The sequence below is a fragment of the Acinetobacter sp. ABJ_C5_2 genome (genome assembly GCF_044538485.1).
Classification (GTDB): domain Bacteria; phylum Pseudomonadota; class Gammaproteobacteria; order Pseudomonadales; family Moraxellaceae; genus Acinetobacter; species Acinetobacter nosocomialis_A.
Window position 1 is genome coordinate 56026 of sequence record NZ_JBIUCS010000003.1, and the last position, 57671, is coordinate 113696.

At 39.3% G+C, this 57671-nt stretch carries 52 protein-coding genes and 2 pseudogenes (1 of these 54 running past the window's edge); 23 read left to right on the forward strand and 31 right to left on the reverse strand.

Annotated elements, in window-relative coordinates; genetic code table 11:
• From ACH8JV_RS05345 to ACH8JV_RS05365, 5 genes and pseudogenes are all read left to right on the forward strand, one after another.
• Positions 1-52, forward strand: a pseudogene (locus ACH8JV_RS05345) (hypothetical protein); it begins 67 nt to the left of the window's first position.
• 2 nt (positions 53-54) lie between these two features.
• Entirely contained in the window at positions 55-819 is a 765-nt protein-coding gene (locus ACH8JV_RS05350; RefSeq protein WP_263614656.1) for a globin domain-containing protein, read from the forward strand.
• Between the two features lie 85 nt (positions 820-904).
• On the forward strand, positions 905-1342 hold the full coding sequence (locus ACH8JV_RS05355; RefSeq protein WP_145849729.1) for an Rrf2 family transcriptional regulator: 438 nt from the start codon (positions 905-907) through the stop codon (positions 1340-1342).
• 108 nt (positions 1343-1450) lie between these two features.
• The gene (yihA, locus tag ACH8JV_RS05360) at positions 1451-2227 is read left to right on the forward strand and encodes a ribosome biogenesis GTP-binding protein YihA/YsxC (protein WP_005067265.1); all 777 of its coding nucleotides are present in this window, start codon (positions 1451-1453) and stop codon (positions 2225-2227) included.
• Between the two features lie 123 nt (positions 2228-2350).
• A complete protein-coding gene (locus ACH8JV_RS05365; RefSeq protein WP_145849731.1) occupies positions 2351-3301 on the forward strand; it encodes a metal-dependent hydrolase in 951 nt (316 codons plus the stop codon).
• A 44-nt stretch (positions 3302-3345) separates the two neighbouring features.
• Here ACH8JV_RS05365 and ACH8JV_RS05370 read toward each other — a convergent pair whose 3' ends face one another.
• Together ACH8JV_RS05370 and ACH8JV_RS05375 are read right to left on the reverse strand one after the other, a co-directional pair.
• Entirely contained in the window at positions 3346-4611 is a 1266-nt protein-coding gene (locus ACH8JV_RS05370; protein ID WP_396520351.1) for a dicarboxylate/amino acid:cation symporter, read from the reverse strand.
• Between the two features lie 105 nt (positions 4612-4716).
• Complete coding sequence (locus tag ACH8JV_RS05375; protein WP_004705360.1) at positions 4717-5589, reverse strand: acyl-CoA thioesterase II; 873 nt, start codon at positions 5587-5589, stop codon at positions 4717-4719.
• Between the two features lie 275 nt (positions 5590-5864).
• On the opposite strand from ACH8JV_RS05375, the gene plsB reads away from it, so the two are divergent.
• Positions 5865-8438, forward strand: a complete 2574-nt coding sequence (gene plsB, locus ACH8JV_RS05380) for a glycerol-3-phosphate 1-O-acyltransferase PlsB (RefSeq protein ID WP_396520050.1) — start codon at positions 5865-5867, stop codon at positions 8436-8438.
• Between the two features lie 42 nt (positions 8439-8480).
• Here the strand turns inward: plsB and ACH8JV_RS05385 are convergent, their stop codons facing one another.
• Both ACH8JV_RS05385 and ACH8JV_RS05390 read right to left on the reverse strand, forming a co-directional pair.
• Complete coding sequence (locus ACH8JV_RS05385; protein ID WP_396520052.1) at positions 8481-9476, reverse strand: putative solute-binding protein; 996 nt, start codon at positions 9474-9476, stop codon at positions 8481-8483.
• Between the two features lie 58 nt (positions 9477-9534).
• Entirely contained in the window at positions 9535-10362 is an 828-nt protein-coding gene (locus tag ACH8JV_RS05390) for an NAD(P)H-binding protein (protein WP_396520054.1), read from the reverse strand.
• A gap of 20 nt (positions 10363-10382) precedes the next feature.
• Between ACH8JV_RS05390 and recG the strand changes: the two genes are divergently transcribed.
• Both recG and ACH8JV_RS05400 read left to right on the forward strand, forming a co-directional pair.
• The gene (recG, locus tag ACH8JV_RS05395) at positions 10383-12428 is read left to right on the forward strand and encodes an ATP-dependent DNA helicase RecG (RefSeq protein ID WP_396520056.1); all 2046 of its coding nucleotides are present in this window, start codon (positions 10383-10385) and stop codon (positions 12426-12428) included.
• A complete protein-coding gene (locus ACH8JV_RS05400; RefSeq protein WP_396520058.1) occupies positions 12421-13056 on the forward strand; it encodes a ComF family protein in 636 nt (211 codons plus the stop codon). The genes recG and ACH8JV_RS05400 overlap by 8 nt, the downstream gene beginning before the upstream one ends.
• 5 nt (positions 13057-13061) lie before the next feature.
• Here ACH8JV_RS05400 and ACH8JV_RS05405 read toward each other — a convergent pair whose 3' ends face one another.
• Positions 13062-13460, reverse strand: coding sequence for an NUDIX domain-containing protein (locus ACH8JV_RS05405; protein ID WP_004705348.1), 399 nt, complete (start codon positions 13458-13460; stop codon positions 13062-13064).
• Positions 13461-13474: 14 nt separating this feature from the next.
• Complete coding sequence (locus ACH8JV_RS05410; RefSeq protein WP_004705346.1) at positions 13475-14056, reverse strand: TIGR00730 family Rossman fold protein; 582 nt, start codon at positions 14054-14056, stop codon at positions 13475-13477.
• Positions 14057-14213: 157 nt separating this feature from the next.
• On the opposite strand from ACH8JV_RS05410, the gene ACH8JV_RS05415 reads away from it, so the two are divergent.
• Positions 14214-15227 carry a magnesium and cobalt transport protein CorA gene (locus ACH8JV_RS05415; RefSeq protein WP_004705344.1) on the forward strand — a complete coding sequence of 338 codons (1014 nt, stop codon included), beginning with the start codon at positions 14214-14216 and terminating at the stop codon, positions 15225-15227.
• A 74-nt stretch (positions 15228-15301) separates the two neighbouring features.
• On the opposite strand, the gene ACH8JV_RS05420 is transcribed toward ACH8JV_RS05415, so the two are convergent.
• The 8 genes from ACH8JV_RS05420 to dxs form a co-directional block, all read right to left on the reverse strand.
• On the reverse strand, positions 15302-15589 hold the full coding sequence (locus ACH8JV_RS05420) for a lipid asymmetry maintenance protein MlaB (RefSeq protein ID WP_000250997.1): 288 nt from the start codon (positions 15587-15589) through the stop codon (positions 15302-15304).
• Positions 15590-15600: 11 nt separating this feature from the next.
• Positions 15601-16242 (reverse strand): phospholipid-binding protein MlaC, encoded by a 642-nt coding sequence (locus ACH8JV_RS05425; protein WP_396520061.1) that lies wholly within the window; start codon positions 16240-16242, stop codon positions 15601-15603.
• 26 nt (positions 16243-16268) lie between these two features.
• Complete coding sequence (locus tag ACH8JV_RS05430; protein WP_263614667.1) at positions 16269-16952, reverse strand: outer membrane lipid asymmetry maintenance protein MlaD; 684 nt, start codon at positions 16950-16952, stop codon at positions 16269-16271.
• The gene (gene mlaE, locus ACH8JV_RS05435) at positions 16952-17728 is read right to left on the reverse strand and encodes a lipid asymmetry maintenance ABC transporter permease subunit MlaE (protein WP_004705340.1); all 777 of its coding nucleotides are present in this window, start codon (positions 17726-17728) and stop codon (positions 16952-16954) included. Before mlaE ends, ACH8JV_RS05430 begins: the two co-directional genes overlap by 1 nt.
• Positions 17725-18543: an ABC transporter ATP-binding protein gene (locus ACH8JV_RS05440; RefSeq protein WP_263614668.1), complete on the reverse strand. Its 819-nt coding sequence runs from the start codon at positions 18541-18543 to the stop codon at positions 17725-17727. The genes mlaE and ACH8JV_RS05440 overlap by 4 nt, the downstream gene beginning before the upstream one ends.
• 405 nt (positions 18544-18948) lie before the next feature.
• On the reverse strand, positions 18949-20811 hold the full coding sequence (locus ACH8JV_RS05445; RefSeq protein ID WP_311069750.1) for a DEAD/DEAH box helicase: 1863 nt from the start codon (positions 20809-20811) through the stop codon (positions 18949-18951).
• 410 nt (positions 20812-21221) lie between these two features.
• Positions 21222-22052, reverse strand: a complete 831-nt coding sequence (locus ACH8JV_RS05450) for an inositol monophosphatase family protein (RefSeq protein WP_000433617.1) — start codon at positions 22050-22052, stop codon at positions 21222-21224.
• Positions 22053-22173: 121 nt separating this feature from the next.
• Positions 22174-24078, reverse strand: a complete 1905-nt coding sequence (gene dxs, locus ACH8JV_RS05455) for a 1-deoxy-D-xylulose-5-phosphate synthase (protein ID WP_396520063.1) — start codon at positions 24076-24078, stop codon at positions 22174-22176.
• A 303-nt stretch (positions 24079-24381) separates the two neighbouring features.
• On the opposite strand from dxs, the gene ribA reads away from it, so the two are divergent.
• The 3 genes from ribA (at position 24382) to aroE (ending at position 27028) form a co-directional block, all read left to right on the forward strand.
• The gene (gene ribA, locus ACH8JV_RS05460; RefSeq protein ID WP_001121170.1) at positions 24382-24984 is read left to right on the forward strand and encodes a GTP cyclohydrolase II; all 603 of its coding nucleotides are present in this window, start codon (positions 24382-24384) and stop codon (positions 24982-24984) included.
• Between the two features lie 127 nt (positions 24985-25111).
• Positions 25112-26062 (forward strand): oxygen-dependent coproporphyrinogen oxidase, encoded by a 951-nt coding sequence (gene hemF / locus ACH8JV_RS05465; protein ID WP_004884608.1) that lies wholly within the window; start codon positions 25112-25114, stop codon positions 26060-26062.
• Positions 26063-26239: 177 nt separating this feature from the next.
• On the forward strand, positions 26240-27028 hold the full coding sequence (gene aroE / locus ACH8JV_RS05470) for a shikimate dehydrogenase (RefSeq protein ID WP_396520065.1): 789 nt from the start codon (positions 26240-26242) through the stop codon (positions 27026-27028).
• A gap of 47 nt (positions 27029-27075) precedes the next feature.
• On the opposite strand, the gene ACH8JV_RS05475 is transcribed toward aroE, so the two are convergent.
• Positions 27076-29421: a hypothetical protein gene (locus tag ACH8JV_RS05475; protein ID WP_396520067.1), complete on the reverse strand. Its 2346-nt coding sequence runs from the start codon at positions 29419-29421 to the stop codon at positions 27076-27078.
• Positions 29422-29670: 249 nt separating this feature from the next.
• Between ACH8JV_RS05475 and ACH8JV_RS05480 the strand changes: the two genes are divergently transcribed.
• Positions 29671-31494: an acyl-CoA dehydrogenase C-terminal domain-containing protein gene (locus ACH8JV_RS05480; RefSeq protein ID WP_174747979.1), complete on the forward strand. Its 1824-nt coding sequence runs from the start codon at positions 29671-29673 to the stop codon at positions 31492-31494.
• Positions 31495-31565: 71 nt separating this feature from the next.
• Here ACH8JV_RS05480 and ACH8JV_RS05485 read toward each other — a convergent pair whose 3' ends face one another.
• Positions 31566-32213 (reverse strand): hypothetical protein, encoded by a 648-nt coding sequence (locus tag ACH8JV_RS05485; RefSeq protein WP_396520353.1) that lies wholly within the window; start codon positions 32211-32213, stop codon positions 31566-31568.
• Positions 32214-32465: 252 nt separating this feature from the next.
• Between ACH8JV_RS05485 and ACH8JV_RS05490 the strand changes: the two genes are divergently transcribed.
• On the forward strand, positions 32466-32720 hold the full coding sequence (locus ACH8JV_RS05490) for a PspC domain-containing protein (RefSeq protein ID WP_002052345.1): 255 nt from the start codon (positions 32466-32468) through the stop codon (positions 32718-32720).
• 69 nt (positions 32721-32789) lie between these two features.
• Here the strand turns inward: ACH8JV_RS05490 and ACH8JV_RS05495 are convergent, their stop codons facing one another.
• The 4 genes from ACH8JV_RS05495 to ACH8JV_RS05510 form a co-directional block, all read right to left on the reverse strand.
• Positions 32790-33890: an HPP family protein gene (locus tag ACH8JV_RS05495; RefSeq protein ID WP_396520069.1), complete on the reverse strand. Its 1101-nt coding sequence runs from the start codon at positions 33888-33890 to the stop codon at positions 32790-32792.
• Between the two features lie 132 nt (positions 33891-34022).
• Entirely contained in the window at positions 34023-34820 is a 798-nt protein-coding gene (locus ACH8JV_RS05500; RefSeq protein ID WP_396520071.1) for a TIGR03915 family putative DNA repair protein, read from the reverse strand.
• 2 nt (positions 34821-34822) lie between these two features.
• Positions 34823-36085 (reverse strand): putative DNA modification/repair radical SAM protein, encoded by a 1263-nt coding sequence (locus tag ACH8JV_RS05505; protein WP_343568770.1) that lies wholly within the window; start codon positions 36083-36085, stop codon positions 34823-34825.
• A gap of 109 nt (positions 36086-36194) precedes the next feature.
• The gene (locus ACH8JV_RS05510; protein WP_004711766.1) at positions 36195-36611 is read right to left on the reverse strand and encodes a lysozyme inhibitor LprI family protein; all 417 of its coding nucleotides are present in this window, start codon (positions 36609-36611) and stop codon (positions 36195-36197) included.
• 29 nt (positions 36612-36640) lie between these two features.
• Between ACH8JV_RS05510 and ACH8JV_RS05515 the strand changes: the two genes are divergently transcribed.
• From ACH8JV_RS05515 to ACH8JV_RS05535, 5 genes and pseudogenes are all read left to right on the forward strand, one after another.
• Positions 36641-37066: a hypothetical protein gene (locus ACH8JV_RS05515; RefSeq protein WP_396520073.1), complete on the forward strand. Its 426-nt coding sequence runs from the start codon at positions 36641-36643 to the stop codon at positions 37064-37066.
• A gap of 89 nt (positions 37067-37155) precedes the next feature.
• Positions 37156-38133: a glycine--tRNA ligase subunit alpha gene (gene glyQ / locus ACH8JV_RS05520; protein WP_002044989.1), complete on the forward strand. Its 978-nt coding sequence runs from the start codon at positions 37156-37158 to the stop codon at positions 38131-38133.
• Positions 38133-40202: a glycine--tRNA ligase subunit beta gene (glyS, locus tag ACH8JV_RS05525; protein ID WP_396520075.1), complete on the forward strand. Its 2070-nt coding sequence runs from the start codon at positions 38133-38135 to the stop codon at positions 40200-40202. Before glyQ ends, glyS begins: the two co-directional genes overlap by 1 nt.
• Positions 40203-40287: 85 nt before the next feature.
• Positions 40288-40761, forward strand: a complete 474-nt coding sequence (locus ACH8JV_RS05530) for a hypothetical protein (RefSeq protein ID WP_396520077.1) — start codon at positions 40288-40290, stop codon at positions 40759-40761.
• Between the two features lie 53 nt (positions 40762-40814).
• Positions 40815-40939 (forward strand): annotated as a pseudogene (locus ACH8JV_RS05535) (hypothetical protein); the annotation flags it as partial.
• Positions 40940-40986: 47 nt separating this feature from the next.
• Here the strand turns inward: ACH8JV_RS05535 and ACH8JV_RS05540 are convergent.
• On the reverse strand, positions 40987-41271 hold the full coding sequence (locus tag ACH8JV_RS05540; RefSeq protein WP_017390992.1) for a YciI family protein: 285 nt from the start codon (positions 41269-41271) through the stop codon (positions 40987-40989).
• 67 nt (positions 41272-41338) lie between these two features.
• Positions 41339-42241, reverse strand: coding sequence for a DMT family transporter (locus tag ACH8JV_RS05545; RefSeq protein ID WP_304591418.1), 903 nt, complete (start codon positions 42239-42241; stop codon positions 41339-41341).
• A gap of 108 nt (positions 42242-42349) precedes the next feature.
• Here ACH8JV_RS05545 and ACH8JV_RS05550 point away from each other — a divergent pair, with 108 nt between their 5' ends.
• The 3 genes from ACH8JV_RS05550 (at position 42350) to ACH8JV_RS05560 (ending at position 44309) form a co-directional block, all read left to right on the forward strand.
• Positions 42350-43216 (forward strand): LysR family transcriptional regulator, encoded by an 867-nt coding sequence (locus ACH8JV_RS05550; RefSeq protein ID WP_396520080.1) that lies wholly within the window; start codon positions 42350-42352, stop codon positions 43214-43216.
• Positions 43217-43362: 146 nt separating this feature from the next.
• Positions 43363-43782, forward strand: coding sequence for a hypothetical protein (locus ACH8JV_RS05555; protein ID WP_396520082.1), 420 nt, complete (start codon positions 43363-43365; stop codon positions 43780-43782).
• A gap of 95 nt (positions 43783-43877) precedes the next feature.
• A complete protein-coding gene (locus ACH8JV_RS05560) occupies positions 43878-44309 on the forward strand; it encodes a hypothetical protein (RefSeq protein WP_396462914.1) in 432 nt (143 codons plus the stop codon).
• A gap of 100 nt (positions 44310-44409) precedes the next feature.
• Here ACH8JV_RS05560 and ACH8JV_RS05565 read toward each other — a convergent pair whose 3' ends face one another.
• The gene (locus ACH8JV_RS05565; RefSeq protein ID WP_311069768.1) at positions 44410-45741 is read right to left on the reverse strand and encodes a S8 family serine peptidase; all 1332 of its coding nucleotides are present in this window, start codon (positions 45739-45741) and stop codon (positions 44410-44412) included.
• 35 nt (positions 45742-45776) lie between these two features.
• Positions 45777-46085, reverse strand: coding sequence for a hypothetical protein (locus ACH8JV_RS05570; protein ID WP_396520355.1), 309 nt, complete (start codon positions 46083-46085; stop codon positions 45777-45779).
• A 582-nt stretch (positions 46086-46667) separates the two neighbouring features.
• Here ACH8JV_RS05570 and ACH8JV_RS05575 point away from each other — a divergent pair.
• A complete protein-coding gene (locus tag ACH8JV_RS05575; protein WP_022575976.1) occupies positions 46668-47402 on the forward strand; it encodes a hypothetical protein in 735 nt (244 codons plus the stop codon).
• A 62-nt stretch (positions 47403-47464) separates the two neighbouring features.
• On the opposite strand, the gene astE is transcribed toward ACH8JV_RS05575, so the two are convergent.
• From astE to ACH8JV_RS05610, 7 genes are all read right to left on the reverse strand, one after another.
• Positions 47465-48439, reverse strand: coding sequence for a succinylglutamate desuccinylase (gene astE, locus ACH8JV_RS05580; RefSeq protein ID WP_396520084.1), 975 nt, complete (start codon positions 48437-48439; stop codon positions 47465-47467).
• 12 nt (positions 48440-48451) lie between these two features.
• A complete protein-coding gene (gene astB / locus ACH8JV_RS05585; protein ID WP_396520086.1) occupies positions 48452-49795 on the reverse strand; it encodes an N-succinylarginine dihydrolase in 1344 nt (447 codons plus the stop codon).
• A gap of 17 nt (positions 49796-49812) precedes the next feature.
• A complete protein-coding gene (gene astD, locus ACH8JV_RS05590; RefSeq protein ID WP_396520088.1) occupies positions 49813-51282 on the reverse strand; it encodes a succinylglutamate-semialdehyde dehydrogenase in 1470 nt (489 codons plus the stop codon).
• On the reverse strand, positions 51282-52313 hold the full coding sequence (astA, locus tag ACH8JV_RS05595; protein ID WP_396520090.1) for an arginine N-succinyltransferase: 1032 nt from the start codon (positions 52311-52313) through the stop codon (positions 51282-51284). The genes astD and astA overlap by 1 nt, the downstream gene beginning before the upstream one ends.
• A gap of 18 nt (positions 52314-52331) precedes the next feature.
• Complete coding sequence (locus tag ACH8JV_RS05600) at positions 52332-53546, reverse strand: aspartate aminotransferase family protein (RefSeq protein ID WP_343568784.1); 1215 nt, start codon at positions 53544-53546, stop codon at positions 52332-52334.
• 143 nt (positions 53547-53689) lie between these two features.
• On the reverse strand, positions 53690-54964 hold the full coding sequence (locus ACH8JV_RS05605) for a Glu/Leu/Phe/Val dehydrogenase (protein ID WP_134262440.1): 1275 nt from the start codon (positions 54962-54964) through the stop codon (positions 53690-53692).
• Between the two features lie 1036 nt (positions 54965-56000).
• Entirely contained in the window at positions 56001-57434 is a 1434-nt protein-coding gene (locus tag ACH8JV_RS05610; RefSeq protein WP_396520092.1) for an amino acid permease, read from the reverse strand.
• Between the last annotated feature and the right edge of the window lie 237 nt (positions 57435-57671).

Below are 57671 nucleotides of genomic sequence, written 5' to 3' on the forward strand. Positions count from 1 at the left end.
TTTAAAGATGTATTTTAAATACATCTTATATAGCCAGATAATTAAGGTCTAGCCATGACTCCACAACAAATTGAACTCGTTAAATCTACTGTACCCGTATTACGTGAACATGGCGTTACGCTGACTACATACTTTTATAAGCGTATGTTGAATAACAACCCAGAATTAAAAAACGTATTTAATCTTGATGATCAGACCAGCCTGCGCCAACCTCGCGCTCTTGCAGCAGCAGTCCTCGCGTATGCTGAAAATATTGAAAATCCTACAGTGCTCGCTAAAGCAGTTGAACGTATTACCACCAAGCATGTGAGTTTAGATATTCAGCCAGATCAATATGCAATTGTGGGCGACAACTTACTTCATTCAATTAGTGAAGTTTTAAATGTTCCATTTGAATCAGAACTCATTGAAGCGTGGAAACAAGCTTACTTACAGTTGGCAGATATCTTAATTGGTGTTGAAAAACAAAAGTATGAGCAGCTTGAAAGCTTAAAAGGTGGATGGGCTGGCTGGCGTTCATTTGAAATTACACAAATTGATCCTCTTGAGTCTGGCAAACGCTTTACGTTAAAAGCGACTGACCACGAAGATGTACTGACTAGCCCAGCAAATGCTTTTATTTCAGTAAAAGTTCAAGTTCCCGATCAACAACTCGAACAACCTAAAGCTTTTAAATTTACAGAAGCTCAAGAGAACAATACTTATCATTTTGATGTTCAACCTGAAGAAAACCATACAGAGTTTTCGGTCTCGAACATTTTGCTTGAACACTATAGAGTGGGTGATCAAGTACAAGTTTCAGCCCCTTTAACGCTGTAACTGAAAAAGCGCTAGCCTGAAAGTTTTATTCTTTAGACTTTCAGGCTAAGATGATCAACCTCTTAACCTTTAGTTTTTGGTGATCATGCAACTTAATAAATTTACCGATTATGCTTTGCGAATATTAATGTATGTCGCTCGCCCAAGTGACGCGCCGTACACAATTGCAGAAATCGCTCAAGATTTATATGTTTCGCAAAATCATCTCGTGAAGGTTGTCCATTTTATGGGTAAACAAGAGTGGATTATCACCATTCGCGGTAAAGGTGGTGGAATTCGCTTAAACCCCAAAGCATTAGACTTAAAGCTCGGTGCAATTGTCCGAATTTTACAAGGTGACCATCAAATTGTTGAATGCAACACCCCACCGTGCGTTCTACGCTCGCATTGCGGTTTAAAAGGAATTCTTGATCAAGCTTTAGAAAGCTTCTATCAAAGTTTAGACCAATATACGCTGGGAGAAGTCTTACAACAGCCTAAATCTGCTTCAAACACCTCACCTATAGACTTTTTACAAATCTAGTGCCCGTAATTCTATTTATCTTTGCAAGCAAGCTTACTGAAAATTAGCAAGAATAACCAAGCTCCTTTATACTAGGCGCGAGCCCTCTCATTTAAAAAGTTATTTTTTATGCGTCGTAGTGAAAAATCGAAAGACACCAAAGCCAGACTCGCACCCAAGCAAAAGATCAGTTATGAAAAGAAACCAGATCCAGCAATCACAGCGTATGCTGTGCAATCTCTGAACTGGTTACGCCAAGCTGAATTTTTAATGAGTGCTCCTAAATTGGCACTTTGTGTTGAAGATAGTGGCTACGAGATTGCTTTTGCAGGGCGCTCAAATGCTGGTAAATCTAGTGCTATTAATGCCTTAACCAACAAAAAACAACTCGCACGTGCCTCAAAAAAACCTGGCCGTACTCAAATGATTAACTTCTTCAGCTTAGGTAATCCTGATCAACGCTTAGTTGACCTTCCTGGTTATGGTTATGCAGCTGTACCAGAAGATATGAAGCGTGTTTGGCAAAAAGAATTAGAAAATTATCTAATCCATCGTAAAAGCTTACAAGGATTAGTTTTACTTATGGATATTCGCCACCCTTTACAGCACTTTGACATGATGATGCTAGAGTGGGCTTATTCACGCCATCTATTTGTTCATATTCTTTTAACCAAAGCAGACAAACTGAACCGTGGTCCAGCAAACAAAGTCTTGCTTGAAGTTAAACAACAATTGAAAAAAATGAAGCTTGATTTCTCTATTCAGCTTTTCTCATCACTTAACAAATTAGGTTTAGAAGAACTCGCAAGTGTGATGGCTGGTCGTCTACATTTTACACTTGATCAAGAGCCAGAATTTGACGTTGATGCGATTCCTGAAGCAAGCGATGAGGATGCTGAAGAGTAAATCGTCAAAACAGATACAATTTCTTCATTAAATTTATATTCAATTGGCCCCTATTGCTAAACACAAATGTAGGGGCTTTTTTTATACTCGTTATAACTTCATCGAGTTAAAAATCAGGACTAAATGATGAAATTGTTATCTTTTTTGAAGAACAAGGCTTTAGGTTCTTCTATTGACTATAAAATTCTTCCACGCAAGGTAAAATTTGACTGGAAAGATACCCCTGTAGACTGGATTCCAAACCAACCGTTTGCAAGTTATTTTATTAATGAAATTAATAATATCCTGCCTGCTGGAGAGTTCTGGTTCTGCCGACTCTATAACAAGGTTTTACCTCGTATTACCGATGAAAAACTTAAACAGGATGTTCAAGCATTTATTCGCCAAGAAGCAATGCATGCCAATGCACACACTTCTGCCAATAAAGAATATTTAAGCGCACGTAATATTGATATCCAGAGAAATCTGGACATTATGAATTATCTATTTACCACCGCTTTGGCAGATAAACCTTTTGACAAAGAAGTTCCTCAATTCTTACAAGAGCAATGGGATCTATTCCGTTTAGGCGTTATTGCCACTGTTGAACATATGACCTGTGTACTCGGTAAATATGCGCTTTATAACAATCGTTGGGAGGAACTAGGTGCAGATCCAGAAATGGTCGATCTGGTTAAATGGCATGGTTCAGAAGAAATTGAACACCGTACCGTAGCTTTTGATTTATATCGCCATTTGGGCGGTGGTTATATCCCACGTTACTATTTAAGCCTTGCAGTGATTGTACTGGTACTTGGATTATGGGTAGACGGCGCTGCACATATTATGAAGCAAGACCCTCGCTTTGCTGATGCTGCTAAGTCGAGATTTTTCCCAGCATGGGTTGCTGTAGAGTGGTATAAAATTAGCCGAAAAGATAATCAGGTTTTACCAAACCCTATCTGGCTTATTGCTCAGCAAATTGACTACCTTATGCCTTGGTATGATCCCGTCAAAGAAGGCAGCACTGAAGATGCAGTAAGTTATTTATCTCAATCTCCAGCAGCAAAAAGAGCCGAGCTACAAGCCGCTTAAAAATAAAAAAAGCAGGATATAAATCCTGCTTTTTCATTTAGAGATTAGACACTGATATCTTTATCTTTTGTATATCGATCTACAACCACACTAATCATCATATCGCCCTGAACATTTACCACTGTTCTTACAGTATCAAGTAGACGGTCAATTGGAAGTAAGATTGCAATCGCTTCGGCTGGCAAGCCTACAGACTGTAAAACCATAATCATGGTAACCATACCCGCGCTCGGAATTCCCGGTGCTCCAAGTGATGCAATCATTGCTGTTAAACACACGACAATTTGCTGGGTCAGATTTAAATCTAGTCCTACTAGATTTGCCACGAACAGTGCAGCTGCTGCTTCATATAGTGCGGTACCATCCATATTGAGCTGCGTACCTAATGGAATCACAAAACCCGCCGTTTGAGGACGTACGCCTAAGTTTTCTTGTGCGCATTTCATACTCAGCGGCATTGTGGCAGAGCTAGAACTGGTTGCGAATGCAGTAATTAAAGCTGTACGTGTGCCTTTGAAAAAAGTCCAAGGGCTCATACGACCAAAAATCCAAAGCAATAATGGCAAAACAATAGCACCATGGAAAATAGTGGTTCCTGTTACCACAACGGCAAACTCTGCCAACCGACTTAATACTGAAATATCTTCTGTAGCCATTAACTTAGCAAGTAATGCAAAAATTCCCAATGGCGCCAGCTTCATTACCCAACCTACTAGCATCATCATCATTTCAAAAAACTGATGACTCAATAAGCGGATACTCTTAAAGCGCTCGCCACCGTGAACTAAAGCAACACCCACAAATAGTGCAAACACGACAACCGCCAAGACATTTCCATCACTAAATGCTTTAAAGGGGTTAATTAAAGTATTTTGAATAAAATTAGTGAAGAAAGTTGCTGGGTTTAAACTATCAGGTGCTTGATAATTTTGCATAGATGTCTGAAAAATAGAAATATCTATGCCACGTCCAACCTCAAATAAATGAGCACAACTAATACCTAAAATTAGGGCTAAAGTCGTTGTAGTTAAACAGCATAAAAATGTAATTTTCCAGACTGGCCCTAGCTGCCCGCCCGCTTGTAGGTTTGATACCCCCACAACAATCGAACTGAAAATTAAGGGCACCAAAAGCATTTTAAGAAGCCCGATAAAAACACTACTTAATATTCCAAGCCCATATAAACTATGTTTTACAAAAGCAGTGTCTGGATACATGGTGAGTAGGAAGCCAAAGGCTAGACCTAAAATCGCGGCAATCAGAATTTGTGTATTTAAGTTCATATCAACATTATTTTTTTCAGTAGGCAATCCTTTTGCAAATATGACATGAGCTTGCTTTTCATTCGAGCAATTTTTTGTCACATCCTTTGAATTAAAAATAAAAAAGCCATCTTTTCGATGGCCCTTTATTATTTATTGCGTTTCAATTTCCCGCAAACGAATCAAACCCTCTTGCACCGTACTACATACAAGTTGGCCATTTTGCCACATACGGCCAAAATTCAGTCCGCGAGAAGCTGCACTAACCGTTGCCTCCATGTCATAAAGCATCCATTCATCAGCACGAAGTGGACGATGGAAATAAATGGCATGATCAATACTGGCGCATTGCAAACTTGGAGAAATATAGCTTAAGCCATGTGGTCTTAAAGCCGTAGTCATTAAAGTAAAATCTGAATAAAACGCCACAATTGCTTGGTGTAAAGCAATATCATCTAGCTGTTTTGGAATGCGATCATGGGTACGAATATAGTGCGCATTAAACGGCGCTTCCGGCTGAGGCTGAAATGGATTGACCGGATCAATCGGACGAATTTCAACATGACGCTCACGCATGAAACTTGCACGAACATTCTCTGGTACAAAATTAAGAATTCCTTCTTTCAGTTCACTTTCCGATTTTAATGTCTCAGGAGCTGGGTATTCTGGTTCTGAATGCTGGTAATTCAAACCTTCTTCAGGGTTGGCGAAAGACACCATTGCCGAGAAAATAACTCGTCCATGCTGAATTGCCCGAACTTGACGGCTGACAAAGCTTTTTCCATCACGCAAACGATCTACTTCATAGATGATTGGAGCATTAATGTCGCCACCATATAAAAAGTAAGCATGCATAGAATGCGCAGGACGATCTGTTGTATAAGAGGCAGCACGTAAAGCCTGACCTAAAACCTGACCTCCAAAAACACGTTTACCGACCAAATTACGGCTAATTCCACGGTAAATATTTTCTTCAAGCTTTTCTAAAGTGAGCAGCTCAACCAGTTCTTGGGTTAACGCATTCATGAGAGATACCTTCATATTGCAGGCAAAATTGGTATTAAAGGACAGATGTGTATAATCTATTGTGCCATAAAAAACTATTTGTACATGGAACAATCAGTCAACTTCTGACGAACATTACCCTTAAAACAGCTAAAAATACGATTTTTAACGATAAAAAATGCCAAAAGCATTATAATTTATAAGAAAGTAGCATATTGTTTTTTTTAATAAATGCCTCAAAATAATTACCCTCTGCATTTGGTGCCGGGATTTGTCTTTAAGAAGTAGGAGTTCTTATGTCCAAGAGTGGGTTTGGTCAAATGTATCGTCGGCTTTCGAGTAAGCTACTTGACCTCGTGGTAACACCACATGTTCTTGGGGAAGTTCCTACTGAACCAGTATCAGAAACAACGGAAACTGAAGCAAAGACTGAGCGCCAAAAAGTGGTGTGCTATGTCTTACAAAACCATTCTCGCAGCAATGCTTTAGTGGTGGATGGGGAAACTCGCCGTTTAAATTTAAAGCCGGCATTAGATCCGTTGGTTATCGGTTCTCATCAGGAAAAAGCATCAGTTTTATTTTTACAGCATAATGATGAAAATAACCTGTTAAATCCCCCACCTCATGCTTTTCCACCTCGCTTAATTAAACTGATTGAAGTTTTACAGGCAAATCCTGAGCTCGACATAGAACTGGTTCCAGTAACCGTTTTGTGGGGTCGTTCTCCAGATAAAGAAGACTCTTGGTTCAAGCTTTTGTTCTCAGACACATGGGCAACACCAAGTACAGTTAAGCAGCTTGTGAATATCGGTTTACATGGTCGCCAATCTTATTTGGAGTTCCATGAACCGCAGTCTTTACGTGACCTCGTTGAATATGCTCAACAGCATTATCCGAACCTTTCACCAGCGACTTATATTGTTAGTACTTTAAATGACTACCTTGACCGTCAGCGTGAAGTGGTTTTAGGCCCTGACTTATCAGATCGCCGCAATGTCATGCAGTCAGTTGTAAAGTCTCGTGACGTGCAAGAGGCTATTCGACGCGAGAGTATTCGCGGCAAAATTAGCATGCTCGAAGCAGAACGTCGTGCGATTGGTTATGTCAATGAAATCGTATCTGACTATTCACACTCAGCAGTACGTTTTGCAGATTTAGCATTAACACGCCTATGGACTCAGCTTTATGACGGCGTAGAGGTTCACAACTTTAGTACTGTTCGTGAACTCGCGAAAGATTACGAAATTGTTTATACACCGTGTCATCGTAGCCATATTGACTACTTATTATTGTCTTATGTGATTTATAGACGTGGCCTAATGGTTCCGTATATTGCTGCTGGTGATAACCTGAACTTGCCTTTCGTAGGTCAGCTTTTACGTGGTGGCGGTGCCTTCTTTATTCGTCGTTCTTTCCGTGGTAATGGTCTTTATACAACTGTATTTAAAGAATATTTATACAGCATTCTTTCTCGCAATACGCCACTTGAATACTTTATTGAAGGTGGTCGTTCGCGTACAGGCCGTTTATTACCACCGAAAACCGGTATGCTTGCCATGACGGTTCATAGCCATTTACGCGGCCGTACAAAGCCAATTGTATTTGTACCAACTTATATTGGTTATGAGCGCCTTATGGAAGGTTCGACTTACGTTGGTGAAATGCAAGGTAAGCCAAAAGAAGCTGAATCTATTTTTGGTATTGTTAAAACATTACGAAAAATTGAACGCATTTTCGGTAAGGTACACGTTAACTTTGGTGAACCCGTTTTCCTTGATGATTTGCTTAAACAGCATAATGCAGAAAATGTCTACATCGAGAAAAATGACGACCCAATTCCTCAAGCTGTTTCAGATGCTGTAAATAGCTCTGCACATGCAATTTTAGAAAATATTAACCGTGCGGTAGTTATTAACCCGGTTTCTTTACTCTCTATTATCTTACTTGCAACTCCAAAGCATACGCTTGATGAAGAAATCTGTATTAAGCAGCTTGAAGCTTACCGCAATTTAGCATCGAACTTTCCTTATGATCAGCGTACAGAAGTAACGCCGCTATCTGGCAAGGAAATTATTGCTTACGGTTTAAAGCTTAAATTGATTAAGCGTGTACAACATGCGCTTGGCGATATTATTGCGATTGAAGATAACCAAGCGGTTCTGCTTACATACTTCCGTAATAACATTTTGCATGCTTTCGTTTTACCTTCATTGGTTGCATCGCTTGTTGAACATAACGGGAAAATCAGTCGTGCTGATTTAAGCAATGTCATCTATACGCTTTATCCATTCTTAAAAGCCGAACTATTCCTTAAATGGAAAAGCAGTGAGCTTAAAGAACAGATTGAGCAATATGCAGATGCATTGGTTCAATCAAACCTTATTCAGCAAGATGACGAAGGTAACTTGATTAGCTCTGCACCAAATACTGAAGAGCATAATCAACTTGTAGTATTAGCAACACCTGTTAAGCAAAGTCTTGAACGTTATTACATGACTTTAGCTTTAATCACACAACGTGGTTCAGGCAATATCTCAGCAAAACAAGTTGAAGAGTTAAGTCATTTGTTAGGTCAACGCTTGTCTGTTCTTTACGAGTTTAATTCTCCAGAGTTCTTTGACAAAGCATTGTTCCAAAGCTTTATTAAAGTTTTAACTCAGCAAAATTACATCCGTACTAATGACCAAGGTCAGATTGAGTTTGATGATAATTTTCGTCAAATGGCAGCAGGCGCACAGTTAGTACTTGATGAAGTAACGTTACAGATGTTGCAACACATCACGACCTTTACTGATGAAGAGTTAAAAGAAGCTCTTGAAGCAATGGCATCTCAACAAGCGAAACGTCGTTTAAAACGTAAAAAAGCTTAAAATTTTACTCAAAATAGAAGGCAACTCAGGTTGCCTTTTATTTTATCTACGCATTGAACATTCAAAATAACGTGGATCATCGATACAACGTAAACGCTTCATCAACTCAACAAAGTAAGCATCATAATATCCAGAGCGAACATATTGATTGCGTATTTTGGCCACCATAATGTCATAGCTCTGCTTTTCGTAAAAAGAAACATCTACCCAATAATAGGCAGGTAAATGGTTTTCCCACTGTATCGCTCGATTCGTTAATAATTGGCTATTTTGCACAAACCAAGCTCGGATTTTTCGCCCAAAATTGGCAGGATAAGCTTGAGGTTTAATAATTAAATTTACTCCGAAATAAGCCAGTGGAAAGTTAATCACCTGAGTGTCTGGCCCAAAATCTTTCTGTAAGTTATAAGGTAAAAGCCCATAAATCGGTGCAGGCATAATATCGATTTTATTTTGCTGAAATTGTGCAATCGCATTGGATAAATCAACATAGACTGGCTGTGCCCCTACACTTCTCACCAAAGCCTGCTGTGGCGGATTATTGGCTAACACCCCGACTCTTTGACCTCTAAGCTGTGCCACTTTTGATATTTTTTTATTTTTCATGACCATATAGGCAGTTCCTACCGGAATCATACCCACCACTTCATAGTCTTGATTAATTAGTTTTTTCTCAATTGTCGGGTGATTTAAAAGTTGCAATAAATTTCGAGCAGTCCTGTTATTAGGTATAAGGCCAATCCCAGAGCTACTTCCCATAAAATGGTTGTATTGATACGTATTAAAATTACTAGCTGCTAAACCTGAACATTTACCATCATCAAAAGCTTGAATGGCTTGCTGCTCTTTTTGATAACTGACAACTTTGAATTTGACATTATATTGCTGAGCATATAATCGGATGTCATTTAAACGACGCGTTATATCCCCTTGGGTACCCATAGGATCATATGTACACCACAACTGATCCTCGGCCCAACTCGCAACAGAAATTGCACTCAAAATAAGAGCTAAACAAAATTTCTTTACTTTCAACATTTTTATCTTTATCGGCAATTTATTTGCCTCTTCAGGTATTTCTATTGTTATTTAAAGTTTAGTCTAAATTTTGATTTGTACCATGAGCATTTAAACATAATAAATAGTCATTAAAGCAAATCGGGTGTTCAAGCTGAAAACCTGTTTCAAATAAGTGTTTCGCATATATTTTTTTACCTGAAACATGAGCTGAATCCAAGGTAAGTAGCGGTAAGTCTAATTGGCTTTGAAACCAAAGAATGACTTCATGTAGAGGCACAGGGGCATTATTGGCAACAAGATAACTCCTATGCGGTTTTTCATAATCGGCTAAAAATGCTAAAAATCTTGCCAAGTCATCAATATGAATACGATTACTATAGTGAATATTTGGATAGGTTTGTGTGTTTTCAGCCATTCGTTTTAATCGATCGACCGAAGCGCCATAAATACCTGTAGGACGTACAATCACGCACTGTGACGGAAAATATTTCTGCCAAAGCAATTCCATATTATGAAGAATATGGCCTTGAGCATCATTCGGATGAATCTCACTATGATCATCAATCACCTCACCAGAATTTTCGCCATATACCCGCGTAGATGACACAACAATCAATCTTTTGACTGGGTGAGCTTTTAAAGCCTGACGAATAGGTTCAATACTGTCAACATAAGTATGTTGATAACCTTGAACTGTACTATCGTCTGAAGAAAGTAAAATATAAACTACATCTACAGGCGCAATTTCACTTAAGTCGAGCGTAAAAATATCCTGCACGAGGTGCGTTCCGTAAGGATCTGTTTTTTCACTGCGGCTGATTGTGGTAATTTGATGTCCTGTCTCAAATAGTTGTTTAGCAACACGCTGAGATGTTTTACCATAACCGATAAATAATATATGCATAGAAAACTCGTTGAGGGGACATGACTTCAGTCCATCAGTTACAAGGCGTTGGATCGGCTTCAGCAGCCCTACTCGAAAAACTAAATATTTTTACCACAGATGATTTACTGTTTCATCTGCCCCGTGATTATGAAGATCGCAGTACCATTATTCCTATGAATCAATTGGTGGTTGGTCGTAGTTATTTACTCGAGGGTGAAGTCAAATCTGTTGATTTCCCTCCAGGTAAACGTAAATCTATGGCTGCATTAATACAAGATGAATTTGGTAAGGTGACTTTACGTTTTTATCATATTTATAAAAACTTAACCGACAAAATAAAACCTGGTAACCGTTTACGTATTTTTGGTGAAGTTCGCGTAGGTGCACGAGGACTTGAGCTTTATCATCCAGAAATTCAGCTCATTAATGAACACACACCTCTGCCAAAAACACAGCTCACAGCAATTTACCCGAGTACTGATGGATTAACACAACCTAAATTACGCGAATATGTTAAACAAGCTTTGAAGCATCATAGTGATGCTCTACCTGAGCTGCTTCCTAAACAATATACAAATGGGTACGCGCTCAAAGAAGCATTACATTACATTCATGAGCCACCTGTCGATGCCAATATGATTCAATTGGCCGAAGGGTCGCACCCTGCTCAGCAGCGTCTTATTTTTGAAGAACTGGTCGCACACCAAATTAGTCTTCTCACACGACGTGCTTATATTCGTCAAATTGCCTCACCCGCTTTCCCAAGTAGCAAAATACTAGCAAAAAAACTGTTAGAAGCTTTACCATTTCAAATGACCAATGCACAAAAGCGTGTATCCAAAGAAATTTTAAGCGACTTAAAACAACACCAGCCTATGCTACGTTTAGTACAAGGTGACGTAGGTGCAGGGAAAACTCTAGTTGCGGCAGTTGCAGCATGCCATGCCCTAGAAGCAGATTGGCAAGTTGCATTAATGGCACCTACCGAAATTTTGGCAGAGCAGCATTATTTAAACTTTAAACGTTGGTTTGAACCTTTAGGCATTACGGTAGCTTGGTTATCAGGCAAACAAAAAGGTAAAGCGCGAGCACAAGCGGAACAACAAATTAAAGAAGGTCATGCCGAACTGATTGTAGGTACTCATGCCTTATTTCAAGATAATGTTGGGTTTGCAAAGCTAGGACTTGTGATTATTGATGAGCAACATCGCTTTGGGGTCGATCAACGATTAGCCTTACGCAATAAAGGTGCTGATCAGCTTACTCCACATCAATTGGTCATGACTGCAACCCCAATTCCTAGAACATTAGCAATGAGTGCTTATGGTGATTTAGACACATCCATTATTGATGAATTACCACCAGGCCGTACACCAATTCAGACAGTCACGATTCCACTAGATCGTCGTGAAGAAGTGCTAAATCGAATTGCTACAAATTGTCGAGAAGGTAAACAGGCCTATTGGGTATGCACGCTGGTTGAACAGTCCGAAACTTTAGATGCTCAAGCCGCGGAAGCCACCTATCAAGAAATGAAAGAGCGCTTTCCTGAACTTAATATCGGTTTGGTTCATGGCAAAATGAAAGCTGATGAAAAGCAATCTGTCATGCAAGCATTTAAAAATAATGAACTACAACTCTTGATTGCCACAACTGTCATTGAGGTTGGGGTAGATGTACCTAACGCTTCGATTATGGTTATTGAAAATGCTGAACGACTAGGACTTTCACAACTACACCAATTACGTGGTCGTGTCGGACGAGGTGCAAAGGCTAGTTTTTGTGTTCTTCTTTATAAACCACCACTTTCACAAAATGGGCAAGAAAGACTGTCTATTTTAAGAGAAAGTAATGATGGCTTTGTGATTGCAGAAAAAGACCTTGAACTAAGAGGTCCGGGTGAACTATTAGGAACAAAACAAACAGGTGATATGGGCTTTAGAGTGGCGCGATTAGAACGAGATGACCATTTACTGAGTCAAGCGCATTATGTTGCACAACAGGTTCTAAAAGACTATCCACAACAAGCTGAAGCCCTCTTGAAACGCTGGCTACCTGAAGCACCCCGATACGCTTATGTTTAAGTTGTTCAATCCTCAATATCTTTTTCAGTTATTGTCCCCTTGCCTGTTATGTGAAATAGGAACGCGGGGTAAGCACTCGCTTTGTAAAGAATGTTGGGAACAACTACCATGGCTTAAGCAGACAGTTCAGCGTAATGATCAATCTGTTCTTGTGGCCTGTCATTATACCTATCCAATTAACCGTATAATTCAGCAGTTTAAATATGAACAAAAATTACATTACCAGACCTTACTTGCTGAGGTTTTACAGCAAATAAAATTTCCTAAGGTACAAGCCATAGTACCTATGCCTATTTCTAAAGAGCGTTTAACGGAGCGAGGTTTTAATCAATCATTATTACTTGCCAAGCTTCTAAGTAAACAATTAAGAATACCTGTTTGGCAGCCTGTCCAACGCCTCAATGAGCGTTCACAAAAAGGATTATCTCGACTCGAAAGATTTGAAAATATTGAACAGCAATTTGTTGCGATACCTCAAGAAAAACGGCGCTACCGTCGTGTGCTGATTATTGATGATGTGATCACAACAGGAAGTTCAATTTCCGCTTTAAGTCTAGTGCTAAAACAGCTAGGGTGCACATCTATTTATGCAAGCTGCCTAGCTGCTGCCTCATCTACATCATATTAAAATTATTAAATTGCAGATAAGTTTTGCTCACACCATGGAATTACTATTTCTTTGGTTAATGGCGCAAGTTTAGTTTCGGAATCATTAAATTTTATCCACTTCATTTCAGCAATTTCGGCTGCAATTTGTGGAGACTGTTTTAATCGAACCAAATATAAATGGCTAATCAGCGTATGATCTGGCTCATTAGCAGCTGCTGTCTCAAACTGTCCTATAAACTGCTCTATTACACAAGAGCTGCCAACTTCTTCCAGAATTTCACGTTGTATGGCTGTTTCCGGAGCCTCATTCGGCTCCAGCTTACCGCCTACTTGCATAAAAGCTTGTGTATCACGCTTTCTAACCAGTAATAACTCATTGTGCTCATTTAAGATCACCGCAGCGGCGACCGTAATTATTTTCACCGATTTAACCTCGTTTATGGTTGAACATCTGCATTAGCCCATTTTGGAGCTGGTGGTTGATATTGTTCAAATTGTTGAAGAATATCCTCAATTTTATCCGAAGCGATCAATTTATCAGCGAACCGTGCCTGACTAAAACCTTTATCTACAGTTCCTTGAACCATTTTAAGCAAATCTTCATAAAAGCCCGCTACATTTAGAAAAGCACACGGCTTTTGATGAATACCTAATTGTGCCCATGTCCATTGTTCAAAGATTTCTTCCAATGTACCTGCCCCACCTGGTAACGCAATAAAACCGTCCGACAGATCTGCCATTTTGGTCTTACGCTCATGCATATTCTCGACGACATATAATTTTGTCAGTCCGGGATGAGCTAACTCGCGATCGACTAAAGCACGAGGAATGACGCCAATGACCTGCCCACCGGCTTGCAAAGCACTATCAGCGACAACGCCCATTAAACCTGAACGACCACCGCCATAAACGAGAGTTTTACCTTGCTTGGCAATAGTTTGACCGGTTAATTGAGCAATTTGTTGAAAGATTGGGTCTGAACCTAAAGATGAACCACAGAAAATGCAAATTGAATTCATAGTATAAAAACCGTTTTATTGAACTGTCATGCTGACAAACTAGACTATCGACAGAGTTTTTTTTTGCAAAATAGTGTATTGGCAAGTGTTTTTCGGCAAATCCTTGTCTAAAATACACCCATCAATTTCCATCAGACTGCGTGAGGAAAAAAGACACATGCTTGAAGCCTTTTATGCCACAGAACGCGGAAGTCTGGAAGATGCCACCATCAACGGTGGATTTGATCTACATCCCGAATTAGTATGGCTTGATCTAATTGCACCCTCTCAAGAAGAACAACAATGGGTCTTAGATGCCTACGATCAGAACTTACCTACACTAAAGTCCCTAGAAGACATTTCTTCTTCTGCTCGATTCTACCGCGATGATGACGGTATTTTGCATATCAGCACCTATTTTTTAACGAAAAATAAAAATTATCAGGTCGATGGAGATGCTGAAGAGTCATCACATATGCTTGCCATGGTGCAAACCGTAGCATTCATTTTACACAAAGATCGCTTATTTACATTACGCGGTGAAAAGCTCGTCGCGTTTCGTGCATTTCGTGCCCGAGCTCGCCGTAATGACTATGAAATGGACTATAAAGATCCAACTTGGATTTTATTAGGCCTACTTGAAGCAAAGCTGGATGAGCTTGCGGATATCTTAGAAGATATCCACAAGGATCTAGAAAAATACTCCACTGAGGTTCTTAACAACCATCAACGTGAGAAAATTTTAGACCTTGATGACATGATTACCCGTTTGGCACAACAAGAAGACATGCTTGGAAAAGCACAACTTTGTTTAATTGATTTACGACGTGTCTTAACGTTTTTATCTCGTCCACGTGCCTTAGGCAGTCATATCTATGATGCAGATATTCGAGAGCTCAGTGAAGACGTCCGCTCGCTTGTAGAACATGATGCGTTCTTATTCCAAAAAGTACGATTCTTACTTGATACAACGTCTGGATTCATTAACACCGAACAAAACGATACGATTCGTCGATTCTCGATCTTACCAAGTATGTTAGCGCCACCGATGCTCATCGCAAGTATCTATGGTATGAACACTGAAGTATTGCCTTTTGCTCATGGTAAAAGCAGTTTTATCGCAGTGCTATTAATTATTGTCGGCTTTTTTATTGGTCCTATCATTTACTTCCGCTGGAAAAAATGGATTTAAAGTCTGTTCTTATCCACCCATCCTTTATATAAAAAAAGCACCTAAATTTAGGTGCTTTTTTTATTTTTGCATCATCAGACCAAATGTAGATCTTCTTGCAAATGGCAAGCTTGAATGATTTTCAGCATCTTCTCTGGAACATTTTTAAAATGTAATCCAGACTTCTGTGGAGTCTGACGTAACCATTGAACTAAAACAGCCAAGGCTAACGTATTACCATGCTCAAGCTGTTTTAAATCAACAATTAGAGGAAAGCTTGTTTGCTTCTTAATAATTGCCAATCCAGCTTGGTATTGTTGTTCAGCATTTTCAAAATCGATTTTGCCTGAAACAACTAACTCTTGGTTAAGATACTGAACCACTCTTCACCTACTTATTTTTGTTTGTTCTGATTAACAGCAGCATCTGCATCTGGTTTAAACGTAGCAATTGCTTTATTTAAATCGCCACCATTACGCTTCACAGTTGCAGCAAACTGGTTGCGGAACTGTAAACCTAAATCAATACCAGAAACATTGATGTTACGGATTTTCCACTGCGAACCTTTGTCAGCCAACTGGAACGACACAGGAATTTTGTCGCCATTGTGGTTGAAGTCTAAAGTCACAACAGGGTTTTTACCTGCAGTCGCTTTATAAGGACGCATGGTGTAAGTTTGGTTTGTATACTTAGCAAATGCACTACCGTAATTCTCAATTAATGTATTACGGAAGTTTGTTTCAAACTGAGCACGCTGTGCAGCTGTACTATACTGATTTGTCGCATAAGTACCCATCACAATACGAGTGAACGCTTGCGAGTCAACATACGGATCTAAGTTCTGACGTATGATTGATTTAACCAAAGCAGGGTTGTTTTGTAACTTGGCATGATCTGTTTTTAAACGAGCAATCAAACCATCAGCAACACGCTTAATAAAATCAGGTGGTGCTTCTGAAGGTGCAGCAAAAGCTGTACCTGCAATCATAGTAGACAAAATACTTGCTGTCAGGGTTTGTTTAAACAACGTATTCACCTGGAACCACTCCTTCAAATAATCTCTTACTCAACAAATGACGGCTGTGCGCTGCTGTCAGTACTTGCAGGAGCTTTTTCTTCTGCTGAGGATGATGAACCAGCGGCAACTTTACCTGCGCCACCACCAGTAATAAATTTACTAATTAAATCTTCTAAATCCATCGTTCCTTGGGTGTTAGAAATTGTATCGCCACGTTTAAGGTAGTTAAGACCACCACCCGGTACGATTTTTAAATATTTCTCACCCAATAAACCATTGGTTGCAACCATTATATAAGCATCTTCATCAATACTGGTGATGGATGACATGTTACTGATCAGTTGCTGTTCCATTGTTTTTTGTTGCGCTGGAGTCGCTTGCGTATAATCAGAACTATAACGTAATTCGTCTAAAGCATTTTTTTGAACTTCTTTTAACTGCTGAGCATTAAAACTTGTCAGTTTTCCATCAAGGTCAAAAGTTACTGTAGCTAAACGTGTAACTGGATCAAGCGTAATTGAATCAACACGGCCAATTGTTACACCACTCATCGTTACTTTAGCACGTGGTTTAAGTCCGTTAACGTTATCAAACTGAGCTTTCATGGTGTAACCTTCGCTCAAGTTTGTACCTACCAAACCACTTACTTTCATTGCTAAAAAGAATAAAGCGATACCGAAGATAATGACAAAGATACCTACGGCCAGCTCACTAGTACGTGATTTCATTAAATCCCTCCGAACATGACCGCAGTCAACACGAAATCAAAACCTAAAACACATAATGAAGAATATACAACCGTCCGGGTCATTGCCGTTGCAATACCTTCAGGTGTTGGATCACATGCATACCCTTGGAAAACTGCAATCCATGTACAAAGTAAAGCAAATACAATGCTCTTAATGATGCCATTTACAACATCATGGCCAAATTGAACATTATTTTGCATACCACTCCAGAAGGAGCCTTCATCAACGCCAAGAAAATCAACGCCAACCATTTTGCCGCCAACAATACCAATCGCAGCAAAGATAACAGTTAACATTGGCAAACTGACTATGCCAGCCCAAAGACGTGGTGATACGATTTGCTTTAAAGGATCAACACCAATCATTTCCATACTGGCAAGCTGCTCACTTTGTTTCATTGAACCAATTTCAGCAGTTAATGCAGAACCTGCTCGCCCAGCGAAGAGTAAAGCAGCGACAACAGGTGCAAGCTCACGCAACAAGGTTAAAGACACCATAGTGCCTAGCATTGATTCACTACCCACATTGACCAATATTGAGTAGCCTTGCAATCCGAGTACCAGACCAATAAATAAACCTGATACCGTAATAATAAGTAAAGACATTACCCCTACACGATGCATTTGATAGACGAAACGCCCAAAACCGCCCGATGAAGGTAATGAAAAAATAATCTGTAAGAGCATCAGTGCCGCAACACCAATCCCTCGAATCCGCTCAATAACGAGTCTACCTAACCAGGCAATCGTATTCATGGACGAACCTCGTTATCTAAATAAGCTTGATGGCTAAACTGGTATTCAACCGGACCTTCTGCCGAGCCGGTTAAGAACTGTTTTACAAATGGCGAAGCATATTTTTGCAATTCTTCTGGCGTTCCTTCCCCTTGAATCTTTCCTTCTGCCACAACATAAATGTAATCGGCAATAGATAGGGTTTCAGGAACATCATGTGAGACAATAATGGTGGTTAAATCCAAAGCTTCTCGCAATGAACGTATGAGACGCGTTAAAACTCCTTTTACAATCGGGTCCTGCCCTGCAAAAGGTTCGTCATACATAATTAAATCTGGATCAAGTGCGATTGCACGAGCCAAAGCAACTCGTCGATTCATACCGCCTGATAGCTCAGTAGGCATAAGCTGTTCAGTTCCACGCAGGCCAACAGACTCAAGCTTTAAAGCGACCAGTTCAGCAATCAGATTTTCAGAAAGCTTGGTATGTGCCCTAATTGGAAAAGCGACATTTTCATAAACCGACATATCGGTAAATAAAGCACCACTTTGGAATAGCATTCCCATACGCGCACGGGCTGCAAACAATTCCTGACGTGACATTTGTGCAATATCTTTACCATCAAGCAAAACTTCGCCCTGATCAGGGACAAGCTGTCCACCAATCAGACGCAATAAAGTCGTTTTACCTGTACCAGATGGTCCCATAATGGCCGTAATCTGACCGCGACGTATATTTAAACTAATATTGTCATAAATGACGCGTTCCCCTCGGTTAAAACTCAAGTTTTTCACTTCAATGAGTGACTGAGTCGAGAGAGGAGTTTTATTATTCATAATGGCAATCATTCCTGCACTTTTATGCCCGCATACTATAACACTGAATTTTGGGAATCTTGTTGTAATTTTGACAAAAGCAAAAACAAGCTCATTTATAAATATGAGCTAGATTTTAAAAAGAAATTTATTGATTAAGAACTTGAAACTGATCTACGAAATGGCCAGTTAACAAAGCATACGCAAAATAGATTCCATTGCACAAAGCAAGTGCAATAAAAAGGTATGGCAAACCACGTTGAAGTAATAATTTACTCAACCATGCCAATGGAGTCTCTTTTCGCTTACTTTTACGCATTATTACAATAAATGTTGAACTATTTCACATTTTGTTATTTTATAACAAAATTGAAAAATAAAAAAGGCCAGTATGTTAACTGGCCTTTTTTTTAAATCTTTTTAAGATTAACGGTCGAATTTACGACGCGGTTTATCATCAAAACTACGACGCGGACGATCTTCACCACCGAAGCTACGTTTTGGACGATCTTCGCCACCAAACGCTGGACGCTCACCACGTGGTTTGTCGTCAAAGCTACGACGTGGCTTGTCATTAAAACCACCTTCACGACGTGGACGATCTTCACCACCGAAGCTACGTTTTGGACGGTCACCGAAACCACCTTCACGACGTGGTTTATAGTCTACGCGGTTACCACGGTTGTCATCATTTGAATCAAAACGAGGCTTATCGTTAAAACCACCTTCACGACGTGGGCGATCAGAGTTGAACTCGCGACGTGGACGGTCTTCACCACCAAAGCTACGTTTGGGACGGTCTTCAAAACCACCTTCACGACGTGGGCGATCAGAATTGAACTCGCGACGTGGACGGTCCTCAAAACCACCCTCACGACGTGGGCGATCAGAATTGAACTCGCGACGCGGACGGTCTTCACCACCGAATGGACGATCACCACGTGGTTTGTCATCGAAGCTACGACGTGGACGGTCATCACGACCACCTTCACGACGTTTGAAGTTGCTTTCGCCTTCAAAACGACGACCACCGCCAAAACCGCCACCACCACGACGACCATCACGACCACCGTTGCCGCCACGACCACGACCACCACCGTCACGACCTGAACGAGCAGGAGGTGGAGATGGCTCTAAGCCTTCAATTTCAGAAACACTTAAACGCGCTTCTAAATATTCTTCAAGTGCACGAATCTTACCGCGCTCACGATAAGTCGCTAAAGTAATCGCTTGACCAGTACGACCAGCACGACCTGTACGACCAATACGGTGTACGTAGTCTTCGTGCTTCATTGGTAAGCCGAAGTTAATTACGTGAGAAATAGTTGGTACGTCAAGACCACGAGCAGCAACGTCAGTTGCAACTAAGATCTTCGCACGACCTTCACGGATACTACGTAAACGACGGTTACGAACTGTTTGTGGCATTGCACCGTGAAGTGCAACAACTGAATGACCTGCTTCTGCAAGTTCTTCAGCCAACATATCAGTGTCTTCTTGAGTGCTTGCAAAAACTACAGCTTGATCTAAGTTTTCATCACTTAACCAGTGAGTAAGTAATTTTTTCTTGTGCTCAAAGCCATCAGTCCAATGCAATGTTTGCGTAATATCTGTATTGGTTGAATGACCTGTTTCAATTGCGATACGCATTGGATCTTTCATCATGCATGCTGCAAGACGAATAATACGATCAGCAAATGTTGCAGAGAACATTAATGTTTGTTTACGGTTAGCCGCTAATTCGCTAATTGCTTCTAAGTCTTCAGAGAAACCTAGGTCAAGCATACGGTCCGCTTCATCAACGATTAAAGCATCTACTTGGTCTAATTTAATTTGACGACGATTTACCAAGTCAAGTAAACGACCTGGTGTTGCAACAACAACTTGCGCGCCTTTTAACTGTTGGATTTGTTTAGCAAACGGCATACCACCCATGATGGCAGCAATACGAACACCTTTCATGTGACGTACAAATGCGATTGCATCTTGGCTTACTTGTTGCGCCAATTCACGAGTTGGTGAAATTACTAAAATATTCGGTTGTGTTACAGCTTTCATGCGTTCTTTGAACGGAACGAAAGTTTCTTGACCTGCCAAGTTATTTAATGTCGGCAACAAGAATGCAGCAGTTTTACCAGAACCAGTCTGGCTAGAAACTAAAAGGTCTTTACCTTCTAAAGCTGCAGGAATAGATTGTTCTTGCACAGGAGTCGGGGTAGTAAAACCTAAACCTTCAAGCGCTTGTTGTAAGGTTTCATGCAAAGAAAATTCGGCAAAAGTTTTGCTCATAGAGAGTTTCACCCTAGTGGGTGCTCCATTTTTAATAAGTACAAAATAGACATCGGCACAAAGCGGCAAAGCAAAATTAGCTGAACCTTATTATTCAGCGGCAATCCGAGTAACGACGATGTGGATTAAACGCACGCTTGATTACGGCCGAACCTGAAGAATCGCTGAGCGATCGGGGCGCAAGAAATGGTCCTCTCTATGGACAGCGTGCGCTTACAATGAATAGAACAGAATGTTCAGGTAATGAACGGAAATTTAAGTGCGTGGGCGGATTATAGCAGAAAGAATTTAAAAGTCATGTGTTTTAATCAACTTTATCGTTATTTCTACTATTATTTGTATTTTACCGATCATTAAAAAGTTAAAACCCTCTATAAAAAGAGGGTCTTAACATTGAAAGCATTTCTAAATTATTTTGCAGCTTTGTCCCAAGCAGGAACAACTGTTTGCATTAATGGCTTTAACATTTTAAGTGAACATGCAATCACTTGACCATTTTCAAGTGAATCATTTCCACCACGAGCATCAACCACTACACCGCCCGCTTCTTTAATAATAAGCTCACCAGCAGCGATATCCCATGGTTTTAAACCAAGTTCAAAGAAACCATCGAAACGACCAGCAGCAACATAAGCTAAGTCGAGAGCAGCTGAACCACCACGACGGATTTGAGCACCCGCTTGAGTCACAGCTAATAATGAAGCAAAGTGCTGCTCTGCATAAGATACGATTTCACCAGCACGTTTAGCACGGTAAGGGTGACCTACTGCCAAGAATGTATTTTCTAAGCTATCTTTTACATTTACACGAATACGGCGTTGGTTCATTACCGCACCGCGACCGCGACTTGCAGAGAACAACTCGTCACGTACAGGATCGTAAATTACGCCGTGTTGAGTAACGCCTTTATGTTGAACTGCAATAGAGATACAGAAATGAGGGAAACCATTAATAAAGTTTTGCGTGCCATCAAGTGGGTCAATTACCCAGCACCAGTCTGCATCATGGCCTTTGCCTTCTTGCAAACCGAACTCTTCACCTAAGAAGCTATGGTTTTTATAACTTTTACGTAACGTATCAATCGTTAATTGTTCTAAATAACGATCTACACGTGTTACCGGGCCATCAATGCCTTTCTCTTCAACTTGCAAATCGAGTTTATGACGATTTTGATGCGCTTTTAAAAGCTCTTGACCAACTGTTTGAGCCGCACGCGCAGCCATAACCACCATAGGTTCCATTGAACACCCACTACAATACAAATTTGAAGATTTTGACAAAGAATAATGCATAAAAGCGCATACATTTTAGCAAATGAATGCGCTTTATGGGGAAAAATGTTTCAAAAATTTTATTAAAGGCTTAAACCACCTGATTTTGCTTAAGCCAAGCTCTCTCAATTGAGTTCAAAATACCCTTAGCATCTAGACCACAATCTTGCAGCATTTGATTATGCGAAGCCTGATGCAGGAATGAGTCTGGCAAACCTAAGTTAATGATAGGTTTCACAATTTGCTCTTGTGCCATAAACTCATTTACAGCACTACCTGCACCACCCATAATCGCGTGTTCTTCAACTGTTACGAACAAATGAGTATGTTCAGCCAAGTCTCGAATCATTTGTTCATCAAGCGGTTTTACAAAGCGCATATTTACGACACGCACACCGACATCATGTTTTTGTGCAAGTTGCTCGGCAGCTTCTATAGCAACCATGACACGGCTACCAAATGCTAGAACTGTAATTTGCTCATCACTATTTGGTTTAATTTCTGCAACGATTTCAGCTTTACCTAATTCAAGAACAGTCATTTCTTTTTGAATTTCGACACCAACACCTCCACCACGTGGATAACGTACTGCAGCAGGGCCATTATAGGCATAAGCTGTATGAAGCATTTGACGACATTCATTTTCGTCTTTTGGCGCCATAATCACCATATTCGGTACAGTACGCATATAGGCATAGTCATATGCACCTGCGTGTGTTGGGCCATCTTCACCCACTAAACCAGCACGGTCAATCCCGAAAGTTACATCAAGATTTTGTAATGCAACATCATGAATAAGTTGATCGTAACCACGCTGCAAGAATGTCGAATAAATTGCAACAACAGGTTTTAGTCCTTCACATGCCATACCAGCTGCAAGTGTTACAGCATGCTGCTCTGCAATGGCGACATCAAAGAAACGTTGTGGGAATTGCTTGGCAAACTTAACCATGCCCGAGCCTTCACACATGGCAGGCGTGATCGCAAGCAAACGCTCATCTTGAGCAGCTTCGTCACATAACCACTCACCAAAGACATCGGAATACTTTGGTGGTGTTTTCCCACCTGAAGCAGCATTAATTTTACCAATCGCGTGGTAAGTAATTGGGTCAGCTTCCGCAGGAGCAAAGCCTTTGCCTTTTTTAGTATAAACGTGAACTAAACGTGGGCCTTTACGTTTTTTGAGCGCATTGAACACTTGAACCAACTGAGTGACGTCGTGCCCATCAAATGGTCCAAAATAATCAAAACCAATTGCTTTAAATAGATTATCTGCTGCATCGGTTGCTGATTGGTGTAACCGAGAGTTATAGGTCCATTTTGGATGTGGCTGAATGTAAGCCTCACCATGTTCATCTACATTGACTAAATGACCTTTTTCCCAAATTGCAGCTAAATGTTTAGCAAAGCCACCCGTACTGCAAGAAATTGACATGTCATTGTCATTAAGTACAACAATCAAGTCAGCATCATGTGCAACAGCATCGTTCATGGCTTCAAATGCCATTCCCGCAGTCATTGCACCATCACCCACAATACAAACAACTTCACATGGGTCATTTTGATAGCGGCGTGCAAGTGACATACCCAAGCCAGCTGAAATAGCTGTTGATGAATGCCCTACCCCAAAGGTGTCAAAAACCGACTCTTCTCTAGCAGGGAAAGCTGCTAATCCATTTTTTGAACGGATAGTTGTAATTTGTTCACGGCGACCAGTCAGGATTTTATGTGGATATGCTTGATGTCCCACATCCCAAACTAAACGGTCATTTGGTGTATTAAAGCAATAATGCAGCGCAACCGTCAGCTCAACCACGCCGAGGTTAGCACCGAAATGGCCACCACTCTGGCCTGCTGCATATAAAATATATTGACGCAACTCATCAGCCACTTGAACCAGTTGACTATGCTCGAGCTGACGTAATTGTTGAGGATGATCAATTGCATCTAACAATGGCGTAACAGGGCGTTGAGTTGGAATTTCGGTATACAACATATGTGGCAAAGCCTTTATAAGCCTGGCAAATCCTAAGCTGGGTCAAAATGGGTCGATCATACAATCGAATGAAGTCACCTTCAATCAGCCACATTTGCGAACGAGATCATGCAAAGCAGTCTCTCATACATTATGGGTATGGTTGGCAGATTATCCTGAATAATCTGACTATTTATCAACTATTATCGTCTTCTTTATACAAAAAAGAAAACCTTAGTGTGCAAAATGATTATGACAATTCGACCAATCTCCCAGCATTACGCTATACTTTAAACCGTTTTCGGTTAAAAGATGAGTTAATCTGTGCCTATAGAGTTCATTGCAACATCAAAACTCCCGACCGCTTTTGGTGAATTCAATATTTCTGTGTTTCAAGATCCAGCAACAGGTGAAGAACATGTGGCACTTTCTAAAGGGTTAGAAAATCCGCCAACAGGCCCTGTTTTAGTCCGTGTACATTCTGAATGTTTAACAGGTGATGCTTTTGCATCATTAAAATGTGATTGTGGCCCACAACTACAAGCCACTCAAAAACTCATCAATGAAGCAGGACAAGGCGTAATTTTATATTTGCGCCAAGAAGGTCGTGGAATTGGTTTAACCAATAAAATTCGTGCTTATGCCCTACAAGATCAGGGACACGATACCGTAGATGCCAATTTACTATTGAATTTACCTGCCGATGCACGTCGTTACGATATGTGTAGCATCATGCTCGACCACTTAAAAGTAAAAGAAGTAAAGTTAATTACCAACAATCCTTTGAAAATTCAGGCACTCAAAGATCAGGGAATTAATGTTGTAGACCGTGTACCGTTAACCGTAGGTCGCAATCCTTTTAATGAGCAATATTTAAAAACTAAACGTGAAAGAATGGATCACCTTTATCAAAAAGATGATTTTTGATTTCAAGGGTAAAGTTTAAAAGCAATGTTTAAGGGATTTTTTCAAGATTTAGAAAAAATCCCTTACTTTTTTTATGGTTTTATGTTTTGATGTATTTAATTTATATCAATCATCTTTGAGGGTCATTATGCAACATCCGACTTCCACAGATATTCAACGTGTCCGCGAATTTCTCCTCGATTTACAAGCCCGTATTTGCGCTGGTTTAGAACAACAAGAAAAAGCTGGCGGTGGTACGGCAGAATTTATTATTGATGATTGGGAACGTCCAGAAGGTGGCGGCGGTCGTTCACGTGTGCTGCAAAATGGCACAGTGATCGAAAAAGGCGGTGTGATGTTTTCTCACATCAACATTAGCAAACTTCCTGCATCTGCTACTGAACGTCACCCTCAAATTGCAGGCGCTAAAGCTCAAGCACTCGGTGTTTCTTTAGTTATTCACCCTAAAAACCCAAATATTCCAACTTCTCATGCCAATGTCCGTTTATTCGTTGCAGAACGTGAAGGACAAGATCCGATTTGGTGGTTTGGCGGTGGTTTTGACTTAACGCCATTTTATCCAGATGACCAAGATGTTTTAAATTGGCATCAAGCTGCTTATGACCTATGTAAACCTTTTGGTGACAATGTTTATGCTGAACATAAGCAATGGTGTGATGACTACTTTTATTTAAAACATCGCGATGAACAGCGCGGTGTCGGTGGTCTATTTTTTGATGATTTAAATTGCTGGGATTTCGAAACTTGCTTTAAATATATTCAAGCTGTAGGCAATGGTTATTTAAATGCCATTTTGCCAATTTTCGAAAAACATCGTGAACAGCCTTATACCGAAGCTCAACGAGAATTTCAGCTTTATCGCCGCGGCAGATATGTTGAATATAACCTCGTGTATGACCGTGGTACTTTATTTGGTCTGCAAACAGGCGGCCGTATTGAGTCGATTTTAGTGAGCTTACCTAATTTAGCTGCATGGTCGTATCGCCCTGAATGGGATGAAGACTCACCAGAAAAACGTTTAACTGACTACTACTTAAAACCTCGTGATTGGTTAGGCTTAAAAGAAAAAGTCGCTTAATTTTTTGTTTTGGAGATTCTTTGGCTTCCACCCTAAAGGATCTCCTTTTTTGTTTTCAACTTTTCTTACACTCACCCAATATTTTTTCTTGTGCCAATTTGACTTATAGTGATGCCTGCTGAATATTCAGTATAGGCTTTATCTGCTTCATGCCATTTTAAAATTTTGGATACAAGAATGACCAAACAGTTTGCAGTAATTGGCAACCCGATCGAACAATCACGCTCTCCTGAATTGCATCATGCTTTCGCTGAAAAAACAGGTGTTGATCTAAACTATCAAAAACGGCTGGCTTCTCTCGATGGTTTTGAATCGAGCATGCGCAGTTTCTTTGCAGAAGGCGGCAGTGGCATGAATGTTACTGTTCCGTTTAAAGAGCAAGCTTTTGCTTTATGTGATGTGTTAACTGAGCGTGCTCAAATTGCTAAAGCTGTAAATACGTTATGGATGGAAAATGGCAAATTGCATGGCGACAATACTGACGGTCAAGGCTTAGTCGCCGCAATTCAAGCTTTAGATTGGAACTTACAAAATACAACTATTTTAATTTTAGGAGCTGGTGGTGCAACTCGTGGTGTCATTTACCCTCTGGTACAGGCTGGCGCTAAAAAGATCGTTATTGCCAACCGAACCCTCGCTCGTGCAGAACAACTTGTAGATGACTTAAAAACAGCAGTTCCACAAGCCCAATTACAAGCAATTTCTTTAAATGATTTAGACGGCGATTTTGATATTGTAATTAATGCAACTTCTGCAAGTCTTTCAGGTGATGCTTTACAACTTCCTGAAAAATTACAGTTCAAATATGCGTATGAAATGGCTTATGGCAAACCTTCTAGTTTCCTTGATCAAGCCAAGCAACGAAATGTGCCTTATGCTGAAGGTTTCGGCATGTTAGTTGGTCAAGCGATTGAAGCTTTTTATATTTGGAATGGTGTAAGACCAGACTTAAAAGATTTCTTATAAACAAATAAAGAACCTACATCAAGTAGGTTCTTTATTTATCTTATTTACTATTTTTTAGCAGCAACCATTTGCTTATAAATATCTCGGAAAATTTCATAATCAATAAATTCATTATGTTCAGGCTTTAACTTCTGAATTGTTTTTTCCGTAAGCTGTTGTTTACGAGCAGCTACATAGACATTCCCTAAAATATCAGCTGTTTCTGATAACAAATGCTTTTCTTCAGAAGAAACACCGTTTTGTTTTTCAAATTCTAACTGATACTGTTTTGAGAAAAGTTGAGCTGGCTGTTTATATTGTTTCTGTAGTTTCTGCCAAGCTTCACGCCCTGCTTTACCTTGTATAGTCTCTATTACAATATGATCTACAGCACGACCTAATTCATGATCAAACTGCTCATCTTGCTCAAGATGATGCTTTTGCTGTAAAGCTGTAATACGTTCTAAAGCCTTTCCTTGAGGATTATAAGTATCTTCCTCAGAGAACCAGTAAGCATAAACCTCAGCAATTTCTTGTAGCTGTTGAACAGAGTAATACTTAATATATGACGGTTTTTCGGCAGTCAATTTGGCAATAAATACTGCTTTATAAGTTTTGTCATAAGCATGCGTTGCATCATAGGTTTTATCTGCAAGTACAGCCAGATTTGTATCTAAATCTTGTACATCACTATGTGTGTCTACTGGATGTTCTAACACATCCCCTTGACCAAGTTTTTCTCCAAAGCCTTTAATAAAGTTTTCTAGTATAGAGCCTTTACTTGCTTCAGCTACAGACTTGGCTTGTTTAAGCTGCTGTTGATCAATTGAAGTTGCTTTACCGTAGTTTAAAATTTGCATATCAGCTTTAATATTAAAGCTGTGTTTAAACTCAGCTGGCGTATAAGCAACATCATAAGTCATGTTCACTGCACGACCTTTGTCATCTAAAGCCACATCAATCGTAATTGGATTTCTTTGCTTCGGTAAAGCTTGTTCAATCTCGGTCTTATGTTTTAACCATAAAGCTTTGAAAGCTTCATCATTGATAAACTGGTTTTGATTATAAGCTTCAAATGTTTGTTTTAAAGCATCTTGGCGAGATTGGGCTTGAACTTTTTCAGCACTTGCAGCGCTCTGGTCTAGCATATCAATGCCATAAACTTGGCAATAATTAATATCACCCAAAGCAACAGGTTTCTTCAGTGATTTTAATTCAATACATTGATCTTCAGTGAGGGTTACAGAATCTTCAGCTTGTGCTTCTTGTACCTCATCTGCTGCTGCTTCACTGACATCCTCGTCTTCAGAAGCTGATACTTCCTCAGCTTCAGCTTCTTCTACTTTAGGGTATTCTTCACTTTCACTATCCGATGAAAGAACTCCTTCAAAATGTGCATTAATTAAACTATAAAGCTCCTGACTCACAGCTGAAGCATCATCAGAAGAAATTTTATGGTCCTCTTGTGCTCCACCCTCAGAATCTTCATTCTCCTCAGCGGAAGTTACATCTTTACCAAATACTTCATCAATTTTTTTCTCATCAGCTCGTGAAACATTTTGCTGAAGATACTTTTTATTTACGAGGGTATAAAGATCAACTTCCATAAAGAATTGTTCGACCGTCGTATTTAAACGAATCTTTTCAACTGCCCCGACCTTACGGTCAGCCTCTGTTAGAGGCACTCGTTGTAAGTTTTGTGGTTCAGCCAAACGATAAGAAACTGCACTAGAAGCTTTAAGATATTCAACAAGCTTCTTCACATCAACGTCTTTTAAAAGATCTTTGTATTTTGAAAAATCAAAATAAGTCAGATTATTTTGACTTTCTTTATTAACTAAATATGGCATTAAAGCAAAATAATTAACATAAAACTTATAATTTTCTAGATCAACCACCATTGGCAATTTTGCCTGAACCAATAGCGTTGGTTTTTCATATCTGGCAGTCAGATTAAATGAACCCATTTTTTGACGATAATGAATTGAACCATCATAACTAAACTGAAGATCATTTATTAAATTAAATAAAATTGTATTAAATTTTTCTGAACCTGCCGATGCGTTTAAACCTAAATCATCTTGTTGATTTATAATAGCTGCATATAAGGCTTGTTTCTGCGCTTTACTTAAACTAACTTTTTGCTCATGTAGATATTGATCAACTTTCTTTTGTAATTCAGCATCAAGCTTAGGCGTATTTTCAGCTTTTGAGTTTTGCTTTATTTGTGTCGGGTCAACTGTGATTTTAAAGTTTCCGCGATAATCATAACTTGGATATTCATATATCGCATTAACGCTTCGAATGGCTTTTTGCTCTAAATTCGCAGATGTCACTTGTGGCCGCACACTGTGTTGTGCACATGCCGTCAAGCCCAAACTAAATAAACATAAACTTAGATATTTTAAATGCATAACCTTTTTTAAAACCTTATTACTTTATCTTTTCAGCAAAACTTGCTAAAAATTAATTGTTTTTTCACATAAAAGTATAAGGCCTGACTTTAACAGAAAATATAATTTCAGGTATATCTATTTTCGACAAAATTCGCTTTTCTGACATTTTTTTCGAGTGTGATTAACATTGTATTTTTATCATGCGAGTGAATAATCAAATCATCGATTCAGATAATCCCACAATGATTCAAAATTAGGATTAAAGCCATGCCAGCATATAAAGCTCCCCTACACGATATCCGCTTCTTAATGAATGAAGTACTAGACTACCCTGCTCACTATAAAACTTTATCAAATGGTGAAAGTGCAGATCCAGATACTGTAGATATGATTCTTGAAGGTGCGGCCGATTACTGTGAAAACGTACTGTCACCACTTAACCAATCTGGCGATGAAGAAGGTTGCCATTTTGACAACGGCGAAGTAAAAACGCCAAAAGGTTTTAAAGAAGCTTATGACCAGTTTGTAATGGGTGGCTGGCAAGGGCTTTCTTATCCTGAAGAATTTGGTGGTCAAGGCCTGCCAATGTCTTTAAATCTGATTAAATCAGAGATGATGGGTACTGCAAACTGGTCATTTACCATGTACCCGGGTTTAAGTTCAGGTTGTATGAACACTATTTTGCAATTCGGTACAGATGAGCAAAAACAAACGTATATGCCTAAACTTGTTGAAGGTACATGGAGCGGCACAATGTGCTTAACCGAACCTCAATGTGGTACAGACTTAGGCCAAGTAAAAACTAAAGCTGAACCTCAAGCAGATGGTACTTACAAAATCACGGGTACTAAAATCTTTATTTCTGCTGGTGAACACGATTTAACTGAAAACATTATTCACATTGTGCTTGCGCGTCTTCCAGATGCACCAGCGGGTACACGTGGTATTTCTTTGTTTATCGTACCTAAATTTATGCCTACAGCTGATGGCGGTGTTGGTGAACGTAATACAGTGACTTGTGGTTCAATCGAACACAAAATGGGTATTCGTGCGTCTGCAACTGCTGTACTCAACTTTGACAATGCAACAGGTTACCTGATTGGTGAAGTAAACAAAGGTTTACATGCAATGTTTACCTTCATGAACACAGCGCGTATCGGTACTGCGGTTCAAGGTATTGCACATGCTGAATTATCTTTCCAAGGTGCTCTTCCATATGCTAAAGACCGTATGTCTATGCGTGCCCTTTCTGGTAAGAAAGATCCAGACAAAGTTGCTGATGCAATCATTCACCATGCAGACGTACGCCGTATGCTTTTAACTCAAAAAGCAATCGCTGAAGGCGGCCGTGCAATGATTTACTACGCTGCGCAAATCGCTGACAAAATGACAGATGCGTTAACACGTGGTGATCAAGCTGCTTTTGAAGACTACGATGACAAACTTGGTTTCTATACACCGATCTTAAAAGGTTTCTTAACTGAACTTGGTTTAGAAGCTGCTAACCACGGTATGCAAGTTTATGGTGGCCATGGTTATATTAAAGAATGGGGTATGGAGCAAATCGCACGTGATGCACGTATTGCGACCTTATACGAAGGAACAACAGGCGTTCAAGCTCTCGACTTAATTGGCCGTAAAGTGTTGTTAAGTTCAAAAGGTAAAGTAGTACGTGAATATACTGCTGAAATCTTAAAATTCTGTGCAGCTCACGCACGTAATAAATACTTACGTCGTTTTGCTTGGGACTTAACTAAGCTTTGTGCGCAGTGGAATACGTTAACAGTTCGTATCATGCTTGCTGCACGTAAAGACCGCGACATCGTATCTTCTGCTTCTGTAGATTTCTTGATGTTCTCAGGCTATGTCATGATGGCTTATTTCTGGGCACAACAAGCTGTGGTTGCTTCTGAAAAATTAGAAGCAGGTAACGGTCAAGAAACTCCTGAGTTCTATAAAGCAAAAATTAAAGTTGCTGATTTCTACTTCGACCGTTTATTGCCACGTGCACAAGGTCATGCAGAATCAATGGTGACTACGTCTCGTACACTTACTTCATTACCAGTTGAACACTTTAGTTTCGACTATTAATAATAAGTAAGTATTAAAATCAAAAGAGCGCAATATAAATTGCGCTCTTTTTTATTAAATTAAAATTAAATTTATTCTTTATTAAGTACATAGGCTTTTGTGGGAACAAAATAGTTTTGTTCTAGAAATTCACGATTTTTACCATAATCGCTGTAGAACAACTTCTCTAAATTTACGATTAATTTTTGTTTTGAAATAATATTAAAGTAGAAATTAACATCTGATGTTGGACATTGAATCTTTAACTCATGAGCATCAGAATCAACTTTCCATGTCAAAGAAGGACATAATTGATTGATGGCTGCACTTTTTGCACCGTCTTTATTACTAATTCGGCCAAAATGAATAACATTCCAATACGCAGTACCATCAGGTAATAAATTTAAAATATATTCTGCTTCACCTGTTTCACAATCGGCAAAATTATCTTCACACGAAATACGAGTATGGTAGCGACCCGCATATTGTTGATCTGTTTCAGATAATTTCGAAGTCTTATCTTGCACACCATCAGGCAAGAAAGTTCGTCCCGCGGCATCATCCAAAGTTTTAACCACAGTAGTACTTTTAACTAAACTATCTTCATGTTTAGAGGTCGTTGCTACCGCTGAGTGATCCTTAGAATCGGCATGATTTGCATCACAGGCACTCAGTCCCATACATAAAATGGCAACCAAACCCAAATGTTTCATTAAAAGACCAGATGACTTCAAAGATATATACATCATTTACATACAACAGCAATGCTACAGTTCAAACTAGGATTCAAGAACGATCTCATCACTACTACAAACACTTTCAGCCCCGAAAGAGTGCATTTTAGTTGATGTTGCTTTCATTCATTTAAACCATTTACATATTTTAACTATTTTTAGTTTTACCAGACTTTAATTTGCTAATTTTGACGCCATATTTCTATTAACCAAGGGAAATCAATATCCCTTGTCATTTATATATTTGAGGAGAATTACATGACCAATTCTGGTTTATATCGCTCGAACCGACAAAGCATGATCGCCGGTGTAATGGGCGGTATTGCTGAACGTTTTGGTTGGAACGCAAATTTATTACGCATTATTTTCGTATTGGTTTCGGTAATGAGTGCGGCTTTCCCAGGGATTTTAGTCTACTTGGTTTTATGGTTAGTCATTCCTAAAAGACAACCTGAACAAGTGCAAGGTTATCAACAGCCTGTTCGTACTGTACGAGAAGAACAAATACATTAAATAACTTAGTTTATTTTGGTCGCTACGGTTGCATCCCCTAATCAACCGTAGCTTTTTTTATTTTAAAAATTATAGCTTTCGATTTAACTGTTGCTGTAAAGCCGCGATCATATCTGCACGACTAATCATTCCTATAAGCTTACGATCTTCAACAACAGGAATGTAGTTAAACGACTTTTCAACAAAGTATGGCACTAAATCTTGAATAGGTTGGGTTGGTAGTACAGTAACCACTCGACGACTCATGATCTGCTTTACATAGTGCTGCCAAGAGTTTCTTGGGTCAGCTGCGCCTTTAAACCACTCTACGACTTCATAGAGCGCTAAAGTTCCCACTAAATGGTTTTCTGCATTGACCACAGGTAAACTCATGAGATTCTGCTGTTTAAACTTATCTAATGCCTGATGAATATCGTCATTTTCATGTAGTTTAATCACATCACGACTCATAATATCCTGACAGATATATTGATTTACCATGCGCTCATTGGCATGTTCTTGCGCTTCTAAAATGATTTTTTCTAAATCGTACTGACTAATATCTAGTAATTCTGTGTGATGCTCTAATGCATACTCAATATCTTTTGGCTGAATTGATACTTTTTGAGTGGGAGTTGGATCTTTACTACGCTCATTTAAATGTGCAGTAACCGGATAATGTCGCCCAATCAATCGATTAAAAAATACAGCAAAACCGAGTAGAAGCAAAGAGTTGAGTAAAACTGGATAAAAAACGAAATAAAAACCTAATTTATGAATGGCAGCACCACCTAGTACAGCCGTAATTGCGACTGCTCCACTCGGCGGGTGTAAAGAGTCGGTGGTCATCATTAAAAAGATGGCGAGCCCAACAGCCACACTAAAAGCTGTAGTTAAATCAGGAATCCACTGCGCACAAGCAACCCCAATAATTCCGGCTAATGTATTACCAACAATCACATTCCAAGGTTGAGCCAACGGACTGGTTGAAACTGCAAATAATAAAACAGATGAGGCGCCCATAGGCGCGATGTACCAAGCATTAATTCCGCCAAGAACATACCAACTAATTAAGGAAGAAATTGCTAAACCACATAGTGCTCCAATACCGCAAAGCAATCGCTCTTTTAGTGGTAAAACCTTAAAATTCGGCTTTAAAATCTGTAACCATTCTCGCTGTATAACACTCACAGTACACCTTAGGGGATATGCCGTTATTTATAACGGGCAAAAGTATACGCCCAAAGCCACATAAAGTGCATTTAAATTATATCTTTTAAATATCAGAAAACTTGTTGAACGTATTCTTACTATTTTAAAACTTTAATATTCAATTAGTTTTTCATTCAAATAACGCCAGTACCGTTTCGGCAAATACTGCACGTGGAGTTTGATATTCTGACGTTCTGTAATATTTACACTCTTAAAATAATCTTTCCAAAGCTGATCATACAAAACTTCCTGCTCATCTAACTCAAGCTGAAAACTTTGACTCATGCCATTTTTTAAATTACGGTCAACTTCAGAAGCTTCGAGTGAAACTTCATGTATTTCACGTAAATCATAATAAATTCCAAACTTACGTTGCTCATCATAAATGAGCCAACGCTGATCTTGATAACGCCGTTTAAAATGCGGCTGGATAAGCGGTAAAACATTAAAATCAGGACGAACCAGACTTAAAAAAAGCTCATCTTTAGTTTTCTTAAACCGAATAAAAGCCTCCATTCTATGCTTTTCTCGCCCGACTTTTTTCGTCCACTGCGCAATCGCTAAAACACTTGGGTGCGAATAATCTTTTTCTACAGACGAATGACTACTAAACACATAAATACAATAATTAAATAAATGCTGATAGGCATCTAAAGATTCAGATAAATAAGCAAAATAAAATTGTTTTAACGAAGAGGATGAAAGCTTTTTTTGTAGCGCAGACCACACACGTTCGGCATGTTGCTCGTTATTTGCAACCTCAATTTTATCGGCAAATAAGCCATGTTGAGCCGCATCATTTAAACAGAGCCTGACCTGTAATTCTTTAAATTGAAATGCACGAAAAACACAGCTTAGCAGCCCAACCATTGAACCATCAAAATAGTAAGCCACTTCCTCATTAAACATGGCTAAAACCCAAGGCTTAATTGTGGCGAGAGTTGCTGCACATATTTCGAAGATCCCTGCGTTAAAATTTGCTGTCGAATATAGCCAGAAGATAGTTCCTTTTGGAATTTTGGACTGTCTTCACAGCGAATAAAGTATTTTGCACGCTGGTAGGCCACGCCTAGTTTTTTAAGTAAATCGATATGAATTTTTCCAAAACGGCGAGCCTGCACAATTTTCTTGGCCGATTTCACTCCAATGCCCGGTACACGCAAAATCATTTGATAATCTGCACGGTTTAAATCTACCGGAAACTGTTCGGGATGCCTCAAAGCCCAGCTTAGTTTAGGGTCTACATCCAAATCTAAATTTGGATGTTTTTCATTGACGATTTCATTGACTTCAAAACCGTAAAAACGCATCAGCCAATCGCTTTGATAAAGCCTATTTTCACGAAGTAACGGCGGTGCAGAACCCACTGCTGGCAAGTAATTATTTTCGGTATTAATTGGGATATAACCCGAAAAATAGACACGTTTGAGTTTAAATTCTTTGTAGTGCTTGTCTGCCATAAACAAGACATCTTGATCTGACTCTTGATGTGCCCCCACTACCATTTGAGTGGTTTGCCCTGCTGGTACATATTTCGGTACATGCTTAATGATTTGCCGTTCATCTTTAAGCTGAATGAGCCTGTCACGGACCAAACCTAAATCTTTTTGTACTTCCTGATGTGATTTTTCTGGCGCAAAAGTTTTTAGTCCAATTTCGGTCGGCATCTCTAAATTAATACTCATACGATCAGCATATAAACCTGCTTCATGAATCAGTTCAGGCGATGCTCCCGGTATGGTTTTTAGGTGAATATAGCCATTAAAGTTTTCTTCAAGACGTAACTTTTTAACCACTTGGAGCATACGCTCCATCGTATGATCGGCCGATTTAAAAATGCCAGAGCTTAAAAATAACCCTTCAATATAATTACGGCGGTAAAAATTAATGGTTAAATCTACGACCTCTTGCACCGTAAATGCCGCACGCTGGACGTCGTTAGAGCGACGTGAAACACAGTAGGCGCAGTCAAAAATACAAACATTACTAAATAGAATTTTTAAGAGAGATACACAGCGGCCATCTTCAGTATAGCTATGGCAAATACCCGAATGACTGGCATCCCCCAGACCTTTATCTTTGTTTTTACGGTCACTGCCACTTGATGAACAAGACACATCATATTTAGCAGCATCAGCAAGAATCTGTAGTTTTTCCCGAATGCGATCAGACATATCAAACGACTCATTTGTGGCATCGTTTAGAAAATATCATTTCGCATTCTTAAATTTAATCTAGTAAAGTACGCTCAGCGTCATGAGATGACGTTTAAAATGAACCAGCTTAATTAACGTATTCTTCAAGCTGCTTTACACGCTTTTCATACTCTTGCATTGGGCAATATGAATACATCGGTGAGCCAATGTATGAACCTGCATTATTACACTCCTGATCTACATAGGCTTTCCAAAGTCGCTGAGATTTTAAAATATCTTGGTAACGTTCTGGCTGTTTGTATTCTTCGCTTTGTGCACGAATTTGATCAATCAGAGCAACTATTTTTTCTTCATAAGTCTTTTTAGCTTGTTCAGAACAACTATACACGACCATATTATTAATACTTTCAAGCTTCATTTCTTTAATGGTCTGGTCTACACATTGATTGTATTCATCTTGCTCATCAGTTTCGGTTTGCGCGTAAAGCCATGGACTACAGAAAAGGCTGGATAAAACAATAAGTTTGCAGCAAAATTTCAACATAACTTCTTCTCAGTTCTATAATTTTTAATATGCTTCAATATAACAAAAAAACGATTATTCATGCACTTGCGCTTGCACCCATACCATTGCTGAGTTTATCTGCCTTAGGGGTCATAATATTAAATGCTGAGTTCAACCTTTATTCGATTGGAGTTATTTTTCTAGCCCACTTCTTATTTTATTTACTTTTTTATGGCCTTCTGGTTATTCCTTTCGCATATATCATTTCCTATTTTCTCGCTCGTAAAAATCGTTTAAATCTGATGAGTATTTTCATCAGCGCAACTGCGATATGGATTTTGATTAGCCCTATTGCACGTTTGTTTTTTGTCGGGTCATTCCCGTCTCCTTGGTGGAATATTTATAAGATTTACAGTTTTTATCTCATGATTTTATTTACCGGCTTTTGCTACTGGTTAAGCTTGAAATGGCTAAGCCGAAAACAAATAGGCTAATCGCGTATTCATTTGATTAAGCCTTTGCCACTCTCCTACAAAATCCTTATACTTAGGGGCAATTTTTCTCATAAATTCGTGGATGCTACATGAGTCGCGCCATCTCGCATATTGATACATTTCAGGGCTTAATTCTTGCCCTACAAAACTATTGGGCCGAACAAGGCTGCGTCGTATTACAACCTTACGACATGGAAATGGGCGCTGGAACATTCCACACCGCAACATTCTTACGTGCTTTAGGGCCTGAGACTTGGAACGCGGCATACGTTCAACCTTCACGTCGTCCAAAAGATGGCCGTTATGGTGAAAACCCGAACCGTTTGCAACACTACTACCAGTTCCAAGTGGTACTTAAGCCAAATCCAGACAACATCCAACAGCTTTATCTCGATTCTTTAAAAGCAATCGGGATTGATACACTTACTCACGACATCCGTTTCGTAGAAGACAACTGGGAATCTCCAACTCTTGGTGCTTGGGGCTTAGGTTGGGAAGTTTGGCTTAACGGTATGGAAGTAACTCAGTTCACTTACTTCCAACAAGTCGGTGGTGTTGAATGTTACCCAGTAACAGGTGAAATCACTTACGGTTTAGAACGTCTTGCGATGTACCTTCAAGGTGTTGACTCGGTTTATGACCTAGTTTGGACCAAAGGCCAATTCGGTACCGTGACTTACGGTGACGTATTCCATCAAAATGAAGTTGAGCAATCGACTTATAACTTTGAATACGCTCCAGTTGAAAAATTATTTGAACTGTTTGATTTTTACGAGTCAGAAGCAAACCGTTTAATTGAAGCAAAACTTTCTCTTCCTGCTTATGAGCAAGTGGTTAAAGCGTCTCATACCTTTAACTTACTTGATGCACGTGGCGCAATTTCTGTGACTGAGCGTCAACGTTACATTTTACGTGTACGTACTTTAGCGCGTGCTATTGCACAAAGTTATGTACAAGCACGTGCAGAGCTTGGCTTCCCAATGGCAGAACCACACTTACGTGATGAAGTATTGGCACAGCTAAAAGCACAAGCTGAAAGTGAAGCAGCAAAGGCGGAGAAAAACTAATGAGCAAACATACTGTTTTATTCGAACTTGGCTGTGAAGAGCTTCCACCAAAAAGCTTAAAAACGTTACGTGATGCACTACAAGCAGAAACGGTAAAAGGCTTAAATGAAGCTGGTTTAAACTTCGCATCTGTTGAAGCTTATGCTGCTCCACGTCGTTTAGCCCTTAAAATTGTAGATGTAGATGCTGCACAAGCTGATACACAAAAACGTTTTGACGGCCCTGCTGTTCAAGCAGCTTACGATGCAGAAGGCAAACCAACTAAAGCACTTGAAGGCTTTATGCGTGGTCAAGGCATTACAGTTGATCAGCTTTCTACTTTCCAAGCAGGTAAAGTTGAAAAAGTTTGCTATCTAAAAGATGTAAAAGGTCAAAGCCTTGACGCTTTACTTCCACAGATTTTACAAACTGCATTAGACAATTTACCAATTGCTAAGCGTATGCGTTCTGCTGCAAGCCGTACCGAGTTTGTACGTCCAGTGAAATGGGTTCTTTTACTCAAAGATGACCAAATTGTTGACGCGACTATTCAAGATCACAAAGCTGGTAATGTGACTTATGGTCACCGTTTCCATGCACCTGAAGCTGTGACTTTAGCGCATGCAAATGATTACTTAGCTGCCTTAGAAAAAGCTTACGTTGTTGCGAACTTTGAAAAGCGTCAAGCAACCATTCAAGAACAAGTGAAAAAGTTAGCTGATGAAGTGAACGCAACTGCGATTGTTCCAGCCGACTTACTTGACGAAGTAACAAGTCTGGTTGAATGGCCTGTAGCTTTACGTGCAACTTTTGAAGAACGCTACTTAGCTGTTCCTCAAGAAGCTCTTATTACGACAATGCAAGACAACCAGAAGTATTTCTGTTTGATCAATGCGGAAGGTAAATTACAACCTTACTTCATTACTGTTTCTAATATTGAGTCTAAAGATCCGACTCAAATTATTGAAGGTAACGAAAAGGTTGTACGCCCTCGTTTGTCTGATGCTGAGTTTTTCTTCTTACAAGATCAAAAGCAACCGCTTGCATCTCGTAAAGAAAAATTAGCAAACATGGTATTCCAAGCACAGCTTGGTACGCTTTGGGACAAATCAACACGTATTGCAAAACTTGCAGTTGCATTATCTTCAATCACTGGTGCAAACCCAGCCGATGCTGAAAAAGCTGCATTACTTGCTAAATGCGACTTAACTTCAGAACTGGTAGGTGAGTTCCCAGAACTTCAAGGTATTGCGGGTACTTACTACGCGCGTATTGAAGGCGAAAACACTGAAGTTTCAGAAGCTTTAGGTGAGCAATATTTACCAAAATTTGCGGGTGATGTTTTACCAAAAACCAAAACAGGTACAACCATTGCCCTTGCTGACCGTTTAGACACTCTTGTTGGTATTTTCGGTATTGGACAAGCGCCAACAGGTTCTAAAGACCCATTTGCTCTTCGTCGTTCAGCAATTGGTATCTTGCGTTTAATCATTGAAAATGAGCTAGACGTAACAATTGAAGAGTTAGTAAATCTTGCGCTTCAAGGTTATGGCGATATCGTTAAAGACCACGAAAAAACTCGTGCTGATGCTGTTGCGTTCTTGGAAGGTCGTTACCGTGCTAAGTACGAAGACCAAGGCGTTGCTGTTGACGTACTTCAAGCCGTTCAAGCACTTGCACCAAAATCTCCACTCGATTTTGACAAGCGCGTAAATGCTGTTAACCACTTCCGCACATTACCTGAAGCTGCTGCACTTGCTGCTGCAAATAAACGTGTTGCTAACATTCTTGCAAAAGAAGCAACACCTGAAGGTTCTGTAGTTGAAGCAAACTTGGTTGAAGATGCTGAAAAAGCATTATTTGCTGAACTTCAAGCAGTGACACCTGTGGTTGAACCATTACTTGCAGCAAAAGATTACACAGCTGCCCTTTCTAAGCTTGCAGCACTTCGCGCGCCGATTGATGCATTCTTTGATGGCGTAATGGTAATGGCAGATGATGCTGACCTAAAAGCAAACCGTTTACGTTTATTGGCTCAGTTACGTAACTTGTTTACTGCAGTGGCTGATGTGAGCGTGTTGCAGGGCTAAGCCTTTATTAGTTGTAAATTAATGAGAACCCCTCTATAGATTAGTGGGGTTTTTTAATATTAAGAATAAATCAGCAGTTATCATAATGAATACCACTTCAATTAAAAAGTTTTACCGTATAGATGCTTACCTTGTTCTTTGCCACACCCTTTTGATGGCATTCGGTTATGGTCTATGGAAGCTATATCCTCATATAAAGACCAAACCAGATATGAGCGGCCTGTTCTTTATGATTATCTCTATTCTAGGCGGTTTCGCAGGGCTGATTATGCTAGCTATAACTTTGCCTCGTTTAGATCGTTCTGTTCATAATTTATCAGTGAACAAATTTATTTTGGCTCTGCTGTATTGGGTTTCTAGTACCATTATTTTCGTACTATTTGGCATCAGCAAATTCTTCTTCAATAATCCGCTAGTTTCGCTAGTTTTTGTTTTGGTTTTTTTCAGCAGTGTTTATCTTTCGGTGATTCGCCTTGCAGATATGCGTAAAAAAGACTGGTTGATCTTAAGCGGAATTTTTGGAGCTATTGTGCTGTTCTTCTTTTTGCCAGAGCTTTAGAAAATGGTTTAAGTAAAGATTCTAAGCTTGTAATGCTTTGCGTACTTAACAATACCTTCTTTGATGGTGTAATGGTAATGGCGGATGATACTGACCTAAAAGCAAACCATTTACATTTATTGGCTCAGTTACGTAACTTGTTTACTGCTGTGGCTATGTGAGTGTGTTGCAGGGTTAATTAGCTCCTTATTAAATAAAGGGATCTAGATCCCTTTATTTTTTACGTTAAACAAACTCTTTAATTTCTTCTAAACTTTTCGATGGCTCAAACCACATAAAATCATAATCAGCCACATCATGAATATAAAACGGATCATTTTTCATGATTTCTTCAGCTTCTTGAATCGAAGAGCTTAAAACCAAAATCACCCCACCTACTCTATTTTCTCGGCGCCCTGATGCCAGAAATTTCTTCTGCTCATAGTAATGATCTAAAAAAGCAATATGCTCTTTGAGTACAGCATCAACTTCGGCTAATGGTTTTTTATAGGTCAAGGTAACAACAATCATCTCATTCTCTTAAAGTAAGCAGCACATGACACAACATCAATCTACAGATAGTTTAATGATCTATAGATTATTCAATAGTACGCCTATTCCTCCAATTCATCCATACCAAGCTCCCCACAATAATCACTCCACCTAACAGCACCATCATTGATGGTTTTTCATTTAAGAAAAGCACTGCCAAACTCATTGCGACAATCGGCGAGCAATACAAAAAATTCGATGCAATCGTTAACGGCATATTTTTAAGTACATAGCCCCACAGCACATAAGCCATCGCACTTGGGAAAATACCTAATAGGACAACTGACATATTGGCTTGCCAAGTGGCATGTAAAATTTCATTCGGTAGATTAGCGCTATAAAATAGTAAAGGAATGGTCCCGAACCAGATGATGTAGCACATCATGCTCAAGGCATCATAATTTAAAGCAAATTTTTTATATAAATTAAAATAAAGGCCCCACGCAATTGCTGCTAACACTATCAACAAACTGTAAGGGCTCGGCATACCAAAACCATGATCTCCACTAACCACTAACACGGCGCCACAAAGGCCAAGCAAAATACACAACCACTGTTTGAAACTAATTTTTTCTTTAAAAAGCAAAGCTGAAATAATAAAAGTGAATAGCGGAATAGATTGACTCAAAATACTAGATGCAACCGCAGTCACATACTGCTGCCCGGTATTTATAAGTAAGTGATGTAGCGTTACAGAGAAAAAACCTAATACAGCAAGCGCAGGAGCATCTTTCCACTTTAATGGCTGAATTCTTTTTTTCATGACCAAAAGAAGTAAGAAAACGGATGCGATTAAAAAGCGGAGCAAGGCAATATGCTGCGGTGTATATGAATGCAAGGCACTATGTACGCCAATAGGTGAATAGCCCCAACAAAAGACAGTAATAGCAATACATAGGTAAAGCTTAAATGCGGGAGGCTGAGTTTCGGCAGCAAGAGAAATTGCCATGTTAAATCTGCACTAAAGAAATGGAACACTTTCATCATATGCGCATGGATAGTTGAATAAAATTAACTTATATTGAGTCATATATTCATTAAAAGTGAATGATAAAATATGGATATCGCCCAGTTAAAAATGTTTCAAACCGTGGTTGAATGCGGCACCATGGCTAAGGCATCAATGCAACTACATTGTGTACCCTCCAATATCACAACGCGTATTAAACAACTTGAAGAAGAACTAGGGGCACCGCTGTTTTATCGTGAAGGAAAAAGCTTAAAGCTCACGCCATCTGGAGAAATCTTTCTCGATTATTGCCGTAAAATTTTAGCACTCTGTGACGAAGCCAAACGAAGTATTCACCCTGATGCACCGCCCTCTGGCCCATTAAAAATTGGAGCTATTGAATCTTCTGCCACAACTCGCCTACCCAATTTACTTGCGAAATATCATCAACGTTATCCAGAAGTTTCCATTCAAATTATTACTGGCACATGGAAACAGCTATTAGTCGATATTTCTCAGCACAAACTTGATGGTGCAATTGTCGCGGGCAATATAGAGTTTCCTATGCTAAATAAACTCAGTATTTATCAAGAAGACATGGTCCTAATTGCGTCTCACTCTTTGGGTGAAATTCATTGCCAAGAAGATCTGATTGGTAAAGAAATTTTTATGTGGACTGAAGGCTGCCCTTACCGTGCAGCTCTCGAAGATTGGCTTAAACTCAAGAATATTTCACTTCCCATCACCAGCATTACCAGTTATGCCACGATTATTGGGTGTGTGAGTGCGGGTTCTGGCGTGGCGTTAGTGCCTAAGAGTATTTATGAACAATATAAAAATTTAGCGCATATTCAGAGTTATAAGTTTGAACATCTTGCCTTTATGCAAAATCACTTTTTCTGGCATAAAAATGTGAGCAACCACAAAGCGAGAGATACATTTATAGAGTTAATTAAGTGTGAATTTTATTTATGAGTATTCGGAATAGTAAGTCTATTGCTATTAAATGATGAATTCTCGTAATCAAATCGTATGGGTTTTATCTCATGGCTGCACAAGGTATATTTTTAACAGTAAGATCAGCACTTCAACTTTTAAAGTAATTGGGGAGATTGATCCAAATGAAAACCTTACAAGTGTTATGCGTTGCAAGCTCTATATTGGCTTCATCAACCCTTTTTGCTGAAACAACACAGCCGCAACAAGTAAATGAAGCAACATCTAAAGCTCAACCTTATGGTGATAACCCAAGTTTAGGACGTGTCCTGTTATATAAAACAGGAAAAGGCATACAAAATTTAGGAGACTCTATTCAAGGTGCTTCAGAGAAAACTTCGAATAAAATTAGTGAAAAATGGAAAAATACCAAAGAATTTACAGCTGAAAAAGCAGAAGTCGTTCAACAAAAAGCAGATACAGCAAAAGTCTTTACTGAACAGAAAATAGAGCAAGCCAAACAAAATATTACCAGTAGTCGAAATGGTGAGAACATACCGATAGAACAAGGTGAGTTAAGCAAATCTAGCACGACGACCAATTAAAATTGGGTTTGAGGAGCGCGATCATGTCGCACTTTTCAAAAAAATATACTTTAAAAAGAAAGATCACCAAATACAAAGAGCTAGGAACCTGCCTTATGAATAGTCAAAAACTTCTCTTTTCAACATTATGTTGTGTAGCATTAACTGCGTGTGCGACCACCAAATCTGTTTCTTCTTACTCTCAGGCACAAGTTTTAGAACAAGATACGAATATCGAAGCTTATCCAACCACCACTGGCAATGTAGCCAAACTTATTAAACACGATAAACAAGCTTGCATGATTGAATTTACAGGTTATTTAGGTGGAGGCCAAGTGACTGAGCACTGGATTTTTAACAATAAAGGCCTGATTTCAGCTCAATCATTTACGGAGCAATATCCAGATTCTTCCGGCATATTAAGTCAAGCCACCAACTCGACAACAAAAAGCTCAACTACTTTTAATATTCAAGATCCAGCAATCCAAAATAATTTTAAAAAGCTCCAGAGCAATTTTAGTAAAGCCAATTTAGAGAAATGTGATTAAAAATTTTCCATAAAAAAACTCGTTGCAGAAGTAACCTTTTGCAACGAGCCATAGCCATTTTAAATTTCTTGGACCTAATAAAAAATTATAAATATGCTATTTAGTTAACGGTTAAACCATTGGTTGCTGCCAGCAAATCAATACGTGGGAAAACTAAGCCCGTTCTTGAATCAGTAATAGGTTTACCAGTGGTTTTTAAACGGTTAATTGTCTGATCGATAGTTTCAGTTGGTGTAACACTGTTTGCTCTTAATAACGCAATCGCGCCAGCCACATGTGGCGTCGCCTGAGAAGTACCTCCCATAGTATAGCCACCCGCAGTAATCATTGCCCCTGGTGCCAATAAAGTCACAAGGCTGCCCCCGTTACTAAAGCATGCCACTTTGTCCGCTGCCGTAGTGGGGTCAGAACATTTCACTGGGTTCCCCCATGACACACCACCAATATTACTGTCATATACAGCACCTACTCTTACCGCTCCAGCAACACAAGCAGGTGAAGAAATACCATCAGGGAATGCATCGTTACCAGTTGCGACTACTGGTACTACTCCAGCAGCTCGCGCATTTGCAAATGCTGTTCCATAACTACTATTACTACATTCAGATTTGTATTTAACACCAGGAACACCAAGGCTCAAATTTATCGCTTTAATATTGTATGTTTTAGCGTTATTTACTGCCCAGTTAATGCCCGCAATGATATCACTATCATAGGCTGAACCTGATCGAAAAACGTCTATTCCAATAATTTTTGTTTTGGTAGCAACTTTAGACACAATCGCTGAAACATTGCTACCATGACCATTATCGTCAAGTGAGCCATCATCTGGAGCACTATCAAATGAATAAACGACACGACATGTACTTGAAGGTGTATTCACCGCCGTACAGCCAAAATCCGAATGCAAATAATTTACCCCTGTATCCAGCACAGCAACACTCGAACCGGTTCCATTAAAACCTTTAGTATTGGCCTGAGGCTGATTAATTAAAGGCAGACTTTCCATCGTCGTAGGCTGATTGATTCGGTTTGGATAAACTGCTTTAACATTTGGATCGTTAAGTAAATCAACTAAAGCTTCTCTATTACTAATTCGATAAAAAGCTAAAGGCAAATTATTGTAGTCCCGAAGTACTTGCACCCCTACACCACGATTAAACCTCGACTGTATATTCTTTTTATTTGCAGCAATATAACTTCGCCGCTCCAAACCTGAAGCTACACTTTCCGAAGGGATATTGTATTCAACGATAAGGTCATTAGAATCATTGGTGACCAAGGCATCTAAATCAATTTTACCCTGAAATACTTTTTGTTTTGCTGCCTGATTTAACTGCTGTTTAGCACCTTTAGAGTCCAAAGGAAGAGCAGATGCAGTTGTACTTAAGATCGTACATAGACCTAATAGAAATAACGTTTTACTTTGCATTATTTTTCTCCGTAGTCTTTCGACTAACAATTTACTTATTTCGCTTTTATTTCATTTGCTGGATCTTTTTCTGGATCAATCGGTTGAATAGAAAGATCACTTTTTGTGTCATAAAAAGGAACAGTATCTGCTGATACTGGGCCGGGTTGAGTTGAATTTAAAGATACGTTTTTAAGTTGAGCAGGCTCCTTAAGTTTAGAAAGTAAAGATGAAGTGTCTGGTTGTGATGAATTCGGCTTATGTAAAGCAGAATTGAACACCTCAGATGCACCACTTGTTGGCTTAAAATAAAGAACAACGGCGACTAAGCCGACCAATATGAAAAGGGAAGCAATAATTTTCATCATTTAAGATCTCTGTTTTTTTGTTTATAGACATCTATATTTATTTTTGATTATTCGAAATAAGGCGCTATTTCTTTAGATATATTTCATGTGAAATTTCTATTTCTTGAAATATATAAACATGAGAAAAGCTAAAACACCTTTTCCCGAATAAGCAAAAATACAGTTCTGCCCTGTACGTTTATATTTCTGGCAGAATATGGTTCAAAAAAGCGCCAAAAAGCACCCTATTCTCATAATAAGCAATAACTATGCCGTTAACTCCAATAAAAAATGAAAAAAGAATCATCTTTAGAGATATAGAAAAATGGTTATGTTGAATGCTTTTAATTGTTTTTATTTCAGAGAACAAAAGGAAAGGAAATATTTTGCTCGGTTTTAAATTATAAAATATCGATATCTATTTCACTTTATTATTAATATTTTTCTTTCTCCACAATTTCTCCCTTATGTGTTTATTGACTGTAATGCTGTTGTAACGTTTTGATGAAGGTGATTCCCAAGCGAATCAAGGTTTGACTATGATGCGATTGCGTTTATGAAATACCTCATTAAAGGGTATATTCTTTGAAGGATATCGCAATGAAAATGATGAAAACAGCTATCGTGACTGCAAGTGTTCTTGCTTCTGCCTCTATTTTTGCACAAAGTGCGGGCGTTAATGCAGGTGCCTCTGCCCAAGTTAATGTACAACCAGGTGGACTTGTTAGTGGCGTAGCCAATACAGTCAAAAATACTGCTCATACCGTAGGTCATACTGCAAAACATGCTGGTCATGTAGCTGCAGACACTACAGTTAAAGCAACTAAAAAAACAACAGGTAAAGTGACTGAACTTTCTTCTGATGCCGTAACAGGCACTAAACATTTTGCTACTGAAGCAGCAACAGGAACAAAAAATTTAGCGACTAAAGCTGCAACGGGTACTAAAAACTTAGCAGTTGAAGCTAAAGCTGATACAAAAGCGCATCTTGATGCAGTAAAAACTAAAGTTGCAGAAAAACAAGCTGAACAAAAAGAATTTACTGCTGAAAAACAAGCTGATGCTCAAGCACGTGTAGATGCGGTTAAAGCCCGCGTAGCTCAAAACCAAGCAGAGCAAAAAGAATTTGTTGCTGGCACTAAAGCAGATGCTCAAGCACAATTAAATGCAGCTCAACCAGCTCATGCAGTTAACGCTCAAACAGGTGTAAACGTTGGTGTTAATGTTGCTCCAGTTGGAATTAGTGCAAATGCAAACGTAAATGCAGGAGCTCAAGGTTCTACACAAAAAACTGAAAAGAAATCTTTCGTTAAAGGTCTTTTCGGTACTAACTAATTAAAGTTAGCAATAAAAAAGGGCGATTCATCGCCCTTTTTTATTTGCCTAAAATTAACTATTCAGATTGTTTCAGTTAAAACCAAGCCTGCACGTAAACCGATCTTCACATTTGGGTTTGGAAATAAAATCCAGACCTGCTCTTGCTCAACCACATAATTACCCGAAGGTTGCATCGCAATGATTTCACCTTGGGTAAATGTCGAAAAGTTCGGAGCCTCAGCCGATAAGTTCATTTGGAAATCCTCATCTTTTTTAATTAAAGAGTCAGATACCTGAAATACTCGAATTTTCGATTTATGTCGTGTCGGTAAAGCTTGCTCAGAAACCACGTTACGAATGACTTCATCAATTGCAGCAAACTGGCTCAAGTCATTTTGTCCAAATGGCAAGGCTTTCCCCAACTCCAAGGTGGCACTCGCAGCTTTAAAGCTCTCACTGGTAAAATGTGTGAAAGTTTTACCCGCAGCGCGGTGATAAACCAAAGCATCTAAATCGGCAGCATCAAGACTTGCTATCATATCAGCATCGTAGTCATGGGTTTGATAAGGCAATAAAGCAAAGGTCGGTAATAATGAAGCCCGAATTGCCGTATGCAAATCATAGTGATAGCGCTTAGCATCACTCGCACTTTCCTGAAAGAAAGTGGCAACTGCGTGTTCCAAAACCTCAGCTCGCTTAGATTCCTCTGTTACGGGTAAATTTTTATATCCACCACAAAACATTCGGTTTACATCGTCATGCACATAACGTTTACCTTGACGCATTGCATAAGGATTACCCAGTACAAACAGTAATCTCACAGCAAGGTTTAAACGTCCTGCAAATAAATCTGTGCATAGATGAGATAACAATTCAATTGGTGCTGTTTCATTACCATGTACTCCAGCTGACAGTACGACAGCTTTGTCGTACTGTACATGTGGCGTACATTCAAGAAGTCCTTCACCTAACCAACGCCAAGAAAAATTATCTTGTTTTCCTTCGCGTACTGTAGGTTGCTCACCATGTAAGGTTAATGCTAGAAAATCTTGCATGTCACCTCCTCATTATTTTTGGAAAGGATAAACCGAACCCAAACCTAAAATTTTGGTGAGTTCATCAAGCGCCATACGGCTTTCCATAAGCAAATGCGGATCTGCTAAATCTTCTTGAGCTAAACGATCACGATAGTGTTTATCTACCCATTGATTGAGTGTGCCAAACAACTGATCATTCATGAGGACTTTTGGATTTACAGCATTTAATTCAGTTTCGTTTAAAGCTACACGCAAGCGTAAACATGCTGGTCCACCACCATTACGCATACTTTCACGTAAGTCATATACCTGAATAGCATCAATTGGTGTACCCATTTGAATCATATCGTTCAAATAGCTCCACACTGCAGCATTTTGGCGAGACTCTTCTGGTACAACAATGGTCATACCACCATCAGGACGAGTCAAAATCTGGCTATTAAACAAATAAGTAGAAACAGCATCGTCTACAGTAACGCGGTTTTCAGGTACTTCAATCGAAATAAAATCTTCACCAATGCTTGCCATTTTTTGACGAATTTCAGCAAAAGCCTGATCTTGATTTAAGAAAGCGTGTTGATGATGAAATAAAACCTGTTGGTTACTTACCGCGATCACATCGTTATGGAATACACCCTGATCAATTACATCAGGATTTTGCTGAACAAAAACAGTATGAGCATCATCTAAACGGTGTAAACGTGCAATTGCTTCACTTGCTTCACGCGTCTGACGTGCTGGATAACGCTTTGGTCCCGGTAAGCCATTATTTAAGTGTTGTTGACCATAAACAAACACCTGAACACCGCGCTTGGCATAATCACCACCTAAACGATTGTGATTTGCTGCACCTTCGTCACCGAATAAAGCCACTTGTGGTAAAGCTTCATGATGTACAAAGTGACGTTCATTTTTAAAGATGGCTTGTAAAACTTGGCTCGTTGTTTCAGCTTCAATTGAACGGTGAAACTTATTGTTCAGGTTCGCTGCTGTAAAATGCACGCGCTCATCTTGGCTATCTGCCGAAGGTGAAACTGTTGCCGCATTTGCAGTCCACATTGGAGAAGCTGAACTTAAAGATGACAATAGCTCTGGTGAATAACGCATTGCTTGAGCAACAACGCTAATGTCATCTCCAGTAAAACCTAAACGGCGTAACATTGGAACATGTGGGCGTTCATGCGGAGCAAGTACACCTTGCTTCATTCCCATGTCAGCCAAGGCTTTCATTTTTAATAAGCCTTGTTTTGCTGCCAATTTTGGATTCGAGGTGTTATTACGGTTTTTGGTTGATGCTTCATTACCAAAAGATAAACCCGCATAGTGATGTGTTGGTCCCACTAAACCATCGAAATTTACTTCATATCCTTTCATTTTTCTTTCCCTAGTGTTTAAGGCAACACAATCCCTGGAGATAATTTTTCTGGCAAAGTTAAGCTTTCACTTTCAAGTGAAGCCATTGGCCAAGCACAATAGTCGGCAGCATAAAACGCGCTTGCACGGTGGTTACCCGAAGCTCCAACACCACCAAATGGTGCAGCACTTGAAGCACCAGTTAATGGCTTGTTCCAGTTCACAATACCGGCACGTGCTTCAATGAGTAAGTCATCAAACAATTCGCGTTTTGGAGAAACCAAACCAACAGACAGACCAAAACGTGTTGCATTGGCAATTTTCAATGCTTCATCAAAGCTGTCATAACGCTGAATGGTTGTAAGCGGACCGAAATATTCTTCATCTGGAATACCAGCCACACCTGTTACATCAACAATACCCGGAGTAAGTAATGAGCTGTCTTCTTGTGGACGGGTCATTAGCAATAAGCTTTTTGCACCAAGCTCAAGTAGCTTTTGCTGAGCATTCATCATGTTTGTTGCAGCAACCGATGAAATCACGCCACCCATAAATGGTTGTTGTTCGTCGTTCCAGCGGCCTACTTTCAGGTTTTTAGCCACTTCAACAAAACGTTGAATAAATGCATCACCTTCAGCACCATTTTTTACCAAGATACGGCGTGCACATGTACAACGCTGACCTGCCGAAACAAAAGCAGATTGAATAGCAAGATTAACTACTGCATCGACATCGATAATTTCATCAATAATCAATGCATTATTGCCGCCCATTTCAAGCGCAAGAATTTTTTCAGGTGCACCCGCCATTTGCTTATGCAAGTGATAACCAGTGTTTGCACTTCCAGTAAACAATAAACCATCAATTTCATGTGAAGCAGCTAATGCTTCGCCCGTGGTGCGTCCACCTTGAACCAAATTCATCACACCATTTGGCAGACCAGCTTGTTGCCAAAGTTTTACAGTTTCTTCAGCAGTCCAAGGCGTTAATTCACTTGGTTTAAATACAACTGTGTTGCCAGCAAGCAATGCAGGAACAATATGCCCATTTGGTAAATGGCCCGGGAAGTTATATGGACCGAAAACTGCAAGCACACCATGCGGACGATGACGTAAAGATGCTACACCATCGGCCATTTCAGTTGAGCTTTCGCCTGTACGCTGGTGGTAAGCGCGAATCGAAATCGCAACTTTGCCAATCATTGATTGAACTTCAGTTAACGTTTCCCAAAATGGCTTACTGGTTTCTTGGCTAATGACTTCTGCTAAATGCTTTTTATTTTCTTCAAGCAAAGCGGCAAATTTTTCAACAATCGCTACACGCTCTGCAAGTGGTAAACGCGCCCAAGCTGGAAACGCAGTACGCGCTGCCTGACAAGCTTGCTCTACATCAGTAACAGTAGCCTCGGCACCTGACCATACAGTTTGGTTATCAACCGGATTTGTTTTTTCAAATGTTGCGCCGCTGCCTTGTAACCAGACACCGTTTATAAATAAAGAGTTTGACATCAGGATACTTCCATTGGATTTAGTGATAACACACGAACAACGTGACCTTCTTGTACACCGAGTTTTTCAGCTTGTTCATGTGTTAAATTTATTGTGTTATCAACAAGATCAAGCTTTAACAGCATTGCCTTATAGTCATGATAATTATCATTGGCAATGAGATATTGGGTCTTACCGACCGCAGCTTCACTTGTAATTTTGACGTTTAGTAACTGACTTTCTTTTACTGCTCGCAATTCATCAATATTGGCTTCAATGGTTGGACCAGCATCAAAAATATCGACATATCCTTGATAGCGTAAGCCTTCCGACTCAAGCACATGATAAGCAGGCAAAGTATGTGGATGCATTTTCCCAATCACTTCTTGTGCAGCCTTTGGTAAAAGGTCTACATAAACTGGAAAACGTGGCATAAGTTCCGCAATAAAAACTTTTTGACCAATTCCACTCAAATAGTCTGCAGTTGAGAAATCCATATTGAAGAAATGGTGTCCAATCGCATCCCAGAAAGGCGAGCATCCATTTTCATCAGAGAAACCTCGCATTTCAGCAATGAGTTTTTTCTCAAAATATTGCTTAAATGCTGCGATAAACATAAAACGGATTTTTGATAAGAATTTACCGTTTTGGTTTTCACGACGTTCCGGATCTAAAAATAATGTACAGAGCTCACTGCTTCCTGTTCTGTCATTACTTAAAAATAGAGTCGGTAATGCTTTATAGACATTTAATGCTTTTGAAGCGTGTACTTGTGTTCCCACATGAAAGTTGTACCAAGGTTCGATTAAACCTACAGCAACTTCAATTGCACTCACCCCAATAACACGTTGAGCTTCTGTATCTTCAAGAACAAACAAATAACCTTGTTCGCTCTTATGAACATTACCATTTAAAGTATTGCGAGTACGTGAAATTCGAGCCGAAAGTGTATCCATATTTTGTGGCAAGGAAGTCAGGCCAACACCTGACTTACCTGCTAATTTATAAATATCTTCAAGGTCTCGAAACTCGGCATGACGGACAATCATCATGGCTAGCTTTCCTTTTTTTTATTTAGCCAACTTTGCCAAAGCTCTTTTTAAACGAGCAATTCCTTCATCAATATCTTGTTCAGGAATAATCAGAGAAGGAGTAAAACGAACCACGTTTGGTCCTGCGATTAAAGCGAGTAGTCCTTCTTCGCCTGCCCAAGTTGTAATGTCTTTTGCTTTACCTGCATATTCAGCTTTTAATACACAGCCAATCAATAAACCTTGACCACGAATTTCATCAAAAACTTGATATTCAGCATTTAAAGTATTTAATGCATCAAGGAAATATTGATGACGGTGTTTTACACCTTCAAGTACTTCTGGCGTATTAATAAACTCGAATACAGCACCAGCAACCGCACTTGCTAACGGGTTACCACCATAAGTTGTACCGTGTGTACCCACTGAAAAATGCGGCGCAAATTTATCAGTTGTTAACATTGCACCCACTGGAAAACCACCGCCCAATGCTTTTGCAGTAGTGAGTACATCTGGAATCACACCGTAGTTCATGTAAGCATAAAGTGAACCTGTACGGCCTACACCAGTTTGTACTTCATCAAAAATAAGTAAGGCACCGAACTCATCACACAGCGCACGTAAACCTTTTAAAAATTCGATGTCAGCAGGAATTACCCCACCCTCACCTTGTACAGGCTCTACAATCACTGCACAGGTTTGTTCATTAATGACTGCTTTGGCAGCTTCTAAATCATTGTAAGCAACATGGCTAATCCCGTTTGGAAGTGGTGCGAAGTCTTGTGAATATTTTGGCTGACCACCTGCTGAAACGGTAAATAAGGTACGTCCGTGGAAAGCATTATTAAATGCCACAATGCCACTTTTACCCGCAACACCGCTGTCGAGTCCAACTTTACGAGCAAGCTTTAATGCTGCTTCATTCGCTTCTGCACCTGAGTTACAGAAGAATACTTTGTCGGCAAATGTATTTTCGGTGAGTTGTTTAGCAAGGCGTAGAACAGGTTCATTGGTATAACCGTTACCTACATGCCAAAGTTTTGTAGCTTGTTCTGTTAATGCATTTACTGCCACTGGATGCGCATGACCTAATGCGTTTACTGCAATCCCGCCTGCAAAATCGATATATTCTTTATTTTCTTGATCCCAAATACGTGAACCTTCACCACGTACCGGAATGAAATTTGCCGGTGCAAAAACTGGAACCATCCAGTCATTAAAGTTGCTTCGAGTTACAGAAATTGGCTGTTCCATGCTTACCTCAGTATCTATTTAATTTATTTAATCTGTCTTACTGTCTTTCATTTAATTTATTTAGAAAAAGGGACTGAACAAATAACCCTATACATCCTTTATATTTGCTCAGCCCACTTTTTCTAAAAGGTAATTTCCTCAGATTAGCCTGGGAAAATACCGCGTTCTTTACGAGCTTTTAAGATACGCTCACATGCCAAGATGTAAGCTGCTGTACGTAAAGTACAAGCATTGCTGTTTGCTGTATTCCAAACGTCATGCATAGCTTGAACCATCAACTTGTCTAAACGCTCGTTGATTTCTTCTTCGGTCCAGAAGTAGCTCGCCATGTCTTGAACCCATTCGAAGTAACTTACAGTTACACCGCCGGCGTTACATACCACGTCAGGAACCACAACAATGCCACGCTCAACTAAAATATCTTCCGCTTTAGGATAAGTCGGGCCGTTCGCGCCTTCTAAAATCAACTTAGCTTTAATTTTTTCAGCACGTTCAACTGTGATTTGACCTTCTAACGCAGCAGGAATAATGATGTCTACATCTGCAGTCCAGAAATCTTCATCAGCAATTGCTTGCGCGCCAGCGAAACCACCAACACCACCTTGGTTTGCATTTACGTGTTCACGTAATGCAACAAGATCAATACCGTCAGCATTGAAAATTGTGCCAGTGTGATCTTGAACGTGAGTGATTTTTGCTTTTGATTCAACAAACAAGAAAGCAGCTTCACTACCTACGTTACCAAAACCTTGAACAGCGATTTTCGCGCCTTCAATTGGTAAATTGATTTTTGCAGCTACTTCGCGACCTGTAACGAATACACCGCGACCAGTCGCTTTAACACGACCTAAAGAGCCACCTAAGTGAACTGGCTTACCAGTTACAACACCAGTTACTGTATAACCTTGGCTTGTAGAGTAAGTATCCATCATCCAACCCATGATATTGGCATTTGTACCAACGTCTGGAGCTGGGATATCTTTTTGAGGCCCGATAATATGACCGATTTCAGTCGTATAACGGCGAGTTAAACGTTCTAATTCACGATTTGAAAGTTTACGTGGGTCAACACGGATACCACCTTTTGCACCACCAAATGGTAAGTTCAAAACAGCAGTTTTAATTGTCATCCATGCAGATAACGCCATCACTTCATTTAAATCAACGTTTGGATGGTAACGTACACCACCTTTACCAGGACCACGAGACAAGTTGTGTTGTACACGGTAGCCTTCAAAGTGCTGAATAGAACCGTCATCCATCACGATTGGCACGTCAACAATAAGCGCACGCTTTGGACGTTTTAAAGTGTCGATAAACTCAGCTAAGTGGTCTAAGTACGGAGCAACACGGTCAATTTGTGCCAAGTAAGTTTGCCATGCATCGCTGTGTTCGTTTACGTATGAAAGATCTGACATCTTTTTTCCTATTTACCTATACAGACTCAGATGTGATAAATCCGCAGTCTTTATTATTCAGCAACCAAAACCTTGCAATAACAATGTCTTGATTTATTTATAAAATCTTCAGCTCTTCTAAAGCTTCAGACCTTTTAAATTCCATCTTGTGATATCAAAAGTACGATTTACTTTTATATATCGATATCTTTTACAATCTTTCTTTTGCCTCATCTGCTGTTTATAAAAACGTCTTTATAAAAGCAAAAGTTCCACCGCAATCAACTCAAACAAGTCGATCGTAAATAAGTACAAAAGAGGTGATATAACCGTTTGGGAGTTAAAAAGAACTAGGGTTCATAAAACGAAAAAACCATAAGTCCATAAAATTATTTTTGACTAATCGATAGATCCCTCCATTAGTCTTTTTAAATAAAAATTGTTCACTAATACTGCAAGCTTCACGTCACTACTCAAGCTGGTTAATCATGCTTTCATATAGACATAAAATCTTTAAGTAAATATAGCACAGCGCAAGGTAATTTAGAACATTTTAAAATAAACAAGCAGAGAAAAAATAATCAATTTTCTCTAAATTTTATAATAAAAAAGTAACTGAGCCTAAAAAAACCTTAAGCCATAATAATTTTATTTTATGGAAATTAAAAAAATATTAAAAATAAAAATGGTTAAAAAATTACCATTTAATAACAACAACTTAATTAACAAAAAATTTCAAAAAACCTGAGAAAAATTTAGAAAATTTCATAATATTTTTTTTGCACGGTCCAATTTAAAACAAAAATAAAAATATAAAAAACTCCTTACTATTAAATAATCATGTTAAACATGTACTTATTTAAAAACTTATAATAATTAGCTATTAATACCATTCCGACAAATGGTTAATTTATGAATCATCATTTGATTCAATTATTAAAATAAAAAAAACATTTTTAAAAAAAATATATAACACCCCTCTCCCAAGCTTAATTTATCACCATAAAAAAAGGCCCCATAAGGGACCTTTAATCAACAAAATTAGCTAAGAAATGGCTTAGTTCGGAGCAATCTCTTTCTTACGATAAAAAACAAAATAGCTCACATAGCACAGCAAGATAAAAATAATGCAGCAGATAAAGCCAACCTGCATAGAGGGATCAAACACCATACTGACACAGGTAACAATACAGAATAGCCCACCTACAATTGGAGTAAGAGGGAAAAGTGGTGCAGCGAAACGTAAATCTTCTGCTGTTTTACCTGCTTTATACCATTGTCTACGGAAATTAAATTGTGAAACGCAAATTGCGATCCAGACCACCACCATTGTAAAAGCAGCAACACCTAGTAAATTTTTGAAAATTGTTTCTGGGGCAAATTGTTCTGAAAGTAACCCAGGAATAGCACCAAACATGGTGACAATAATGGCAACAATAGGTGTTCCAGATGGTGTGAGTTTAGCGAAAATTTTAGGTAATTGATTTTTTGCTGAAAGCGACCACATCATACGTGAAGCAGCAAACAAACCAGAGTTAGCAGCAGAAAGTAGAGCCGTAATAATTACGAAACGGATAATGTCTTCTGCATACGGAATACCAATATAGTTAAATACCGTCACAAATGGACTACTGCTCACATCATTTGCATTAAGACCTGCAAGATGGAATGGTAGCAAAGAGCAAATAACAACAATTGTTCCTACAAAAAATATAAGCAAACGCCAAATTGCTGCATTAATTGCTTTAGGAACAGTCTTCGCTGGCTCTTCTGCTTCACCTGCAGCCACCCCAATAAGTTCAGTCCCAGAGAAGGCAAAATTCACAATGAGCATGGTTGTAAAAATTGGAAATAACCCGTGCGGGAACCAACCCTGAGCCGTTAAATTACTAAACAATGGTGCTGTTTCATGCCCGTGATAAGGAATAAAACCAAAAATTGCCAACAACCCCAAAGTAATAAAGACAATAATTGTTATAACTTTAATCAGCGCAAGCCAGAACTCAGATTCAGCAAACAAACGCGTTGAACTGATATTGAGGAAAAAGACGAGACCACCAAAAAACAGAGTCCATGCCCAAACAGAAGTAGTAGGAAACCATTCCTTAACTAGTAAAGCTGCAGCAGTAAATTCAGTTCCTAAAGTGGCAGTCCAAGTTAGCCAATATAGCCAGGTGATCATATACCCTGTGCCTGGACCAATATAACGTCGTGCGTATTCACCAAAAGAGCCTGATTCAGGCACATGAACCGCTAGCTCACCAAGACAGAGCATAACTGTGTAGGCAATCAAACCGCCCAAGAAATAAGAGATAATTGCGCCAATTGGGCCTGCTTGAGAAATTACGTCGCCAGACCCTAAAAAAAGACCTGTACCTATGGCACCGCCAAGGGAGATCATCACCAAATGTCGAGTACTCATTGCTCGTTTCAAAGGTGCAGAACTTCCATGTTGCGATGCATCATTATTCCGATAATTTAATGATTGCATATAAAAAACTGTAACGACAATTTAGTAAAAAATCATTTTAGGAGAAAAAAATAAATATGCAATTATCTTTGAATAGTGAAGCTATTTTAAGCACACCTTCCCATTTAAAATAAAATATCAATGAAAAACAGCATCTTGACAATTATAAAAGTATTAATTGTATTTTAATTAACCCTACACTATTTCTTTAATTTATATAAAAATAAAAACCATTATTTTTTAAATATAATAATTTTT

Bases quoted from the DNA above. Each gene is read 5' to 3' on its own strand.
- ACH8JV_RS05350 (WP_263614656.1), top strand. From the start codon at position 55: ATGACTCCACAACAAATTGAACTCGTTAAATCTACTGTACCCGTATTA.
- ACH8JV_RS05355 (WP_145849729.1), top strand. From the start codon at position 905: ATGCAACTTAATAAATTTACCGATTATGCTTTGCGAATATTAATGTAT.
- yihA (WP_005067265.1), top strand. From the start codon at position 1,451: ATGCGTCGTAGTGAAAAATCGAAAGACACCAAAGCCAGACTCGCACCC.
- ACH8JV_RS05365 (WP_145849731.1), top strand. From the start codon at position 2,351: ATGATGAAATTGTTATCTTTTTTGAAGAACAAGGCTTTAGGTTCTTCT.
- ACH8JV_RS05375 (WP_004705360.1), bottom strand. From the start codon at position 5,589: ATGAATGCGTTAACCCAAGAACTGGTTGAGCTGCTCACTTTAGAAAAG.
- plsB (WP_396520050.1), top strand. From the start codon at position 5,865: ATGTCCAAGAGTGGGTTTGGTCAAATGTATCGTCGGCTTTCGAGTAAG.
- ACH8JV_RS05385 (WP_396520052.1), bottom strand. From the start codon at position 9,476: ATGTTGAAAGTAAAGAAATTTTGTTTAGCTCTTATTTTGAGTGCAATT.
- ACH8JV_RS05390 (WP_396520054.1), bottom strand. From the start codon at position 10,362: ATGCATATATTATTTATCGGTTATGGTAAAACATCTCAGCGTGTTGCT.
- recG (WP_396520056.1), top strand. From the start codon at position 10,383: ATGACTTCAGTCCATCAGTTACAAGGCGTTGGATCGGCTTCAGCAGCC.
- ACH8JV_RS05400 (WP_396520058.1), top strand. From the start codon at position 12,421: ATGTTTAAGTTGTTCAATCCTCAATATCTTTTTCAGTTATTGTCCCCT.
- ACH8JV_RS05410 (WP_004705346.1), bottom strand. From the start codon at position 14,056: ATGAATTCAATTTGCATTTTCTGTGGTTCATCTTTAGGTTCAGACCCA.
- ACH8JV_RS05415 (WP_004705344.1), top strand. From the start codon at position 14,214: ATGCTTGAAGCCTTTTATGCCACAGAACGCGGAAGTCTGGAAGATGCC.
- ACH8JV_RS05430 (WP_263614667.1), bottom strand. From the start codon at position 16,952: ATGAAATCACGTACTAGTGAGCTGGCCGTAGGTATCTTTGTCATTATC.
- mlaE (WP_004705340.1), bottom strand. From the start codon at position 17,728: ATGAATACGATTGCCTGGTTAGGTAGACTCGTTATTGAGCGGATTCGA.
- ACH8JV_RS05440 (WP_263614668.1), bottom strand. From the start codon at position 18,543: ATGAATAATAAAACTCCTCTCTCGACTCAGTCACTCATTGAAGTGAAA.
- ACH8JV_RS05445 (WP_311069750.1), bottom strand. From the start codon at position 20,811: ATGAGCAAAACTTTTGCCGAATTTTCTTTGCATGAAACCTTACAACAA.
- ACH8JV_RS05450 (WP_000433617.1), bottom strand. From the start codon at position 22,052: ATGGAACCTATGGTGGTTATGGCTGCGCGTGCGGCTCAAACAGTTGGT.
- dxs (WP_396520063.1), bottom strand. From the start codon at position 24,078: ATGTTGTATACCGAAATTCCAACTCAACGCCCTGTTACGCCATTGTTA.
- hemF (WP_004884608.1), top strand. From the start codon at position 25,112: ATGCAACATCCGACTTCCACAGATATTCAACGTGTCCGCGAATTTCTC.
- aroE (WP_396520065.1), top strand. From the start codon at position 26,240: ATGACCAAACAGTTTGCAGTAATTGGCAACCCGATCGAACAATCACGC.
- ACH8JV_RS05475 (WP_396520067.1), bottom strand. From the start codon at position 29,421: ATGCATTTAAAATATCTAAGTTTATGTTTATTTAGTTTGGGCTTGACG.
- ACH8JV_RS05480 (WP_174747979.1), top strand. From the start codon at position 29,671: ATGCCAGCATATAAAGCTCCCCTACACGATATCCGCTTCTTAATGAAT.
- ACH8JV_RS05490 (WP_002052345.1), top strand. From the start codon at position 32,466: ATGACCAATTCTGGTTTATATCGCTCGAACCGACAAAGCATGATCGCC.
- ACH8JV_RS05500 (WP_396520071.1), bottom strand. From the start codon at position 34,820: ATGTTTAATGAGGAAGTGGCTTACTATTTTGATGGTTCAATGGTTGGG.
- ACH8JV_RS05505 (WP_343568770.1), bottom strand. From the start codon at position 36,085: ATGTCTGATCGCATTCGGGAAAAACTACAGATTCTTGCTGATGCTGCT.
- ACH8JV_RS05510 (WP_004711766.1), bottom strand. From the start codon at position 36,611: ATGTTGAAATTTTGCTGCAAACTTATTGTTTTATCCAGCCTTTTCTGT.
- ACH8JV_RS05515 (WP_396520073.1), top strand. From the start codon at position 36,641: ATGCTTCAATATAACAAAAAAACGATTATTCATGCACTTGCGCTTGCA.
- glyQ (WP_002044989.1), top strand. From the start codon at position 37,156: ATGAGTCGCGCCATCTCGCATATTGATACATTTCAGGGCTTAATTCTT.
- glyS (WP_396520075.1), top strand. From the start codon at position 38,133: ATGAGCAAACATACTGTTTTATTCGAACTTGGCTGTGAAGAGCTTCCA.
- ACH8JV_RS05530 (WP_396520077.1), top strand. From the start codon at position 40,288: ATGAATACCACTTCAATTAAAAAGTTTTACCGTATAGATGCTTACCTT.
- ACH8JV_RS05540 (WP_017390992.1), bottom strand. From the start codon at position 41,271: ATGATTGTTGTTACCTTGACCTATAAAAAACCATTAGCCGAAGTTGAT.
- ACH8JV_RS05545 (WP_304591418.1), bottom strand. From the start codon at position 42,241: ATGGCAATTTCTCTTGCTGCCGAAACTCAGCCTCCCGCATTTAAGCTT.
- ACH8JV_RS05550 (WP_396520080.1), top strand. From the start codon at position 42,350: ATGGATATCGCCCAGTTAAAAATGTTTCAAACCGTGGTTGAATGCGGC.
- ACH8JV_RS05555 (WP_396520082.1), top strand. From the start codon at position 43,363: ATGAAAACCTTACAAGTGTTATGCGTTGCAAGCTCTATATTGGCTTCA.
- ACH8JV_RS05560 (WP_396462914.1), top strand. From the start codon at position 43,878: ATGAATAGTCAAAAACTTCTCTTTTCAACATTATGTTGTGTAGCATTA.
- ACH8JV_RS05565 (WP_311069768.1), bottom strand. From the start codon at position 45,741: ATGCAAAGTAAAACGTTATTTCTATTAGGTCTATGTACGATCTTAAGT.
- ACH8JV_RS05570 (WP_396520355.1), bottom strand. From the start codon at position 46,085: ATGAAAATTATTGCTTCCCTTTTCATATTGGTCGGCTTAGTCGCCGTT.
- ACH8JV_RS05575 (WP_022575976.1), top strand. From the start codon at position 46,668: ATGAAAATGATGAAAACAGCTATCGTGACTGCAAGTGTTCTTGCTTCT.
- astE (WP_396520084.1), bottom strand. From the start codon at position 48,439: ATGCAAGATTTTCTAGCATTAACCTTACATGGTGAGCAACCTACAGTA.
- astB (WP_396520086.1), bottom strand. From the start codon at position 49,795: ATGAAAGGATATGAAGTAAATTTCGATGGTTTAGTGGGACCAACACAT.
- astD (WP_396520088.1), bottom strand. From the start codon at position 51,282: ATGTCAAACTCTTTATTTATAAACGGTGTCTGGTTACAAGGCAGCGGC.
- astA (WP_396520090.1), bottom strand. From the start codon at position 52,313: ATGATGATTGTCCGTCATGCCGAGTTTCGAGACCTTGAAGATATTTAT.
- ACH8JV_RS05600 (WP_343568784.1), bottom strand. From the start codon at position 53,546: ATGGAACAGCCAATTTCTGTAACTCGAAGCAACTTTAATGACTGGATG.
- ACH8JV_RS05605 (WP_134262440.1), bottom strand. From the start codon at position 54,964: ATGTCAGATCTTTCATACGTAAACGAACACAGCGATGCATGGCAAACT.
- ACH8JV_RS05610 (WP_396520092.1), bottom strand. From the start codon at position 57,434: ATGCAATCATTAAATTATCGGAATAATGATGCATCGCAACATGGAAGT.